The sequence below is a fragment of the Streptomyces sp. NPDC002643 genome (assembly GCF_053592555.1).
Genome location: NZ_JBSFVY010000027.1, coordinates 56813 through 113972 on the forward strand (window position 1 = coordinate 56813; position 57160 = coordinate 113972).

A 57160-nucleotide genomic window follows, 5' to 3' on the forward strand; every position below is an offset into this window, starting at 1 on the left:
CCAGCCCCCCGACAGGACCAGCCCCCGGACAGGCACCAGCCCCCCGACAGGACCAGCCCCCGGACAGGCACCAGCCCCCCGACGAGCCCCCAACCCGTGATGGCCGGTGACTTCCGGGTAGTCGGGAATGATGGTTCCCATGTCGAATCGACTCGTTCGCGAGACCTCCCCGTATCTGCTCCAGCACGCCGAGAATCCCGTCGACTGGTGGCCCTGGTCCGGTGAGGCGTTCGAGGAGGCGCGTGAGCGGAATCTGCCTGTGCTGCTGAGCGTCGGCTACAGCTCGTGTCACTGGTGTCACGTCATGGCGCACGAGTCGTTCGAGGACCAGGAGACGGCCGACTACCTCAACGCCCACTTCGTCAGCGTCAAGGTCGACAGGGAAGAGCGGCCGGACGTCGACGCCGTGTACATGGAGGCCGTGCAGGCGGCCACCGGGCAGGGCGGCTGGCCCATGACGGTGTTCCTCACCCCCGACGCCGAGCCCTTCTACTTCGGCACCTACTTCCCGCCGGCCCCCCGCCACGGCATGCCCTCCTTCCGGCAGGTGCTGGAGGGCGTACGGGCCGCCTGGGCCGATCGGCGGGACGAGGTCACCGAGGTCGCCGGGAAGATCGTCCGCGATCTCGCCGGGCGGGAGTTGAAGTTCGCCGCCGTCGACGTGCCGGGCGAGGAGGACCTCGCCGCGGCACTGCTCGGGCTCACCCGGGACTACGACGCCTCGCGCGGCGGGTTCGGCGGGGCGCCCAAGTTTCCGCCGTCCATGGTCATCGAGTTCCTGCTCAGGCATCACGCCCGCACCGGCTCCGAGGGCGCCCTCCAGATGGCCCAGGACACCTGCGAGCGCATGGCCCGCGGCGGTATCTACGACCAGCTCGGCGGCGGCTTCGCCCGCTACTCCGTCGACCGCGACTGGGTCGTGCCCCACTTCGAGAAGATGCTGTACGACAACGCCCTGCTCTGCCGCGTCTACGCCCACCTCTGGCGCGGCACCGGCTCCGAACTCGCCCGCCGCGTCGCCCTCGAAACCGCCGACTTCATGGTGCGTGAGCTGCGGACCACCGAGGGCGGGTTCGCTTCCGCCCTTGACGCCGACAGCGAGGACGGGAGCGGCCGGCATGTCGAGGGCGCCTATTACGTGTGGACGCCCGAGCAGATGGCCGACGTGCTCGGGGAGGAGGACGCCGGGCTCGCCGCGCACTACTTCGGCGTCACGGACGAGGGCACCTTCGAGCACGGCGCCTCGGTCCTCCAACTTCCCCAGCACGAGGGTGTGTTCGACGCCGAAAAGATCGCGTCGATCAAGGATCGGCTGAATCGGGCCCGTTCGCGGCGTCCCGCCCCGGGACGGGACGACAAGGTCGTCGCCGCCTGGAACGGCCTCGCCGTCGCCGCACTCGCCGAGACCGGCGCCTACTTCGACCGGCCCGACCTCGTGGACGCCGCCATCACCGCCGCCGACCTCCTCGTACGGCTGCACATGGATGACAGGGCCCAGCTCGCGAGGACCAGCAAGGACGGGCAGGCCGGGGGCAACAGCGGGGTGTTGGAGGACTATGCCGATGTCGCCGAGGGGTTCCTCGCGCTCGCCTCCGTCACGGGGGAAGGGGTGTGGCTGGAGTTCGCCGGGTTCCTGCTCGATCATGTGCTCGCGCGGTTCGTGGACCCGGGGAGCGGGGCGCTGTACGACACCGCCGTCGATGCCGAGCAGCTCATCCGGCGGCCCCAGGACCCGACCGACAACGCCGTGCCCTCCGGGTGGAGCGCGGCGGCCGGGGCGCTGCTCGGCTATGCCGCGCACACCGGGTCCGAGGCCCATCGGAGCGCCGCCGAGCGGGCGTTGGGGGTCGTGAAGGCGCTAGGGCCGCGGGCGCCGAGGTTCATCGGGTGGGGGCTGGCCACCGCCGAGGCGTTGCTGGACGGGCCTCGGGAGATCGCGGTCGTGGGGCCGGAGGGGCATCCGGGCACCAAGGCGCTGCATCGGGCGGCGTTGCTGGGGACCGCTCCGGGGGCCGTGGTCGCCGTAGGAGCTGCGGAGAGTGATGAACTGCCGTTGCTGGCGGGGCGTCCGCTCGTCGGAGGTGAACCGTCCGCGTATGTCTGCCGTAACTTCACATGTGACGCTCCCACGACAGATGTCGAACGGCTGAAGGCGGCGCTGGAACGGCACTAAACCGCCCTGAACGGCGCAAACTCGCCCTGCCCACGCCGGGGCGAGATCGAACAACTGGCTTGATTTAGGTGCGTGTTCGGACACATCCGCTTACACGTGCCCTCGATCGGAAACACTCTATTTATCGGAAGAGGGCGCGGAATTCACAGTTTCCCCTTAGCCTCTCCACTGTGTAGCGACAGGAGTGACACACCGTCAGCGGTGTGTCGCGTTTGTCATGGGGTGACGCCTGTCGTGACAGGGGGTAGCCGGATCTGAGGGAAGGGATAGGGATCTCAGGTCCGGGAATCTGTGAGATCCAGGGGATCTGGGGGGATCTTCTTGTTGACGTCCGTCTTCATCGCTGTCGTCTCGCTGGCCTTGTTCGGGATGGCGGCCTTCACGCTCTGGTGGCAGATGCACGCGTGGCGAACGCCCGAAGTGCTGGCTTCCACCCGATTCAGCAGACCGGACGGGGACGATCATGTGTCGTTCTCGCTCTTACTTCCCGCACGGCATGAACAGGCCGTGCTCGACCACACCATCCAACGACTGCTGGAGTCGTCCCACGACGACTTCGAGATCATCGTGATCGTGGGGCACGACGACCCCGAGACCACCGAGGTGGCCGAGCAGGCCGCCCGGCGCGACCCGCGCGTCCGCGTCGTCGTCGACACCCATGAGAAGAAGAACAAACCGAAGGCCATGAACACGGCGCTGCCGCACTGCCGCGGCGATGTCGTCGGGGTCTTCGACGCCGAGGACCAGGTCCATCCCGAACTGCTGTCCCACGTCGACCACGCCTTCCGCACCACCGGCGCCGACGTCGTCCAGGGCGGCGTACAGCTCATCAACTTCCACTCCAGCTGGTACAGCCTGCGCAACTGCCTGGAGTACTTCTTCTGGTTCCGCTCCCGGCTGCATCTGCACGCGCAGAAGGGGTTCATCCCGCTCGGCGGCAACACCGTCTTCGTACGGACGAGGGTGCTGCGCGAAGCCGAGGGCTGGGACCCCCACTGCCTCGCCGAGGACTGCGACCTGGGCGTACGGCTCTCCAGCGTCGGCAAGAAAGTCGTCGTCGCCTACGACTCCGACATGGTGACCAAGGAGGAGACCCCCGGCAGCCTGATGTCGCTGATGAAGCAGCGCACCCGCTGGAACCAGGGCTTCCTCCAGGTCTACCGCAAGCGCGACTGGAAGCAACTGCGCGGATTCCGGCAGCGGTTGCTCGCCCGCTACACACTGATGACGCCGTACCTCCAGGCCGTCTCCGGCGTGATCATCCCGCTGAACGTGGCCATCGCGCTCTTTCTGGACGTGCCCGTCGGCGTCGCGTTCATCACCTTCCTGCCGGCCGTCACCGCCCTCGTCACCTTCGTGTTCGAGCTGGTCGGACTGCATGACTTCGGCAAGCAGTACGGCCTGCGCGTGCGGTCCGTCCACTACGTCAAACTCATCGTGGGCGGCCCCTTCTACCAGCTCCTCCTTGCCCTCGCGGCCGTCCGCGCAGTGTGGCGCGAGCAACGCGGCCGCAACGACTGGGAGTTGACCAGCCACGTCGGCGCACATCTCGCGAACGCGAGCACCAGCGCGAGCGCGAGCGCCGGCGTACACGCGAACGTGGACCGAGAGGACGTTCCCGCGTGACCTCCACACTTCCCGCGGCGACCAAGACCCAAGTCAAGGTCCCCGCGCAGCGGACAGCTGCGCCCAAAACCGGTTCGACCAGTCGAACAGCCATGCCGCCGAGGCGGCTCCGAAGCTCCCGACCCGATCTGATCCTCTGCGGTGTCCTCCTTGTGGCGATCCTCGTCGTCCAGGGCTGGAACATCGCCGACTACCCCACCCTCAGCGACGACGAGGGCACCTACCTCGCCCAGGCCTGGGCCGTCCAGGAGGGCAGAGGCCTCGCCCACTACACCTACTGGTACGACCACCCGCCCCTCGGCTGGATTCAGATCGCCGTACTGACCTGGATTCCCGCCCAGCTGGCGCCCGAGTCGATGACCGTCGGCTCGATGCGCGCGGTGATGCTCGTCATCAGCGCGATCAGCGCCGTCCTGGTCTACGTCCTCGGCCGCCGTCTCTCCCTGCCCCGCTGGGCCGCCGGCCTCGGCATGGCCCTCTTCGGCCTCTCCCCGCTGTCGGTGGTCCTCCAGCGCGAGATCTTCCTCGACAACCTCGCGGTGATGTGGACCCTGCTGGCCTTCTGCCTCGCCGCCTCACCCAGCCGTCACCTCTGGCACCACTTCGGCGCGGGCCTCGCCGCCGCCACGGCCGTCCTCACCAAGGAGACGATGCTCCTCGTCCTCCCGGCCGTCCTCCTCACCATGTGGCGCCACAGCCACCGGGACACCAGGAAGTTCGCCATCACCGGCGCGGTCACGGCCTGCGTCCTCGTCGGCGTCTCGTACCCGCTCTTCGCCCTGCTCAAGGGCGAGTTGCTGCCGGGCGCCGGCCATGTGTCCCTGTGGGACGGCATCGTCTACCAGATGAGCCGCCCCGGCTCAGGCTTCATCCTCACCGAGGGCACCGGCTCGTACGGTGTCCTCCAGTCCTGGCTGTACTACGACCGCGTACTGCCCCTGGGCGGCCTCGCGGGCGCCCTGCTCCTGCTGCTCACCTGGCGCTGGTCGGTGACGGCCCGCGCCCTCGCCGGCCCCGCACTCGCCGTGGCGATCCTCGCCGTCATGGCCCTGCGCCCCGGCTACCTCCCCGCGATGTACGTCATCCAGGCCCTGCCGTTCCTCGCGCTCGTCCTCGCCGGCGGCACCGCGAGCATCGCCCACGCGGTCCTGCGCCGCGGCCGCGGCAGAGCGGAGAAACGGCCGCTGACCTGGGCGAGGTACGCCGTAGCCACCGCCCTCGTCGCCGCGTCGGCCGCGTATGTCGTCCCCCGCTGGTACGACGGCAACCACACCGCGGTGACCTTCGACGCCAACGCCCCCTACGAGGAAGCCGTCCGCTGGCTCGGCTCCGAGATCGACAACCCCGGTGACACCCGCGTCCTCGTCGAGGACTCCATCTGGCTCGACCTCGTCCACGAGGGGTACGAGCCCGGGCTCGGCGTCATCTGGTTCTACAAGGCCGACCTCGACCCCGCGGTGACCAAGACGATGCCACGCGGCTGGCGCGACCTCGACTACGTCGTCGCCTCCCCGACGGTACGGCGTGACGCGGTTGATCTGCCCAACGTGAGGGCGGCGATGGAGCACTCGACGCCGGTGGCCGCGTTCGGCACCGGAGAGGACCGGATCGAGATCCGGAAGATCCAGGACCAGGGCCAGAACCAGGCCGCGGGAGGCGACCGATGAGCAGCGGCAGCCATGGGAGTCGAGGCAGTCACGGCAGTCACGGCAGTTACGAGTCCACCGCTCGCGAGGAGTTGGGTGATCCGGCCGTGCGAGGAGCGGAGGTGCCCGAGCCCGGGGCCGTCACCATCGTCGTACCCACCTTCAACGAGTCCGCGAACGTATGGGAGTTGCTGCACCAGATCACGGAGACGGTGCCGTCGCGGCTGCCGTGCGAGGTGGTCTTCGTGGACGACTCCACCGACGACACCCCCGAGGTGATCGACAAGGCCGCGCAGGACTGCCCGTTCCCGGTGACGGTCCTGCACCGCGACAAGCCGGTGGGCGGCCTGGGCGGCGCGGTGGTGGAGGGCATGAAGGCGGCCGCTTCGGACTGGATCGTCGTCATGGACGGCGATCTGCAGCATCCCCCGTCCCTGGTACCGGAGTTGGTGGCGACGGGAGAGCGGTCGAGGGCGGGCCTGGTGGTGGCGTCCCGTTACATCAAGGGCGGCAGCAGGGCCGGCCTGGCGGGCAGTTACCGCGTGGCGGTGTCCCGAGGCGCGACCTGGCTGACGAAGTCCCTGTTCCCCCGCCGCCTGCACGGCATTAGCGACCCCATGAGCGGCTTCTTCGCGATCCGCCGCAGCGCGGTCACGGCGGAGATCCTCCAGCCCCTCGGCTACAAGATCCTCCTGGAGCTGGCGGTGCGCAGCCGCCCGCGCGAGGTCACGGAGGTGCCGTTCGTCTTCCAGGACAGGTACGCGGGCGAGTCGAAGTCGACGGCGCAGGAGGGCCTGAGGTTCCTACGCCACCTGGTGGGCCTCCGTACGGCGTCCCCCCTGGCCCGGATGATCGTCTTCGGCCTGATCGGAGTCACGGGCTTCATCCCGAACCTGGCGGGCCTATGGGCGCTGACCCACGCCTTCGGCATGCACTACGTCCCGGCGGAGATCCTCGCCAACCAACTCGGGGTTCTCTGGAACTTCTTCCTGATCGAGCACCTGTGCTTCCGCGAGCGACGCAAGCACAGGAAGGGGTGGGACCGCATCGGCCGGTTCGCGCTTCTGGCCAACGCCGACCTGGTCCTTCGTATCCCCCTGATCGCCCTGTTCGTCGCCCAGTTCGGGATGGGGGCGCTGCCCGCGACCGCGCTGGCGTTGGTGACGACGTTCGTCCTGCGCTTCGTGGGGACGGAGGCGCTGGTGTATCTGCCGCGCAAAAAACCTGGCGGCGGGGAGCGCGGCGAAGGGGGCCGCGTGAGCGCCCCTTCAGGGGCGCGGGGCAGTGACATTTGCGGCTCCGCCGCGTGGGCGCGACCAGCCCCCACACACCCGCACTCGTCAAACAGCCCAAACCCTCCGAGCTCGTAGCAGAGGGAGCCGCACAGCAAGGAGATTCAAGTGCACAACCGTTGGAATTTCCGCATCAGACCCAGACGTAGAACGGCGATGCTGGCCGTGGCCGCCCTGGCCTCCGGCCTCCTCCTGATCACCCCTCAACCCGCCTCCGCCGCCAACCTCGTCCAGAACCCCGGCTTCGAAACCGCCGGTACGGACGACATGCCGTACTGCTGGGAGAAGTCGGGCTGGGGCGACAACGACTTCACCTTCTCCACGGTCGCGGACGCCCACTCGGGCTCGAAGGCGATGAAGGTGGAACTGACGCGCCGGGTGGACGGTGACCGAAAGGCCCTGATCACGGAGTCGGCGACCTGCGCCCCGCCCGTCTCGGTCGGCAAGCAGTACGACCTGGGCCTCTGGTACAAGTCGACGACCCCGGACGTGTCCATCACGCTCTTCCGCCATGACACCACGGCGGGCTGGCAGTACTGGACGGACCTGAAAACCCTGGAAATGGCCGGGAGTTGGACCCAGGCCACGGTCCGCACCCCCGAGGTCCCGGCCGGCACGGACCGGATCAGCTGGGGCGCCTCGGTCTACGGCACGGGCGCGGTCACGACCGACGACTACACGATGGAACAGGTCGCCGACCCCGTCCCCGAGCCCGACTGCACGGGCACGGTGGAGGAGTGCCGCGACGGCCGCTGGGAGGTCCTGCCCACCCAGAACCCGGTCCGCTCCATGCACTCCGTCGTCCTCAACAACGGCAAGGTCCTGCTGATCGCCGGCTCCGGCAACAGCGAGGAGATGTTCGAGGCGGGTACGTTCACGAGCGCGGTGTACAACCCTCAGACGGGCACGTACAAGCAGATCCCGACCCCGGATGACATGTTCTGCGCGGGCCACGTGCAGTTGGACGACGGCCGGGTCCTGGTCATGAGCGGCAACAAGGCGTACCCGGCGGCGGACGGTTCGCACGGCTACGAGGGCTACAAGGACTCGTACATATTCGACCCGGCGACGGAGACGTACACAAAGACAAACGACATGAACGACGGCCATTGGTACCCGTCGGCGACGATCCTCGGCAACGGCGACGTCATCTCGTTCGGCGGCCTCAGAGAGGACTCCACAGGCTCTGTCACGGCTGAACTGTGGTCGGACGCCGAGCAGAAGTGGCTCGAACTCTGGAAGGTCAACCAGACCTGGTCGTACTGGGGCCTGTACCCGTCGATGATCCTGATGCAGGACGGCCGCCTCTTCTACTCGGGCAGCCATGTCTTCGGCAACAACATCCCGGGGACGGGCTCGGCGATCTACGACTACGGCGCGAACACGGTGACATCCGTCCCCGGCCTCCAGAACAAGGACGAACGCGACCAGTCGGCGAGCGTGCTGCTGCCCCCCGCCCAGGACCAAAAGGTCCTCACCTTGGGCGGCGGCAACATCGACTCGAACCCCGAGGCGAACCGCCTGACGGACATCATCGACCTGAAGGCCGCGAACCCCACGTACGTGGCGGGCCCCCCGATCCCCCAGGGCACGGTGGACCTGGGCGCCGGAAAGGTCCCCCAAACGGGCGACCAGGGCAAGATGTACGTCTCGGCGGTACTCCTCCCGGACGGCAAGGTCCTGGAAACGGGCGGAGCCCTGCACAACCGGGCGAACCCGGTCTTCGAGACGTCGATCTACGACCCGGCGACGGAGACGTTCGACCAGGTGGCGGTGGACCCGGAGGCCCGCGGCTACCACTCGTCGGCATTCCTGCTGCCGGACGGCCGCGTCATGGCGACGGGCGACAACCCGGGCAACGGCTCCTGGAACCACAACGTCTCGATCTACACACCCCCGTACCTGCTGAAGGGCGACCGCCCGGCCATCACCTCGGTGATCGACAGGGAATGGGTCTACGGAGACACCCAACGCATCACGGTGGACCGCCCGATCGCGAAGGCGGAACTGATCCGCCCGGCGGCGGTCACGCACTCCTCAGACCCGAACCAGAGGTTTGTCGACCTCCCCCTATCGGTGGACGGCAACAACGTCGACCTGAACGTGACGAGCAACCCGAACCTCGCCCCACCGGGCTGGTACATGCTCTTCGCGGTCGACGCGAACGGTATCCCGTCGGTGGCGGAATGGGTCCACCTGCAAGGCCCGACAGCCCTGGCGGAAGCCTCCGGCGAGGCCCCCTCGGCCCACATCCACGACTTCGCGGACACCCCGAAGGGCAAGGTAACGGGACCAGGCAAGAAGAGGACTTCCCAGAGGGTCAGCCCCACGCTCTCCGGCTGCGACCGCCACTACGGCTCCGCCAATGTCTGCGTCCCGACGACCTTCCCGGCGGAGGTCAGGAAGACGACGTCGTCGCGCTGCGAGTGGCTGAAGGAGAACAACTATGGGCGCTTGAAGGTCAACGGCAAGGACGATCCGCTGAAGCTGGACCCGGATGGGGATGGGGTGGCTTGCGGGAAGGGGGACGTCAGACGTCGATGACGCGCCGTCACTGAAGCGCCGGCGAGGTTTCTCCCGTCCGGCCGGGCGTGGTCGGCCCGCCCGGCCAAGGGGCCAGCAGTTGGTGATCTACGGTGCGGCCTCACACGGGTGGGAACGGTGGGGGTGTCGTGTCCTTTCCTATGGCCCTGGGCCTTGTCCTCATGATGTTCGGGTGCTTTGCCCTGGTGGCCCAGTCGGGCAATTTCGTGGACTACCGCCTCATGCGGAACCTGAAGCACCACGGCGTCGACGGGCAAGTGGTCTACAAGTTCTATGAATACGTGACCAATTCACATCGGGCCTTCTTCAAGGAACGGCCTGTCGTGCTCCTCATGGGCGGCACCGGCCTCGTGCTGCTCGGCGTCGGGGCACTGCTCTGCCTCATCAACTCGGCGACGTGACGCATCGGGCGGGGGGAGTCGCTATGACGCAGTTCTTGGTACTGACCGACAGCGAGGCGGGCGGGTGGCGGGTCGACGCTGAGGCGCTGACAACGGCGATACGGGGTCGATGGGTAGCTGCCGAGATCGACTCGACACTCCGGAGCGAGGCGCAGAGCTTCAGTTGGTCCTGCGAGGCGGCGAACGGTCCAGGCGAGGCATACCTGCACGTGGACGGTACCTGCCTGTACCTGGACGTCTGGCAGGAGGACGCCGCCTGGCTCGCGGTTGTGTTCCGCAGACTCGCGCCGGCACACCTTGACGTGGTGTTCTGCGATGAGGGCCATACCTTCGCCGTTCGCCTTCAGCCGGAGGCCACCGACGCTGAGCTGACTGACCTGATGACGCGGTCTGATCCAGCGGCGTAGTCCACGCGCACCACAAGCGCAGAACTTGCGCCCCCCCGGGGGGCCCGAGTGCGCGCAGGTATCGTCGGCCCCGTTGACCTCAAGCCCCGCCGGCGATCAGCCCGCACAGCACGATCTGAGCAGCCCACTGCACTGCCACGGCCCAGTACCTGCCGGATGTCCACCGCGTACGGGGCCATGCGGCCACCAGCAGGCCGGATGCGATGGAGGCCCAGAAGAAGCCGTTGGGTAGGCCGCCGGGGATCGTGGAGCAGCCCTCGCCGTAGGTCAGGCAGCGGCTGCCCCCTGCTGTGGAGAGGCGGAGGAGCCAGGAGCCGAGGGACATCGGGAGGAGGAGGATCAGGCCCAGGCCCGACCAGAGGTTGATGGTGCGGTCGTGGTTCGAGGGGGACGACTGCGGAGTGTCCACCAGGTGCGGAGAGTTCGCGGTATCGGGTGTGGTGGCCATGCCACGATTCAACGGCCTGCCATCGGGTCCGGGATGGGGTGGTGTACTCAACCCGTCTGAGTACGTGTGCTCAGCGCGTCCCTCACGATCGCCTCCAGCTGTTCGTGGTGCGCGCCCTTCCAGTACGCCCTGCCGCAGGCCTCGCACTGGGCGAAGACGTCGTACGAGCGGTGGGTGCCGTCCTGCAAACGGTCGGCCACCTCTTCCTTCGTCGCCGGGCGCAGTGTGCCGTTGCAGGCTGTGCAGCGGGTCCAGGGGTGCAGCTCCGGGGCGAAGCGGGCCAGGATGTCTTGGAGTTGGGCGTCCGGCTTTGTGCTGTAGACGTATGCGCCTGCCCAGAGCTCCCGCCTTCGTAGGAGGCCTCTGTCCCGGCTCAGCATCACCCGGCGTTCGGCGGCCGAGCGGGCCGCCAGTGCCGGGTCGCCGATGTCCGTCGACTCGTAGGCCGTGTCCACGCCCAGGAGGCGTAGGCGGCGGGCGAGGGTGCCCAGGTGGACGTCCAGGAGGAAGCGGAGGGGGGCGCCGGGGATGTGTTGGGGGCGGGCGACCGGGCGTACGGTCACCGACTCTCCGGCCTTCGGGATGTGTGACACCGGGACCTCGTCGCCGTCCACTACCAGTGCGCCGACTTCCGTCAGTGGGACGCCCAGGGACTCCACCACATGACCGAGCGTGGAGACGCCGTCCACGGCCAGGGCGGTGGCGGGGCCTCGGCGGCCGTGGGGGACGAACAGGGCCAGTTCGGGGGCTACTTCGACGTGGATCTCCGGACCGTTCACCTGGTCAGGATGCCATGCGGTCATGGTCCCGCCTCAGGGGTTTTTCGCGGCCCGGCCCGTTGCTGCCGGCAGGCCGTGTTCTATGACGTCCAGCGTGCGGTCCATGAGGTCCCGGAGGTCGTCCTTGTAGTCGTTCTCGGCCCAGTAGAGGGTGATCTCCGAGAGGCCGCCCATCAGGGACATCGTGTAGACCCTCGCCTCCAGGCTGTCCCGTTCCAGGCCGGTGCGGTCGGCTACCGCGTCGGCGAGCATGCGGCCGGTGACCGACATGCTCTCCAGCATGCGGGACCGTACCGCCGGGACCTGGACCAGGAGATGGGCGCGGAGGCGGACGATCTCGGGTTCCTCCTCCAGACCGGCTCCGATGGCCAGCCGCATGACGTACCGCAACGACTCCATCCACGGCTCGTCCGCCGGCCGCTTGCGCAGTTCGTCCAGCAGGATCGGGTCGTACTCGTCCGTGAGGACGATGTCCTCCTTCGTCGGGAAGTAGCGGAAGACCGTGGACGGCGAGACCTCGGCGCGCTCGGCGATCTGCTCGATCGTGGTGGCGTCGTAGCCCTGTTCGCGGATGAGGCCGTAGGTCGCGTCGCGGATCGCCGTCCTGGTTTTGATCTTCTTCCGTTCACGAAGTCCCAGCTGGGGACGGTCGGTGGGGGGAGTGGTGCGTGCGGGGGTCATGGTGGTCATTGTCGGGCATCGGCTTGCTCGGCAGCCATGTCCGGGGGTGAGGGGTTCTGTGGAGCGGGTGTGTGGGGGAGGAAGGAGGCCGCCAGGAGTGCGGAGGCTAGGGCCGCCACACCGCATACCAGCAGCACCACGCCCATTCCGTGGACGTACGCGTTGTTCGCGGAGGCCGCCAGATCGGCCGAGCCCGTCCGTGCGGCGACCATATGCGCCGCCACCACCGAGTCCCCGGCCGTTTCGGCGGCCTTCGACGGCAGGCCGGTGATGTCGAGGCGGTCCTTGAAGGTGCCGGCCAGCAGGCTGCCGAGCAGGGCGATGCCGATCGCGCCGCCCACCTGGCGCAGGGTCATCAGCAGGCCCGACCCGCTGCCCGCGCGGTCCCCGGGGAGCGTGCCGAGGGCGTTGTTCATCGCGGGGATGAGGGAGAGGCCGAAGGCCAGGCCGGTGAGGGAGAGCCACAGCGCGGTGTAGCCGTAGCCCGAGTCGGTCGTCGTACGGCTGCCGAGGAGCGCGGCGAAGGCCAGCACCACCAGGCCCGCACTCACCGTGGCTCGCGCGCCGAAACGTACGACGAGCGCCGGGGCCGTACGGGAGGCGACCAGGAGGCCGCCCATCATCGGCAGCAGCCGTACGCCGGTGCCGAGGGCGTCGTGGCCGAGGACCGCCTGGAGGTACGGCGGGAGCACGAACAGCAGGCCGGAGAGGACGAACATCACCAGCGTCGCGGCCAGGGTGTTGAGGAGGAAGCCCCGGTGGGCCAGCAGGGTCAGGTCCAGCATGGGGCGGGCCGACCGTCGTTCCCTCAGCACCAGTGCGGCGATCAAGAGGACGGCGGCTCCGAGTGCGGCCAGGATCAGGGGGTCGGTCCAGCCTCGTACGGGGGCCTCGATGATCGCGTAGATCAGGGCGCCCAGGCCCGTCACGGTGAGCGCCGTGGAGATGGTGTCGACCTTCGGGGACGCCGGGTCCTTCGTCTCCGGGAGGAGGAACGCGCAGGCGGCGATGCCGATCGCGGCCATGGGGACGTTGATCAGGAAGACCGAGCCCCACCAGAAGTGGTTCAGGAGCCAGCCGCCGAGGATCGGGCCCAGCGGAAGGCCGAGGGCGGAGGCCGCCGAGACGATGCCGACGGCCTTGGCGCGCTCGTCGGGGGTGAAGAGGGAGGGGAGGACGGAGAGCGCGAGGGGGGTGATCAGGGCGGCGCCGATGCCCATGGCCGCTCGTGCGGCGATCACCGTGTTCACATCGCCGGCCAGGGCTCCGAGCAGGGAGCCGGCGAGGAAGACGCCCAGGCCCGTGATCAGCATCCGGCGGCGGCCGAAGCGGTCGCCGAGCAGGCCCGCGGGGAGCATCAGCGCCGCGAAGACGATGACGTACGCGTCCGCCATCCACTGTTGTTCACCTGTGCTCGCGCCCAGGTCGGCGGCCATCGTCGGGAGTGCCACGTTGAGGATCGTCGTGTCGAAGCCGAGCGTGAGCATGCTCGCGACCAGGGCGCCCAGGGCCCACCAGCGGCGGGGGTGCGCGGGAGAGGGACTGACAGTTTCGACAGTTGCCATGAAATGAGAGTAGCTCTCAAAATGTAGTTACTGTCAAATGCCCCTCTGGGGAGAGGGTATGCGAAAGGGCCACGGCTCGTAAGCCGTGGCCCTGGGAGCGGAGGGTGTGCCGGGGTCAACCGTGCTGGTACGCCACCAGCGAGATCCCCACGTAGTGGACGACGAACGCCGCCAGCGTGAACGAGTGGAAGACCTCGTGGAAGCCGAACCACCTCGGTGACGGGTCGGGGCGCTTGAGGCCGTAGATGACTCCGCCCGCGCTGTAGAGGACACCGCCGACGATCACCAGTACCAGGACGGCGATGCCGCCGGTGCGCATGAAGTCGGGGAGGAAGAAGACGGCCGCCCAGCCCATCGCGATATAGCAGGGGGTGTAGAGCCAGCGAGGGGCGCCGACCCAGAAGACGCGGAAGACGATGCCGGCGAGGGCCGCCGCCCAGATGCCCCACAGCAGCCACTGGCCCTTGGCTCCGGGCAGGAGCAGAAGGGTCAGCGGCGTGTACGTACCCGCGATGATCAGGAAGATATTGGCGTGATCCAGACGGCGCAGGATGCCGTCCATGCGCGGGCTCCAGTTGCCCCGGTGGTACAGCGCGCTGACACCGAACAGCAGGCAGGCGGTCAGGACGTATATCCCGCAGGCGACGCGTCCGCGCACCGAGTCCGCGAGGGCGGTGAGGACCAGGCCCGCGATCAGCACGGCCGGGAACATGCCGAGATGCAGCCAGCCTCTGAGCTTGGGCTTGATCGGCTCCGAGATGGCCTGGCCGATCTGCTGGCCGATCTGGTGGGCCTGCTGACCGATCTGGTGGGCGAGCTGGTGTGGCAGGGAGGGCGCTCGGGAGTCCCGGCCGTCGGCCGGCGTGTCCGGAGGCGCGTCGGGGGCGGACGCTGTCATGCCCGGCATCGTACCTACGGAACCGTAAGTTACGGATCGGAGAGGCCCGTTCAAGTAGCCGGAAGTGGCCATCGTCTCACGCTGGGCCCCGATCCGGCAGCCGGTGATGCCAGAAAGCCTCCAGATGCGGTCGGGAAACCTCTCCTGGGGAGGTTAATGAGTGGCGATGCTCACGGTGCTCACGTGTGAAGCCCTCTGGACATATGAGCACTCCCGTCGGATGATCAAATGAGTGCGGTCGGCACCGGATGAGCGCCAAGGTCACCCGCCGGGGACCCACCGATGAAGCATCCGGGCCGCAGCCCCCACGGGGCCTCCCATAAAAAATCCCTCATTTAGGAGCAATCGTGGCGCGCGACATCGCGGCTCCCCCCTCAGTCGTCCCCACCACCCACCGAGAACTCGTCGAGTGGGTGAACGAGATCGCCGAACTGACCCAGCCGGACAACGTGGTCTGGTGTGACGGCTCCGAGGCCGAGTACGAGCGCCTGTGCGGGGAGCTCGTCGAGAAGGGCACCTTCCGGAAACTCGACCCCATCAAACGCCCGAACTCGTACTACGCCGCCTCCGACCCGACCGATGTCGCGCGGGTCGAGGACCGGACGTTCATCTGCTCCGAGAAGGAAGAGGACGCAGGGCCGACGAACCACTGGATGGACCCCGCCGAGATGCGTGAGGTCTTCGCCGGTGAGAAGGGCGTCTTCCGCGGCTCCATGCGCGGCCGGACCATGTATGTCGTCCCGTTCTGCATGGGCCCGCTCGGCTCGGAGCTCTCCGCGATCGGTGTGGAGATCACCGACTCCGCCTATGTCGCCGTCTCCATGCGCACCATGACCCGTATGGGCCAGCCCGTGCTCGACGAACTCGGCGACGACGGCTTCTTCGTCAAGGCCGTGCACAGTGTGGGGGCGCCCCTGGAGGCCGGCGAGGCGGATGTCCCCTGGCCCTGCAACCAGACCAAGTACATCTCCCACTTCCCCGAGAGCCGCGAGATCTGGTCGTACGGCTCCGGGTACGGCGGAAACGCGCTGCTCGGCAAGAAGTGCTACGCCCTGCGCATCGCCTCCGTGATGGCGCGGGACGAGGGCTGGCTGGCCGAGCACATGCTGATCCTCAAACTGACGCCGCCGCAGGGTGAGTCGAAGTACGTGGCGGCGGCCTTCCCGTCCGCGTGCGGCAAGACGAACCTCGCGATGCTGGAGCCCACGATCTCCGGCTGGACCGTCGAGACCATCGGTGACGACATCGCGTGGATGCGCTTCGGCGAGGACGGGCGGCTCTACGCCATCAACCCCGAGGCCGGATTCTTCGGCGTCGCGCCCGGCACGGGTGAGCACACCAACGCCAACGCGATGAAGACGCTGTGGGGCAACTCCGTCTTCACGAACGTCGCGTTGACGGACGACGGGGACATCTGGTGGGAGGGCATGACGGAGGAGACCCCGGCCCATCTGACCGACTGGAAGGGCAACGACTGGACGCCGTCCGCCGACGTTCCCGCCGCCCACCCGAACGCCCGCTTCACCGTCCCCGCCTCGCAGTGCCCGATCATCGCGCCCGAGTGGGAGGACCCGAAGGGCGTCCCGATCTCGGCGATCCTCTTCGGCGGGCGCCGGGCCACCGCGGTGCCGCTGGTGACGGAGTCCTTCGACTGGAACCACGGGGTGTTCCTGGGCGCCAACGTGGCCTCGGAGAAGACCGCCGCCGCCGAGGGCAAGGTCGGCGAGCTGCGCCGCGACCCCTTCGCCATGCTGCCGTTCTGCGGCTACAACATGGGCGACTACATGGGGCACTGGGTCGAGGTCGCCAAGGGCAGGGACCAGGCGAAGCTGCCGAAGATCTACTACGTCAACTGGTTCCGGAAGAACGACGAGGGCAAGTTCGTCTGGCCGGGCTTCGGTGAGAACAGCCGCGTACTGAAGTGGATCGTGGACCGGCTGGACGGCAGGGCCGAGGGCGTCGAGACCCCGATCGGCATCCTGCCGACGGCGGACGCCCTGGACACCGAAGGCCTCGAACTCTCCGCCGACGACCTGGACTTCCTCCTCACCGTCGACAAGGAGGTCTGGCGCGAGGAGGCCGCGCTGGTCCCCGACCACCTCAACACCTTCGGTGACCACACACCGAAGGAACTGTGGGACGAGTACCGGGCACTGGTGGAGCGCCTGGGCTGACCCCCACGCGCCAGGGGTGCGCCACCTCGGGCTGAAGCCCGCCAAGCCCACCCCACCCGGGGCTCACGCCTCACCCGGGGCTCACGCCTCACCGGGGCTCAGGCCCCCTCCCGCTCCGCGGCCGGTCGTCTATGGGTTGCCCTGACCAGCGACATCTCCTCGACCGGCCGCGGATTTCACTGTCATCTCCCCGTCTGGCATGATCATTGCAGCGTTGCGGTCGCGAACGTAGAAAGCCGTGACGGTGAACGAACAGCACAAACGGGGAGAAGCATCATGAGGAAGTCGGTAGGCGTCGTCGTCTCAGCCGCCATCGCGGCGTCATTGCTGGGAGCCATGGCGCCCAGTGCGAGTGCGGCGCCGAAGTCGTACTGCTCCGGTTCGAGCACCAAGGCCCCGAAGGTCAAGCGGTGCATCGCGGTGGACAAGGGCAAATACGTCAAGATCAAGATCGGAAACTTCAACAAGAAGGCCATCAAGGGCCAGTTCGGCATTACCTGTGTGGGTGACGGCCAGCATGCCGTCATCGTCAAGAAGACCCCGATCAAGGCCCGTAGCTGGTGGAAGTCCCAGCGGGTGACCTGCCCCAAGAACTTCCGCCACCACGCTTTCGGATGGTGGATGGACACCGATGGCGACGTCGAGTACACCCCGCATGTGAATTTCTAGGCGCCGAGCCGCTTCGGCACGGGCCCGATGCTCCGGCGCCAAGGGCCTGCCACGGACACACGCTCCTGATCTGCGAACACACGCCCCTGATCCGCGCCATGACGGCGGATCAGGGGCGTGATCGCTTTCTCACGCCGAAAAGCCTGGCGCCCTCGTCCTCTCGCCCATGGATCTGGCTCAGGACGACCGGGGTGACCGGGGCGACCGGGGCGACCGTGGTGAAAACACTGCCGGGGAGGGGAAAACACGGGACACTCTGGGTATTCGCGCCGAAGCCTGAAATGAGGTGAGTGGGGTGCGTACTCCCGTTAGCGACCCCATGAGGATCGGGCCGTATCGGATCGTGGGGCGGCTCGGGTCCGGTGGGATGGGGTGGGTGTATCTGGGGCGCTCGCCCGCCGGGCGGGAGGTCGCCGTCAAGGTCGCCCGGCCCGAACTCGCCGCCGAGCCGGAGTTCCGTGAACGGTTCGCCCGGGAGGTCGCCGCCGCGCGGGTGGTGAGCGGGGCGTACACGGCGGCCGTGGTGGACGCCGATACGGAGGCCGAACTGCCGTGGCTGGCCACGCTCTACGTTCCCGGGCCCTCCCTCGCCGAAGCCGTACGGGCGGACGGGCCGTTGCCCGAGGACCAGGTGCGGCGGCTGGGGGCCGGGCTGGTCGAGGCATTGCAGGCCATTCACGCCGCTCATGTCATCCATCGGGATCTCAAGCCCGCCAATGTGCTGCTGGCGGGCGATGGGCCACGGGTGATTGATTTCGGGATCTCCCGGGTCGATGGCGCACCGGGGCTCACCCGGGTCGGGGTCGTCGTCGGGACGCCTTCGTTCATGTCGCCGGAGCAGATCCGTGGGGGCGTCGTCGGACCGGCCAGTGATGTGTTCGCACTGGGCGGGGTTCTGGTGTTCGCGCTGACCGGGCGGCCGCCGCATGGCAGCGGGGAAGGGGTGCGAGTGGAGGTCATACGGGGGATACCGCGGTTGGAGGGGGTGCCGGCGGGACTGCGGGACGTCATCGGGCGCTGTCTGGCCAAACGGGCCGAGGAACGGCCCCGACTCCCCGAGATCCTTGAGGAGTTGATGGGGGACAGCGCCGCTCCCACCGTCGCCGCCTGGCCGCCGCCCCAGGTCGCGCGGACCATCGAGGTGCGGTACGAGGAGCTGCGGGAGCGGTATCGGCGGCGTACGGGGACCAGTGAGTCCGTCCCCTCCTGTCTGTTGCTGCACGCGCAGGCGCTGCTCGACGCCGGGCTCACCGACGCCATGGTCGCCGGGGCGGTGATCCGTGACGGCGCCTGACGTGTACCCGGGGTGGGACTCCTACGCCGGCCGCGAGTCCTACGCGGGCCGCGACTCCGTTCCCGGCCGGGATTCCGTTCCCGGCCGTGACTCCTCGGGGCGGGAGTCCTCCGTAGGCCGTGACTCCCCCTCGGGGCGCGCTCCCGAGATCTACGACGTCGGAACGCACTGGCGGCAGCTCGTACGGAACTGGGTGGCCCGACGGAATTACCACACCGATCACGACACCGTGTCCGTCTCCCTGCGATTCGACCTCCATGAGGCGGGGCGGGTGGTCACGGTGAGATTCATGACCACCAAGAAACTGCTGGTGGCCTTCGCCACGGACGGGAATTTCCTCCGCCACGACCAACTCGCCGTGGCCGCCGCCGCGGCGAACGCCTGGAATACCGAACAACTGAACCCCATGCTGTCCGTATGGGATGTACGCGGGCCGCGTCCCTGTCTCGCCGGGGTCTGCGATCTGCCGTTGACCTGCCGGATCACCCAGGCGGATTTCGATTCCTTGGCCAATGAATGGGTGGATCGGGCACGGCAAATGTTCAGTCGTTGCCATCAGGTGTTCAAGTTGTAGAAGTTGGCGAAGGGAATCCGCAACCAAGCGGAAATCGCCGGAAGTTCAGGGGTGGAATTCACCAAACCCTTCCCCCGGCCCATTGCCTGCCCCACTATTGGATGGGCTTTTCAGGGGGCGCGGGGGCGTGCTTTTCAGGCCGCGGGGGGTTGGTGCGATGGGTGCCATGAGGCGTTTGGGTTTCCTCGGCGTACTCGTGGGATTGTCGGTGATCGGGATGCCCACGGGCTCGGCTGTGGCCGAGCGGCCCTGCGCGGGGCCGCTCGCGCCCTGGCTGGAGTGCTGGGCCGGCAACCTCGACAAGGGCGAGCCCTACGTCGTCACGCTCCGCGATCCGCTGGCGTTGGCCGGGCCGGAACAGCGGAAAGACGCCTCCACCTGGAAGGACGCCCAGAAGCGCCGGCACCAGCTGGTGGTGGAGGTACCCGAGGACGGCAGGACGGGCGACGGGGGCACGGCTCTGCTGGTGCTGGCAGGGGGCCGCATGGTGCACCCCGAGGCGAAGATCGACCGCATACCCCGGTGGGCCGTCGACGAGTTGGACGCGGCCGGCGTGTGCGTCCCCGCCGAACTGTGCAACCTGATCGTCGAGAGCGACAGCCGGACCGGGCCGCTGGACGGACGTGAGCTGATCAGAAGGCGGCTGGTCGCCGACCTCTCCACGCACGTCGACGCCGTTCCCGTATCGCCGCCCCCGACACTCGGCTCCCCGCCGCCCAGCGGGCAGCCCGATGACAACCACGGGGCGGGCCGCGACGACAAGGACGCGGTCGGCGCCGCCCGCACCCAGGACACCGGCTACAGCGGCACCACCTGGACGGCCTTCTTCATGGCGCTGCTCCTCGCCCTCCTGCTGCTCGCCTTCGTGATCGTCATCCGGCGGTCCAGGGGGCCCGTCGCCGTGGGACATCGCGCCGGGGGCGGGCGGCACGGCGGCGGACCCGCCCACGCCTCGGCCATCACCTCGGCCATCGCCTCAGCCACCGGCTCGGCCGCGGGCGCCGCCATGGACACCGTCACGAGCCCTGCCACCGGCGCCGTCACGAGCCCTGCCACCGGCGCCGGCGGGAGCCCGGCCACCGGCTCCGCCATGGGCCGCGCCACCAAGCCGCCCCACGGGGACGAGGCCACCACCCGGCTGCGGCTCGGGTCCGCGCGACGGCACGGGCGGCAGGTGGGCGGCCGTCCGACCCAGGCCCGTACCGCCGTCGTACGCACCGAACTGCACCCCCAGGGCTATGTCGAGATCGACCGGGTGCTCCGCCGCGCCGTCTGGGCCGAACCCGACCGTCCGCCACCGGCGCCCGGCGGACTCGTCGACGTCGCCAAGGCCCGCGAACGGGACTCCGACGTCCTCTACGCCTTCCCGCCCACCGCCGCACGCCACGCCAAGGGCACACCCCGATGACGCCACCGCCCTCCGGCTCCGCGACAACCGCCGTACCCGCACCGACAAGAACCACCAGGGGGACGAACCATGCACAGCGAATATCCGCCCACCCTGCCGGCGGAGTACGCCGACATCGAGTTCGAGAACAACGCTCAGCGGATGCCGCTGGTGCTGTGTCTGGACACGTCCAGTTCGATGGCGGGCCCGCCGATACAGACGCTCAACAACGCGCTGGCCGAGTGGACCCGTGAGCTGCACGACGACGTCAGCCTCAGCTACAGCGTGGAGGTCGCGGTCGTCACCTTCGGCGGGCAGGGGGTGCGGGCCTGGCGAGGACCCCAACTGCTGGACCCCAGGGCCCGGATGAGCCCGTTCATCCCGGCGCACGCCTTTCAGGCGCCGATGCTGACCGCCGCCGGGGTCACGCTGATGACGGAGGCCCTGGAGCTGTCCATGCACATCGTCGCCGCGCGCAAGGCGGAGCTGCGGGCCTCGGGGCTGCAGTACTACCGGCCGCAGATCTGCCTGGTGACGGACGGGCTGCCGACCGACGCCACCGGGCATCTCACCGAATCCTGGCAGCGGTTGATCCCGGTGCTCGCCGAGGAACAGCGGGCGCGGCGGTTCCGGCTGTACGCCATCGGCGTCGGCGGGATCACGGACATGGGCGAGCAGGTGCTGCGGGCGTTCGCACCCAAGTTCAACGCGCGGTTGCAGGGCTTTCCCTTCCGGGAACTGCTCCAGATGATGTCCGCCAGCGCGGGCGCCGAGCAGAAGGGGGCGGGCGACGAGGTGTTCGAGAAGATCTTCAGCCAGTTCAAGACGCAACGCCCGGCCTGGGAGGCGTGAGTTGACCGTCTCGCCCTCGACCGTCGTGCCATGGCGTATCCACGGGCTGAGCGTCGAGGGCTATCGGCACCGCCGCCAGGATCTGCCCTGCCAGGACGCCTGTGCCTACGCCACCACCTCCTCCGTCGCCGTGCTCGCCGTCGCCGACGGGGCCGGCAGCCGCCCGCGCTCGGAGGAGGGCTCGCAGCTCGCCGCGAACCTCGCCGCCGAGTACTTCGCGCGGGCGGCCGGGGCGGCGGTCGAGGTACGCCCAGGGGAGGCCGTGCACGAGCTGCTGCGGCACACCCTGCACGACGTCACCAAGGAGTTCCTGGAGCGGACCGGCCCGGACGCGCAGGACTACGCGACGACGCTCACCGTGGTGGTGCTCGCGCCCGGCTGGCTGGGGCATCTCAGCGTGGGGGACGGCTTCGTCGTCGTACGGGCCGGGGCGGAGGACGGGGAGCGGCAGTTCCATCTGCTGCCGCAGGCCCCGGCGGCGAGCGAGTACAGCAACGAGACGGTGTTCCTGACCTCGCCGGACATGCCGCGCTGGACCCACACCGAGTGCGTGGTGGACGACGGGGTGGACGGGGTGCTGCTGTCGACGGACGGGCTGGCGCAGGCGATGGTCAACCGGTCGGCGAGCGGGGCCCCGTCCCCGAACGCCTCCTTCGCCGACGCCGTCTTCCGCTCCCTGGACACCGCCCCCGAGGACGCCCAGGACACCAACCTGGCCGCCCTCCTCCGCTCGGACCGCCTCACGGCCCTGAACGCCGACGACAAGACCCTGCTGCGGGCGGTGCGCACGGATCGTGCGGGCGCGGACGTACGGCCATGAGCGGGCGCACGGTCTACCTCGACGGCAGGGCGGTCACGCTCGCGGAGTCGCCGCTCAAGGGGGGTGGGCAGGCGGCCGTGTTCCCCGTGGAGGGGGACTCGGGGATCGTCGTCAAGATCTACCGGGACGAGCCGGGGGACGATCAGGAGCGGCGGTTGACGCGGATGCTCACCATGTCGCCGCTGGCCGCCCGTCCCACCGACGCCAGCCAGCCGCCCGAGCTGGCCTGGCCGACCGCGATCGCCCGCGACGCGAACGGGCGGTTCATCGGATACGCCATGCGCCGCTTCGGCGAACCCCGGCATGTGCAGCTCGTCGGGCTGTTCACACGGGTGCAACGGCTGAAGCTGTTCCCCGACCGGGCCGACTGGCGGTTCCTCCTCGGCGTCGCCTGGAACCTCGCGTTCATGACGGCCCGTATGCACTACGACAACCTCGTCATCGGCGACTTCTCCAGCAGCAACGTCGTCGTCGACGCCAACGGCTTCGTCACCTTCCTCGACTGCGACTCCATCGCCTTCACCGACCCCGTCACCGGTGAACTCTTCCCCTGCCTGATGCACACCACCGACTACTCGTCCCCCGAGCGGCAGGCGGGCGGCCCCGCGACCCGGCAGAGCGACGACTTCGCCCTCGCCGTCCTCATCTACCAGCTGCTCACCGCCGGGAACCATCCCTTCGGCGGCGTCCCCAACGAAAGCCCCTCCGAGTCGACCGTCAAGGACAACATCGCCGCGAGCATCTCGTACGTGGTGCGGCCGGAGATCGTCACGATTCCGCGCGGCACCGTCGATCCGTCCGTGCTGCCGCCCGAACTGCTCGCCCTGGCCAAGGCCGCGTTCGGGCCCGGGGTGCGGGACCCCGGGGCCCGGCCGCAGGCCGAGGCGTGGCTGCGGGCGCTGGACAAGGAGCGGGGGCAGGTGCGGGGGTGCGTGGTGCGGCCGCTGCATGCGTTTGGTTCCCACCTGCCTACGTGTCCTTGGTGCACCAGGGCTGCGGTGACCGGGCATGACGTGTTCAACCGGCCCGGGCCGCCGGGGGGAGGGGCGGGGGTGCCCCCTTCGGGGCAGCCGCTTCAACAGCCGCCTGCGTCGCCGGCGGCGTCGTCGGCCGAGGATGCGTATGCCGCGTTGAAGGTGGTGGCGGTGGTGGTGGCGGTGATTGTGGTGATTGCGATTCTGGCGAGTGTGGGGTGAGTGGGAGAGCTCGGGGGGTTGGGTGCGTTGGCGGGTGCGGGTGGGTGGGGGTTGCTCGCGCCCACGCGGCGGAGCCGCAAATGTCACAGCCCCGCGCCCGTTGAAAAAGCCGGCCGCAGGCCGCTTTTTCAGGGGCGCGGGGAACTGCGCGACCAGCCCCCACTCACCCGCACCCGAAACTCAATTCGAACGGTCCTCCAGATACCGCGTATGCGACTCCTGTCGCCTCGCCTCCGTGTCCCGCAGCGCGGATGCCAGTCGCCCCAACTCATCCTGAAGCAACCCCAGTTGGCGCTCTAGGTGTCGCTCGGGCGGCTCCGCTCCCGGCGTCAGGCGGGTCCACCAGCGGGTGCGGACGAACGTGTCGACCGCCTCGGGGATGTCCTGGCGGACCGCCCTCGACAGGGCGTGGATGCCCTCGGGGTCCTGGGCCAGGATCTCGGAGACCCAGCCGGGGTCGAGGAGGGCGGTGAGGAGGTCGGTGAGTTCGGTCAGGCGGCCCGCCGCTGCCGGGGGGAGGTCGATGTCCGTCAGATAGGCGCCCAGGCGGCCGTAGTCGGCACGGAGTTCGTCGAGTTGGGCCGAGGGGTCCGGGAAGTCCGGCAGGGGCGGGCGTTCCGGCGGGGCGATCAGCGCGCCCGCGCCGTAGAGGCCGGCGACCACGACCGGCCAGTACGGGCCCGCGACGCCCGCGAAGGTGAGGCCCAGGCCGGCGACGCCGAGGGCGCCGCCGGTGAGGTTCTTGCGGGACTCCAGGTAGCGCAGGAACCGGTTGGTGTCACTGGTAGCCACGGATCTCCTCGAAGGCGCCGTCCAGCGAGCCCTGCTGGGCGTCGAAGAGGCGGCCGCCGGTCAGGTCGGCGATGTGCTCCAACTCGTCCTTGTCGGAGTCACCGAAGAGGATCGGGAAGACGGGGATCTGCTGCTCGGCGGAGGGCAGCCGGCCGTAGAAGGAGTCGAAGTCCGCCGGGCTCGCCCCTGTCGTGTTCTCGCCGTCCGTCATCAGCACGATCGAGGTGAAGGTGTCCCGGTCGCCGTCGCCCAGATGCTCGTACGCCTTCTGGAGCGAGGTGTAGATGGCGGTGTCGCCGTCCGCGGACAGCTCCTGGGTGTCCTCGCGGATTCCCTCCAGCCCGGTCTTCGGGTCCGACGGCTGGACGACATGGGTGCGGACGCTCTTCACCTCCGAACCGAACGGCATGAGGGTGACCTCCTCGCGGTCGCGGAAGTCGCCGGTCAGTTCGGTGAGGGCGGACTTCAGGCGTTCCAGGCGGTCGCCCTCCATCGAGCCCGAGGTGTCGAGGACGTAGACCGTCCGGGAGGGGCGGCGCAGTTCGTTCTCGTAGGCGTCGAGGAGACCGTCGGCCACGGAACGGCTGCCGGGGAAGGGGAGTTCGCGGCGCCGGGTGGTGTCCAGGCCCGTCGCGGGCGGGACCGAGGCGACCACCGGGCGGCGCAGGGTCTCGTTCGTGATCAGACGCTGGGTGTCCGGGGTGCGCAGGGCCTCGGAGAGGCGGCGTACGTCGTCGCGTACGTCCTTGTCGGTGGAGGCCAGGCTGGAGAGCGGGTAGTCGGCGGTGATCACTCCGTCGCGCGGGCGGATGACCGTGAGGTCCTTCCTGCTCTTCAGGACGGACTCGTAGTTGAGGAGGGCGTCGACGTCGCCGCGCCGGTCGTACGCCGCCGCAAGCCAGCCCGACGAGCCCGACGTCAGCTTCTGGCCCTCGAAGAACTCCTTCAGCCGGGGCGTCGCCTTCCTCACGTCCGCGTCCGTGAGCGCCGACTGGGCGCCGGACAGGCCCGAGGCGACCGAGACCAGCGTGGAGAAACCGGAGTTGGAACGGGCCGGGTCCGTCATCCCGTACGTCAGTCCGCCGTCCCCCACCGCCTTCTCGATGTCGGCCCAGGTGACGTCCTCCGCCTTCCAGCCCAGCTCCGTCATCGTCGCCGTCTTCACACCGATCGCCACCGGGCTCGACATCACCGGGGTCTCCGACACCACCTGCTTCGCCGCGTCCGGGCGCAGCCGCAGATAGTCGTTGGAGGAGAGCCAGAGCGCGTCGTAAGCCCCCTTCGCCCTGCCCTCGGCGAGCAGTTCCACGGCGTCCAGGGTGCCCATGTAGGTGGGCCGGACCTTGATCCCGGTGCTCTTCTCGACCTGCTCCAACACCGGCTTCATATCGGCGAGTTCACTGGAGGCGAGCACCCGGAGGGTGCCGGGGATGTACTTGGTCGCCTCCTCGACGGGGTCCGACGTCTCCACGGTGGTGCAGGCGGAGGTGAGCAGCGCGGCGGCGGTGGCGAGGGCGAGGGCGGCCGTCGTGCGGCGTCTGAGACCGGTCGTCGTACGAAGTCTGCGAGCGGTCGTCGTACGTCGTCTCATCCGAGTCATCCGAGGCCCCCTTCCAGCGCGCCCTGCGAGCGGCTGCGCTCCAAGTGCTGGGTGGCGCTCTGGAGTTCGACGGTCAGGGACTCGACGGTCGCGGCCATCGTCTCGGTCGCCTGGGCCTTGTAGGTGTCGATGGCGTCGAGGGTGCGGTAGATCTGCTGGAAGGCCGAGCGGAGCGTCTCCGCGCCCACGGCCGGGTCGGCGGCGATGCGCTGGATCTCACCGCTCTGGGTGGCGAGCATCTCCGCGTTGCCCCGGATCAGATCCTCCGTCGTACCGCGCAACGCGTTGACCTGGTCGACGACCTTCTTCTGGTTGTCCAGCGCGGAGGCCAGCATCACGGAGATCCGCAGCGCCGAGACCGTGGTCGTGGCGGCCCGGTCGACGCCCTTGATCAGCTCCTCGTTGTTGCGTCGTACGACGTCCATGGCGAGGTAGCCCTGCGCGCAGACCGCGAGCTGGGTGAGCAGGTCCTGGTGCTTCTGCCGGACGGGGAAGAGCACGTCCGCGCGGAGGCTGTCGGCGGCGGCCGGGTCCCCGGTGGCCTCGACGCCCGAGATGTGCTCCTCGACCGCCGTGTCCAGGGCCTCGGTCAGGACGACGTACTCCTGGAGCTTGCCCATGGTCTCCCACAGGCGGACGCGTTCGGTCTGCAGGGCCGCGTTGTCGCGGCGGAGTTCGTCCTGCCCGCCGCGCAACGAGCCCACGATCTTGTTCAGGGTGCCCTGCGCGGAGGCGTACTTGGCGACGTGGTCGCGGAGCTTGTTGCCGCCGGGGAGCCGGGAGAGGAACTTGCGGCCCTTGGAGGCCGGCAGATCCCTCGGGTCGAGGTCCTCCACCACCCTGCGCAGTTCCACGAGCGAGCCCGCGACCTGCGACTGGGCGTCCCCGCCCGTGCTGGGCAGACTGCGTACGGTGCGCTCCAGCATGCGGTTCGACTGGGCGGCGGCCGTGCGCATCTCGCCCGCGCCCAGGTTGGTGATCTCCCCGACCCGGCCGGCGAACTCCGGCGACCGCGCGTCGAGAGCGGCCAGCCCCCGCACATACTCGTTCGCCTTGCGGGCCATGTCCGACCGTACGGACTCCTCCACGGGCACCAGCCCGCCGGCCTTCTCCCGGGGCACGGCCGCGACCGGCTCGGGAGGGGTGAGGGTGAAGCTGTCTCCGGTACCCATCTGTTCTGAACTCATCTGTTCCGATCCCCCGTCGTCCTACTGTCCCCGCGCCCGGCGCGCCATCTCGTGCAGCACCTCGGAGGTGGGCACGGGCGCCTGCCGGACGGTCAGCTTCTGCATCAGATAGGTGGAGTACTCGGCGGTCGCCGCCGTGAACTCCGTGGGCGCGTCCTGCGGCCGGAACCCGTGCCGGGCGGCCAGCTTCCGCAACTGCGGGTCGGTGCCGAGCAGTTCACCGAGGGCCCGGCCCTCGTCGGTGACCGGCACGACGGTGTGGTCGCTGTTGACGGTGGTGTCCGGGTAGAGGACGACCAGGTCATCGGCGTTCTGGCCCCCGCCTTGGCCGCCGCTCTGGCCGCCGTTCTCGGTGAGCATGGCGGCGACCTGGGACTCGTAGACGAGGACGAGCGGATTGCCCGCCCCGCTGACGAAGTCGCGGAACGCCGCGTCCGTACTGGTCTGCTGGGCGCCCTGGACGCTGACCAGGGTGCGCATCAGCGGGGCGGTCCTGTCGATGTCCGCCTTGTCCGAGACCACCCGTCCGTCGTTGGCGACGTTGGAGGTGGCGGCGAGGTAGAGCGCGCCCGAGTTGGAGGTGGTCGGATCTGTCGTGGCGATGTAGAGGAGTCCGGTCAACTCCCCGTACTTGTCGGCCCCCTTGAGCTGCTGCCAGGTCCGGTCCTCCTCGGCGGCCTTGATGTAGGCGCCCATGTCGAGGACGCCGCGGTTCTTGTCGAGTTCGACGAGCCCGTTGTCCGCGAGCACCTCGGCGGCGTTCTTGTGCGCCACCACGACGAGCGGCGAGTAGAAGGGCCGGGGCAGGGGCTCCCGCACCTTGTACTTGTCGGCCAGTTCGTCGGCGGGCGCCTGACTGGAGGGGAAGGCGAAGTCGTAGCCCTTCAGATCCAGCCCGTCCATGGCCCAGGAGCCGGAGGTCTCCGTCTCCACGGTGTAGCCCTTGGCGGCCAGGGCTTTCACCACCTCCGGGTCGGCGAAGAACTCCGCCTTCTCCGACCCGATCACTCCGCGCACGGTCTTCGTTGCCGTGCTCCCGTTGTCCTCTTCGCGCTGCCCTGCGATGACGGCCGCCACCACGCCGCCGATCAGCAGAACCGCCAGGACTATTCCCGCGATACGTCTCACACTGCGGAGATTCCTCGTGGATTCCAACATTCCCCCCGGTCGCGGGTGAACAGGTGGTGACGGACCGGTACCGGGATGCAACCGGAATCTGGGCTTCCCACCCTTTTCGGTGAGGTCCGGTCGAGTCCGGTCCGCAGGATCGACCGCGTCGCTACGGTGGTCCGCCCGTGCGGCGAAAGAGGAAAAGCATGCTCATTCGGCTCAAGGCCATGGAGGACGAGGGCAGTGGCGAGGGCAGTATGGCCATGCTCGACCTGTACCGATGGCTCCGCCAGGACCCGGATGTGCGGGGCCGCGCGGAGCTGAGCATGGCCCCGGACGCCTCCGGCGACGCGGGCCAGAGGACCATGAGCGGGGCCGGCGACGTCATCAACCTCGTCCTCGAACACACCTTCTCGGCGCTCAATCTGGCGCTCGCCTACGCCGCGTGGCGTACGGCGCGCCCCACCGCCCCGGCGATCACCATCACCACCGGCGGCACGTCGGTGACGGTACGGGGCGCGGACGAGGAGACGGTGGCCCGGATCGTGCAGCTGATCAACGGCTCGTCCGACCGCGACTCGGGTGCGGGCCGATGAAGTTGCCCGACCCGGCGGCCTCCCGTGCCGTCCTCATCGGTGTCGACGCGTACCGGGGCCTGGAGCCGCTGCCGTCGGTGGCGAACAACCTCACCGGGCTCACCGCACTGCTCACCGGCCCCGATTCATGGCGCCTGCTGACCGGGAACTGCGAGGTCCTCCGCAACCCCACCAGCGCGGCCCATGTCCTGGACGTCGTACGCAAAGCCGCGCGCGAGGCCGAGGACGCCTTCCTCGTCTACTTCGCCGGCCACGGTCTGCTCTCGCCGGAGGCGAGTCTGTATCTGGCGCTGCGCAACTCGGACCGCGAGCGGCTCTACCACGCGGTGGACTACAACCAGCTCCGCCACCAGGTCGCCGAGGAGTGCTCCGCCGTCCACCGCGTGGTGCTCCTTGACTGCTGCTACAGCGGCCGGGCCATGCAGGGCTATCTGGGCTCGGAGGTCTCGCTCGCCGACTGCGGTGCCGTGGACGGTACGTATCTGATGGCGGCGTCGGGGGAGACGCGACAGGCGCTGGCACCCGAGGGCGAGCGGTACACGGCGTTCACCGGGGAGGTCCTGAAGGCGGCCCGCGGAGGGGTGCCGGACGGGCCGGAGCTGCTCGACATGGGGGCCGTCTTCACGCATGTGCGGCGGGAGTTGTACGCCAAGAACCGGCCGGTGCCGCAACAGCGCGCCCGCAACGGAGGCCAGGGCATCGTCCTGGCCCGCAACCGCTGGAACCCGGCGCCGGGACCCGAGGCGACCGAGTACGCGGCGGCCCTGCGGGACGTGGCCGAGCGGTGGCCCATCGGACGGGAGGCGGACCGGGGCCTTCTGCGGGGCGTGCGGATCGCGCCGAAGGAGTTCGTGGACGACACCTTCGGCGCCGTACTGGCCACGGAGGAACTCACCCGGCTCCACTCCCTGCGCCGAGCGGCACAGGCGGCCGCCCCCGACGCCGCGACCCGGCTGCTGTACTGGCGGGAGGAAGTCGATCTGCTGCGGGGCAGTTTGGAGCAGGCGGGCGAGTACAGCCACCGTGTGGAAAGCGAGTTGGCCGAGGCGCGGGAGCAGGTTCGGCGCCTGTCGACCGAGGTGAAGGTGTTGCGGAGGCAGGTGGAGGGGCTGCTCCGGGCCGAGGAGAGACGGCCGGTGGAGACCGCCGTTCGAGCGGAGGAGGCCGGTGCTCTGGTGGGCACGGGGGCGGCCGTCCGGCCGGTGTCCGCGACGGCCGGTTCGACGCGGACGGCGACCGGCGTGGACGGGACGCGGGAGGAGCGGACGGAGAGGGAGGAGCGGGCGGAGGAGCGGGCGGCGGCGAAGGAGCGGGCGGAGGCGGTGGAGCGTGTGGCGGCGATGGAGCGGGCGGAGGCGATGGATGAGATGCGGCGCGAGGAGAAGCGCCGGAACGCAGCAGCTCCCTTCCGCGAACTGTTCCTCTGGGGCGGCTGCGGCATCCTGCTGGCCCTGGGCGCCGTGATCTATCTCGTCTGCTCCGCGTTCACCGCCGTGGGCGACGTGTCACTGGAGTACGACAGCGGCCGGAAGCCGGCCTCGTCCAAGAGCGAGGACTCGGAGCAGCCGGTCTTCGTGTGGGACGTGGCGGAACGGGCCGAGAGCACCTTCCGGCCCGCCGAGACCGACCCGACCGACACGCTCCTGGGCGATCTGACGGTCTCGGTGACGAAGGAGTGCACGGACCGTACCGTCCACTGGGAGATCACGGCCGATGGCGTTCGTGTCAACGGCGGCTCCCTGACCGGGAAGCGGGAGCACCGGGTCGCTCTCGACCACGAGCGGGAGGACACCGCCAAGAAGGTCACGCTCACCACCCGGTGGGACGGCGGCGACACCACCTGCGGCAGCTTCGGCGTCGTCCTGCGGAACGCGCGGATGGCCAAGAGCTTCCACCTTCTCGGCTGACGGGACGACCTGTGGCCCGCACCCGTACCCCCACCCGCGCCCTCACCCGTACCCGCGCACGAAGCGTCTTCCGCCGCAGGGCCCTCACGGTCGCCGTCCTCACCGTCCTCGTCGCCTCCGGCCTGTACGTCTGGGCGTCGCTGCCGAACGAACTGACCTACTCCAGCGGTGCGCGTCCGCTGCGCACCTTGAGAGACACCGAATGGCCCGACCGGCCTGTGTACGACCATGTCTGGGACGTACGGCGGCGGGTCCACAGCACCTTCGAGGTCGAGGAGGGCTTCGGCAGCGGCGAGGCCGTGGCGCTGGCGGGCCGTATGCGCATCTCCGTGCCCGAGGGGTGCGAGGACCGGACGGTCAGGTGGGAGCTCACCGCCGACAACGAGTGGATCGGGCAGGGCCGGGCGCGCTGGCTGCGTGAGTACGACCTGCCCGCGCAGGTGGGACTGCACGGCAGACCCGCCACCATCGGCCTCACCACCTGGTGGGACGGCGGCACGACCGCCTGCCCGTCGTACGCCCTGACCTGGGTCGATCCGAAGGTGGACAGGGAAGTCGACATCGACCTCCCGCAGCCGGACCTCCGACAGCTGGAGCTTCCTCATCTGGATCTCCCGGACGTCGACGTGCCGTACGTCGGCCTCCCGTACGCGGACCTCCAGCCGTGGAGGGGCGAAGGGCGGTGAGAGGCGAGGGTGAGGGGTGAGGGCTGACCGGCGAGGAGGGACGGGTGGCGGCGGCGCAGTCGGCCGGGCCGGAGGGTCCGTCCGTGGCACCCGGTCCGTCCGTGGCACCCGGTCCGCGCGTCGCTGCGGGTGCGCGCGGACCGGGGCCGTCGAGGGGAGCGGGGCTGGTGGGGAGGCCCGCTCAAGGGCCGGCCGTCGGGCGGTCTCGGCCGGTGGTGTCCGGGGTCAGTGGGCCGGGGTCAGCTCTCGCGGCTGGGCCTCGGGTTCGGCGGCGGCCGCGTGTGCGTCCATCCGCTCGGCCGCCAGGATGGCCGCCGCCGTGTCCGCCCGGGAGGCGGCGACGACCAGGGCCCGCCCGGCGAAGGCGTGCGCGCGGCGGTGGAGGGCGGCGGGGTCGGCGTCAGGACCGCCGGCGGGCTGCGGGGCGCGTACCGGCGTCCGCCCGCCCCGCAGCCGCGCGACCTGCGCGGTCAGCCGCTCGGCGGCCCTGTCGAGGTCGGCGTCGGGAACCAGCGCGCGCAGCTCGTCGGTCACGGCCAGCAGCGCCGCCAGATGACCCGCGAGCTGGATGTCCAGCTCTTCCTCACGCGAACGGTGGGGGAAGTCGGAGGAGGTGGTGGTGCCGGCCATCGTGTGGACCGACTTGGTACGGATCGGCTCGTACATGGGATGGCCTCCAAGCTCTCGGACGACCAGCCTACCTTAGATTCCGTCTAAAGTTGAGCGACGTCCGAAAGCCCGGTTTCCCTATGAATGACCGTTACGTATGGCCGTTACGAATGACGGGTTGCGAACGGCGGTTACGGCTGACCGTATCCGTCCAGGAAGGTGCCGATCCGGGTGATGGCCGAGCGCAGATCGCCGACCGTCGGCAGGGTCACCACACGGAAGTGGTCGGGCTCGGGCCAGTTGAAGCCCGTCCCCTGGACGACCATGATCTTCTCCTGCCGGAGCAGATCAAGGACCATCTGGCGGTCGTCCTTGATCTTGAAGACCTGGGGATCGAGTCGGGGGAACAGATACAGCGCCCCCTTCGGCTTCACGCACGTCACACCCGGGATCTGCGTCAGCAGCTCGTACGCGACATCGCGCTGCTCCTTCAGCCGCCCACCGGGCAGGACGAGATCCTTGATGGTCTGCCGTCCACTCAGCGCGGCGACCACGCCGTGCTGGCCCGGCATGTTCGCGCACAGGCGCATGTTCGCCAGGATCGTCAGACCCTCGATATAGGAGTCGGCGTGCGCCCGCGGGCCCGAGATCGCGACCCAGCCGACCCGGTAACCGGCGACCCGGTACGCCTTCGACATCCCGTTGAAGGTGAGGGTCAGCAGATCGGGGGCCACGGACGCCGTGGGGATGTGGGTGGCGCCGTCGTACAGGATCTTGTCGTAGATCTCGTCGGAGCAGACGAGGAGGTTGTGGCGGCGGGCGATGTCCGTCAGCCCCCGGATCATGGCCTCGTCGTAGACCGCGCCCGTCGGGTTGTTCGGGTTGATGATGACGATCGCCTTGGTGCGGTCGGTGACCTTCCGCTCCACGTCCGCGAGGTCCGGCATCCAGTCGGACTGCTCGTCGCAGCGGTAGTGCACGGCCGTACCGCCGGAGAGGGAGACGGCCGCCGTCCACAGGGGGTAGTCCGGGGACGGTACGAGGACCTCGTCGCCGTCGTCGAGGAGGGCCTGCATCGCCATCACGATCAGCTCGGAGGCGCCGTTGCCGATGAAGACGTGCTCGACGTCCGTCTCGATGCCGAGGGTCTGGTTGTGCATGACGACCGCACGGCGCGCGGCCAGCAGTCCCTTCGCGTCGCCGTACCCGTGGGACGTCGACACATTGCGGAGGATGTCCTCCAGGATCTCGGGCGGGCACTCGAAACCGAACGCCGCCGGGTTGCCCGTGTTCAGCTTGAGGATGCGATGCCCTGCCGCCTCAAGCCGCATCGCCTCCTCAAGAACCGGGCCACGGATCTCGTAACAGACGTTGGCGAGCTTGGTCGACTGGATCACCTGCATGTCCGTGAGCTTACGACCCGGTAACGCCTCCCGGCTCGTGTTTTCCGCCACGCGAGACGCACACGACAGTCCGAAACCCGCCCCCGCCGCCCCGCCGATCCCACCCGAACCTAGAATCCGCCCTCAGGTCCGGCCTTCCCCCACATACGGCCACACGGTGTACGACATGAGGACGATGACGAAGGATGAATGGGGCGAACCCGGCGAACGGCGACCGCGACGCACAGGACCTGAGCGGCTCGCGCGCCCCGTACGGCGGGGACGGTGCCGTGCGGGGACAGGAGCGGGAGTGGGAGCGGGGGCAGGAACACGCCCAGGCGCAGGCACGGCCGCAGGGCCAGGGCCAGGGGCAGACACAGCGGCAGGGTCAGGGGCAGCCGAATGTCTACCGGCCCGTCGCCGACACCGGTTCCCTCCCCGCCTACGGCACCTTCAAGGACCCCGCCGCCGCGCACGGCTGGCTGAACGCCTACGACGACACGGTCCAACTGGACGAGATCGTCACCGATGACCCTGATCACCCGGATCACACGGACGGTGTCGTCGGCGTCGGGGGCACCGGTGATTCCGGGGGCCGCCCGGCCTGGGGCGCCCCCGGAGTCCGCGATGGCGCCGGCGAGTACTCAGCTGCACGGGCCGGGACATACCACGGTGGCGCGTTCCCGGAGGCCGAGCTCCCGGAGGCCGAGGGCGGCTCGTATGCGGCGGACGCCGGGCACGTGGTCGGGCGGCGGGCGCGGCCGGTGGACGGACGGCGGGTGTCGCTCGGACGGCGGCGGGCGCGGCGGCGCGGGGTGCTCGTGGCGATCGGCATCGGTGTCGCCGTACTGGCGGGCGCGGCCGTCGCGGGGCTGATCGGACTGGGTTCCCCGCAAGGGGGTTCCGGCGACCCGGCGCCGAGGAACTCCGCCCCCGCCGACGACCGCTCGGACGACACCGGGTCGTCCACCCGGTCCCCCGGCGATTCCGCCACCCCGGACCAGCCGACACAACCCACCACCGCACACCCGGACCGCACCCCGACCACCTCCTCACCCGACTCCACCCCCACCCCCTCCACCCCGCCCCCGACCCCCACCACGCCCCAGCCCACCTCCCCCTCGACCACCTCACCGCCCCCGACCCAGACCACCTCGGCCAACAAGCCGGGCCGCGGCCAGGGGGCCACGAAGAAGCCGAGATAGCCGAGGAGTTCGACGATCCGCCGAGGGGGGCGGGGGTGCCGTGTGCTGGGAGGCAGGTGCCGGGTGCCGAGGCGGCCGGAGGCAGGTGCCGGGTGCCTGGTGCGCGGAGCCGACGAGCGGAAAGCGGAGGCATCCGGGCCCGAGCCGGGAGCCGGGAGCCGGAAGCCGGGTGCTGGGCGGCGGGAATACGGAGCCGTGCGCCTGGAGCCGGCGGGCGGAAACCGGAAGGCCCCGGCCCCGAGCCGGGAGGGAAAGCTCGGCATCGGCATCGGCATCGGCATGGGCATCGGAAGCGGAAGGCGGGAAGCCGGAAGTCGGAAGCCAGGTGGCGTGCTGGGCGGCGGGAGTGCGGGGTCGCGTGTCTGGAGTCGATGGCCGGAGTCCGGATGCCTCGGCCTCCGAGCGGGGCCGGAAACCCGGCGCGGGAAGCCGTGTACCTGGGCGGCGGGAGTTCGGAGTTGAGTGCCTGAGCCGACGGCCGGAGACCGGAAGCCCCGGCCCCGAGCGGGGGCCGGAAGTCCGGCACGGGAAGCGGGAAGCGGGATGCGGGAAGCCGGAAACTCGGCACCCGGAGTCAGGCGCCGGGTGCCCGAAGTCGGGAGTTGACAGCCAGACGCCCCCGGGCCCCCGCGACGGAAGTCGGGCACCGGAAGCCCCCCGGCGGGGAGGCGGGCGGCGGAAGCCCCCGTCGGGCGGCAAGCGGCGGAAGTTGGTTGGCCTGGCTGGCTGGAGAGTTGCGGCCGGAACCAACTTCTTGCTCGGTCATCACCAGACCCTCACAATGCGCATGACAAACTGCGGTGGCAGGACGATCTTCCGTCACTTCAGTCGTGCAACGTCACACACGTCACCCATGTCATTCATGTCGCAAGAGGGGACCCCCACATGAGAAAGCCTCTCGTAGCCGCGCTGGCCGCCCTGGTGATCACCGGGACGGGCGCGGTGCCCGCCGTCGCCGCTCAGGACTCCGCGGCCGGGACGCCGGGCAAGTCGGCCGGGTCGGGAAGCAGCACGGTGACGGACGTCGTCCAGTCCGCCACCTCCCTGGTGAACGGCGTCCTCGCCGGCCCCACCGTCCAGGCCGTCGACTTCGCCGGCACCGTCGCGCTCAGCAACTGCTCCGGCTCGGTCGTCCGTATGCCCGCCTCCGAGGACGACGACCCCGCCCTGGTCATGACCAACGGCCACTGTCTCTCCGCCGGCTTCCCGGAGCCCGGTGAGGTGATCGTCGACGAGGCCTCCAGCCGTACCTTCGGCCTCCTCAACTCCGCCGGTACCCGCGTCGCCACACTCCGCGCCAGCAAGATCGCGTACGGCACGATGACCGACACCGACGTCGCGATCTACCAGCTCACCACCACGTACGCCCAGATCCGCAGCTCGTACGGCATCGAGGCGCTGGCCCTCCGCGACACGCACCCGACCGCCGGAACGGCCATCAGCGTGGTCTCGGGTTACTGGAAGCGGATCTACAACTGCAGCGTGGACGGCTTCGCGTACCGCCTGAAGGAGGGCGACTGGACCTGGAAGGACTCCCTCCGCTACACCTCCACCTGCAACACCATCGGCGGCACCTCCGGTTCCCCGGTCGTCGACCAGGCCACCGGCGAGGTCGTCGCCGTCAACAACACGGGCAACGAGGACGGGGAGAGTTGCACCGTCAACAACCCCTGTGAGGTGGACGAGTCCGGCAACGTCACCGTCCGCCAGGGCATCAACTATGCCCAGCAGACGTACCAGATCCCGGCCTGCTTCGGGCTCGACAACAAGCTGGACCTCGGCCGCAGTGGGTGCGTATTGCCTAAGCCGTAGCGCTCGCTTCTTGGCGGCCGAGAGCCCCGAGATCGCCGAGGATCGAAGGCTGGACTTCGGGGTGCGGGTCGTCGTGGGCTGGTCGCGCAGTTCCCCGCGCCCCTTTAGGGCGCGGGTGTGGGCCGGATGCTCCGTCAGGCGCCCGATCAGGCACCCCGGCGGATCGTCCGGCCCGCCAGTACGGGCGTCCTCCGGCCGTCCTCGACGGCGAAGCGGCCGTTGATCATGACGTAGGGGATGCCGGTGGGGAGGGTGCGCGGGGCCTCGTACGTCGAGCCGGCGGCGACCGTCGTCGGGTCGAAGAGGACGAGGTCGGCGCGGTAGCCCTCGCGGATGAGGCCCCGGTCCGTGAGGCGCAGGCGGGCGGCGGGGCGGGAGGTGAGGTGGGCGACGCACTCCTCCAGGGTGAGGACGCCCAACTCCCTTACATACCGGCCGAGATAGTGCGGGAACGTGCCGTACGCGCGCGGATGCGGCTTGGCGCCGCGCAGGATGCCGTCGGAGCCGCCGGTGTGGACGCGGTGCCGCATGATCGCGCGGACGTTCTCCTCGTGCCCGACGTGCTGGAGGATCGTGGACCCGAGCCGGTCCTCGACGAGAAGCTGGCGGGCCGTCACCCACGGGTCCTCTCCCAGCGCGGCGGCGGACTCGGCGATCGTGCGGCCCACGTACGACGACAGGGCCGGATCGGCGACTCCCGAGATCTCGATGGTGTCCCACTCGATGGGTACGCCGTGGCAGCCGTCGGCCCCGATCACCTCCATGTGATGGCGGACGCGCGCGGCCGTCTCCTCGTCCGCCAGCCGCCCGAGGATCGCCTCCGGCCCGCCCTCGCTCGCCCAACTGGGCAGCATCGCCACCAGGGTCGTACAGCCGGGGGTGTAGGGGTAGGTGTCGAGGGTGATGTCGGCGCCGGACGCGAGCGCGTCGTCGAGGAGGGTGAGCAGTTCGGGGGCGCGGCCCTTGTTCACGCCGAAGTTCATGGTGGCGTGGGCGAGATGGAGGGAGCAGCCGGCCTCGCGGGTGAGGGCGACCATCTCCTCGTACGCCGCCAGCGCCCCCGCCCCGTACGAGCGGTGGTGCGGGCAGTAGTAGCCGCCGTACGACGCCACCACCCGGCACAGCTCGGTGAGTTCGGCGTCCTTGGCGTACATGCCGGGCGTGTACGTGAGCCCCGACGACATCCCGACGGCGCCCTCGCGCATCCCGGCGGCGACCGACTCCCGCATCCGGTCCAGCTCCTGTGCCGTCGCCTCCCGGTCCTCCCAGCCCATCGCGAGCATGCGTACGGTGCCCTGCGGGACGAGATAGGCGGCGTTCACGGCGATGCCCTCGCCGTCGAAGCCGTGGTCGAGGCGGTCCAGATACTCGCCGACCGAGCGCCAGGTGAAGTCGATGTCGTCGCCGTAGCCGTTCCAGCCGATGATCGCCCGGCGTACCTCTTCGAGGGTGCGGTCGTCGACGGGGGCGTACGACAGTCCGTCCTGGCCGATGACCTCCAGGGTGACCCCTTGCGCGACCTTCGCGGTGTGCTCGGGGTCGCGCAGCAGGGCGAGGTCGCTGTGGGCGTGCATGTCGATGAAGCCGGGGGCGAGGACCAGGCCCTCGGCGTCGATCAGCCGCCCGGAGCCGGGGCGCTGGCAGCCTGCGGCGGCGGCCTCCTTGACGACCTGGACGATTTTGCCGTGGGCCACGACCACATCGGCGCGGTAGGAGGGGGCGCCGGAGCCGTCCACGACCTCGGCGTCACGGAATACGACGTCCATCTGTGCCAGCCTTTCCGGGCTCCGCCCGAACCGTCTCGTCCCCGCGCTCCGCGCGGATTTTTCCCACCCACCCACCCACCCGACTCGCCAGAACATCCCGGCTCCCGCCGGCGCCCACTGAGAGGGGTGTCTGGCGATGAGGGGCGGCTGCGGGTCCGTCGTGCTTGCTCGCGCAGTTCCCCGCGCCCCTGAACGGCGGCTGCGCCGCCCATTCAATGGCGGGTGCGCCGGCCAATCAGCAGTCAGAAGGCTGCCCAATCAGCAGTCAGAAGGCCGCCCAATCAGCAGTCAGAAGTACGTGCGCACGTAATCCACCACCGTCCCGTCCCCCTCCACCACCGGAATCAGCTGCCACTTGTCGAACGACGTGCAGGGATGGGACAACCCCAGCCCCACCCAGTCCCCGACCTCCAGGCCGGTCGCCCCCGGCTCCGTGCGCAGCCAGGTGTGCTGGTCGGAGAGGGCGGTCACCGTGATGCCCTCGGCGTCACGGACCGTGCCCGTACGAGCCCCCCGTACGACCTCCGCCTCCGGCAGATCCAGGTCGTACGCGGCGTCGCGCTTGCCGGCGTTGGCGAAGGCCTGATCCTCCGCGGGCCGGGAGACGACCTGGGCCCACAGCCGGAAGGCGGGCTCCAGGGAGCCTTCCTCGGGCACCCGGTTGAAGGGGGTCATCCGGCGGTAGTGCCCGACATCGTGCGAGACATACGCCCCCGACCGCAACAGCTTCCTCACCGGCACCGACAACTCCGGCAGCTCGCCGAACACATCGGCCACCGCGTCGAACCACGCGCTGCCCCCGGCGCTCACCACCACCTCGTCCAGCCCCGCGAACCGCCCCGCCTTGTCGAAGTCGACGGCCAGCGCGGTCAGTCTCCGCAGCCATGCCCGCACCCGCTCCGGATCGGGGTCGGGCACCTCGCCCTCATACCCGGCGACCCCCACCAGCCGCAGCGTCTCCACGCCCGCCACCGCGTCGGCGACCGCCGCGCACTCGGCCTCCGTACGCACCCCGGTACGGGCCCCGCCCCCGGCCCCCAGCTCCACCACCACGTCCACCGGCCGCCGCGCGACCTCGCGCAGCGCGGCGTCCATCAGCTCCACCCCGCGCACGGAGTCGACGTAACAGATGAACCGGAAGCCGGGATCGGCGGCCAACTCGGCGGCGATCCAGCGCAGCGCCGCCGCATCGACCACCTCATTGGCCACGAAGACCCGCTCGACACCGAACTCCCGTGCCACCCGCACCTGATGCGGAACGGCGAGCGTGATCCCCCACGCCCCCCGCTCGATCTGCCGCCAGAACAACCCCGGAGCCATCGACGTCTTGCCGTGCGGAGCGAAGGAGAGCCCATGGCGCTCCGCGTACGTCTCCATCAGGGCCAGGTTGTGCTCCAGCCGCTCGGCGGAGAGGGCGAGCACGGGCGTGGTGAAGCCGCCGGTGAACAGATTCCGGCGCTCGGCGGCCAACTCGGCCACCGTCAGCCCGTCGGCGTCCGGCGGAAGGCCCTTGAACCGGTGATCGACCCGCTCGGCGGCCAGCCGGGCCAGCACGTCCGCATTCATGAGCAGCCTCCCTACGACGGGCGTTGTATTCTCTGCAACGTTCATTGCGTATGTCGCTCCCTGCTGTCTAACATCCCAGCCAGCACCGGGTCAACGGTGCGCAGCCGCCGACGAGGAGCCCCCACCATCGTGACCGCCGAAGGACTCCGTCGCCCCGAGGACGCACCCGACCCCGCCGTCGTGGATGTCGTGGACGTCGTCACGCTCGGCGAGTCCATGGTCACCTTCCTGCCCAGCCGCCCCGGCCGCCTCGCCGACGTCCCCTCCTTCGACCGCGCCATAGGCGGCGCCGAGTCCAACGTGGCCTGCGCACTTGCCGCCGCCGGACACACCGCGCGCTGGGTCAGCCGGGTGGGCGCGGACGGGTTCGGCGACCACCTGATCGAGACGATCGGCGCCCACGGCGTAGACGTCTCCTCCGTACGCCGCGACCCCGACCGCCCGACGGGCGTCTACTTCCGCACAGCCAACGACCGTTCGACGACCGACTACGAGGTCGCCTACTACCGAGCGGGTTCGGCGGCGTCGGCGATGTCGATCCACAACACCGACCTCACCGCCCTACGAGCCGCCCGCGTCCTCCACCTCTCCGGCATCACCGCAGCCCTCTCCGACGACTGCCTGCACCTGCTCCGCACTCTGACCGCCCCCCAATCCCCCTCCACCCGCCCCCTGATCTCCTTCGACGTCAACCACCGGGCGGGCCTCTGGCGGGACAGCGACGACGGCCCCCAGACCCTCCTGGACCTGGCACGCAACGCGGACATCGTCTTCGTAGGAGAGGACGAGGCGGAGGAGGCATGGGGCATCAAGGGCGGCCCAAACGCGATCCGAGCCTTCCTCCCCCACCCCCGCACCCTGGTGGTGAAACAGGGCGCGAGGGGCGCCACCCTCTTCGAACGCACGCCGCCCCCCACGACGGACCAGCCGCCCACGGACGGAAGGGGCCGGGCCGGTGTGTCATATGTCCGTCGCGTAGAGCGGCTCAGAGAAGTCCACGCCCCGGAACCCCCGGGCCGTACGTCCGCCCGCGACGGGCTGACACACCGGCCCGGCCCCGGCCCCCACTCCACCGAAGGCGCCCCCGAGACGGCGCTGACGCCAACCGGCCCTGGCCCCCACTCCACCGAAGGCGCCCCCGAGACGGCGCTGACGCCAACCGGCCCCGACCCCCACCCCACGAAACGCGCGGCGGCGCACCCCGCCGAAGGCGCGGCGGCGCACGCCACGGAAGACGCGACGGCGCACCCCGCCGAAGGCGGGGCGACCCACTCCACGGAACGCGCGACGGCCCACCCCACCGAAGCCACCCCGGAGACGACGCTGACCGTCCCCGCCCCCCACGTCCACGTCATCGCGGCGGTGGGCGCGGGCGACGCCTTCGCCGCCGGCTTCCTCTCCGCCACCCTCCGCGGCCTGCCCCCCGCCGCCCGCCTCCGCCACGGCCACCTCATGGCCGCCGCCGCCCTCACCACCCCCGGCGACCTGGCGGAGCCACCCCCCACCCGCGCCCACGCCGACCGCCTCGCGGCCCTCGACGACACCGCGTGGGAGACACTTCGACTCGGCCCCGGCTGGACAAGGAACACGGACCGGGACACGGACCGGGACAGGGACGGGGCCGAGGAGGAGGTACGCACCCCATGAGCCAGACCGTAGACCGCGCGCTGAGCATCCTGCCGCTGCTCGCCGAGGGCCCCGCCGACCTCGGCCAGGTCGCCGAGCGCCTGGGCGTCCACAAGTCCACGGCCCTGCGCCTCCTGCGCACCCTCCACGAGCACGGCCTGGTCTACCGCCAGTCCGACCAGCGCTACCGCCTCGGCGCCCGCCTCTTCGCCCTCGCCCAGGAGGCCGTGGAGAACCTGGACGTCCGCGAGATCGCCCACCCCCACCTCGTACGCCTCAACGAACAGTGCGGCCACACCGTCCACCTGGCCGTCTACGAGGAGAACGAGGTGCTCTACATCGACAAGGTGGAGAGCCGCTACCCGGTCCGTATGTACTCAAGGATCGGCAAACCGGTGGCCATCACGGTCGCGGCCGTCGCCAAACTCCTCCTCGCCGACCTTCCGGAAGCCGAGCGCCGCGCCCTCGCGGAGAAGCTCGACTACCCCCTGTACACGTCCCGTTCGACCCCCAACGCCCTCGCCTTCCTCAAGGAGTTGGCGAGGGTACGCGAACAGGGCTGGGCCACCGACCTCGGCGGCCACGAGGAGTCCATCAACTGCGTGGCGGCGCCCATCCGCGGCACCGACGGCCGGGTCGTCGCCGCGATGTCGGTCTCCGCCCCCAACGTCGTCGTCACCGCCGACGAACTCCTCTCCCTCCTCCCGCTGGTACGCCGCACGGCGGACGCGATCAGCGGGGAGTACTCCGGCAAGACCCCCGCGAAGGAAGCCACCTGATGACAGAGGAAGCCACCCGATGACAGAGAAGACCGCTCTCACCCCCAAGACCCACACGACCCCGCCCGCGAAGTTCTCCCACGGCGTGCGCAAGGGCAACATCCTCCAGGTCGCCGGCCAGGTCGGCTTCCTCCCGGCGGAAGAGGGCAAGCCGCCCACCCCCGCGGGCCCCACCCTCCGCGAACAGACCCTCCAGACCCTCGCCAACGTCAAGGCGATCCTGGAAGAGGGCGGCGCCACCTGGGAGGACGTGATGATGATCCGCGTCTACCTCACGGACGTGGCCCACTTCGCGGAAATGAACGAGATCTACAACGAGTACTTCGAGCAGAACCTGACCGGAATCCCGGCAGCCCGCACCACGGTGTACGTGGGCCTCCCCGCAGGCTTGCTGATCGAGATCGACGCGCTGGCGGTCTTGGACGCCTGAAAACTCCCCGCACCCTAGATCTTTTGAGGGCCGCAGGCCCGAAAAAAAGGGGCGCGGGCTGTATCGATATGCGGCTCCGCCGCGTGGGCGCGACCAGCCCCCACCAACCCGCGCCCGGCCACGATCCGCCACCACCCCCCACAATCCCCGCACCCCACACGACGATCCCCCCTGCCCAAAAACAGATGCCGCTCCCACCCCCCAGAGGACCCCCATGCCCGAAACCCCCCAACACACCGGCGGCCTACTCCTCCTCATAGACGGCACAGCCGGCCTCCTCACCGTCGCCGCCCTGGGTATCGCCCTCCTCCTCTTCCTGATCATCAAAACCAGACTCCAGCCCTTCGTGGCCCTCCTCGCCGTCTCCATAGCCGTAGGCCTCCTCTCAGGCCTGTCGGTCACGGAACTCTTCGGCACGGTCCAGCGAAGCGACGCCGTCTCGACGATCGAGTCCGGCATGGGCGGCATCCTCGGCCACGTGGCGATCATCATCGGCCTCGGCACGATGCTCGGCGCGATTCTCGAAGTCAGCGGCGGAGCCGAGGTGTTGGCGTCCCGCCTCCTGAACCTCTTCGGCGAGAAGCGCGCCCCGCTCGCGATGGGCATGACCGGCCTGATCTTCGGTATCCCGGTCTTCTTCGACGTCGGCATCTTCGTCCTCGCCCCGCTCGTCTACGCGGCGGCGAAACGCTCGGGCAAGTCGATCCTGCTCTACTGTCTGCCCCTCCTCGCGGGCCTGTCGATGACGCACGCCTTCCTGCCCCCGCACCCGGGCCCGGTGGCGGCGGCCGGCCTCCTCCACGTGGACCTCGGCTGGGTCATCCTCATGGGCGTCGTCTGCGGTATCCCGGCGGTCCTCGCGGCGTGGGCGTTCTCCGCGTGGATCGGCCGCCGTATCTTCGTCCCGGTCCCGCAGGACATGCTGGAGGCGGCGGAGGAATCCCGGAACGCGGTGCTCGCCGAACAACGCGCGGCCGGCGTGGAACCCCAGGAAAAACCGGTCCCCCTCACCACGGTCTTCCTGATCATCGGCACCCCTCTACTCCTCATCCTGGCCGCGACCTTCTCCTCGATAGCCCTGGACCCCTCCACACTCCGCTCGGTGATCGAGTTCTTCGGTCACCCCTTCGTCGCCCTGACGATCGCCCTGCTCCTCGCCTACTACCTGCTGGGCATCCGCCGGGGCTGGTCCCGCAAGTCGCTGGAGACGGTGTCGACGTCCTCCCTCAAGCCGGTCGGCAACATCCTGCTCGTGGTCGGCGCGGGCGGTGTCTTCGGCGCCGTACTGAAGGCGAGCGGAGTGGCCCAGGCGCTCTCCGACACCTTCAACGACGTGGGCCTCCCGGTGATCGTCCTGTCGTATCTGCTCTCGGTGGTGCTCCGCGTCGCCCAGGGCTCGGCGACGGTGGCGATCGTCACCACGGCCGGGATCGTGGCGCCGCTGCTCTCCGAGGGCGATCACTCCCAGGCGTTCGTGGCCCTCGTCATCATGGCCATCTCGGCCGGTTCGATCTTCGCCTCGCACGTCAACGACGGCGGCTTCTGGATCGTCGCCAAGTACTTCGGCATCAGCGAACGGGACACCCTCAAGACCTGGACGGTCCTGGAGACGGTCCTGTCGATCGCGGGCTTCGCGATGGCGGCCCTGCTGAGCGTGTTCGTCTAGCCCTCACCCGGAACCGGCGGCCCTTACACGGAACTCAGATGCGGACATATGCCCGGCCCGACTGTTCCCGGCACAGGGTCGTCGACCATACTGCCCGCGTGGAGCAGCGCATTGGTTCGAACAGCCAGCCCCTGGCCGCCGCCGCGGTCGACCCGTCGCACATCCCCGGACTCACGGCACCCGTGTCCGTGACGAAGGAGAAGCAGGAGGAGCCGGAGGACAACAAGCCGACGGAATCCGCCGAGCCGGCGGAGACCGAGGAGCAGAACGAGGCTGCCCCGAAGCAGAAGGAGGAGCCGGAGGCGGACGCCGACGAGGAGGCGTCCGAGGCCGCGCCCGACACGGAGGTCTCCTCCGACGCCGAGGAGACCGAGCAGGCCGAGAAGGCCAAGGCCACCGAAGGCGACGAGGACGACCAAGACGCCGAAGACGCCGAAGACGCCGAAAAGGAGACCCCCTCCGACGGTCCCGTCTTCGAGGCGTCCGACCGTCGCGCGAAGATCGTCGCCGACAGCGAGGGCGTACACCTGACGCTGGACGACCAGCGGTGCGAGTTCCGCTGGGACGAGATCGGCGCGATCGAGACGGAGTCTCCCCGCTTCGGCAAGCGTTTCACGGTGACCGTCCACACCCCCGACCGCCGCTGGTACCCCATCGAGATCGAGGCCAAGTCCAAGTCCCAGCACAGGGATTGGGAGACCGAGATCGACAAGGTCCTGGACGCGTACTTCGAGGACGGCGAGGCGGAGTCCGAGGCGGAGACCGAGGAGAGCGCCCCGTAAGGGGCGCGGGGAACTGCGTGCTCAGCCACGACGAACGCGCAGTTCCCCACTCACAGAAGCACCCGAGCTCTCACCGGCTCAGCGGCGCGGCCCTACGCGCAATACTGCGTCTCCTTGCCGATCGACCGATACATACAGTCCGAGTTCTCCAGCAACTGCAACACCGCGTCCCGGTTCCGGGAGGTCTCCCGCTCGATGACCTCGTCGGGCGGATAGAACCCGCCCCCGGACGCCGACGACGGATACATCTCGAAGGTGTAGGCGAAGATCTTCTGGTTGCCCCACAGCCAGTCGTCGATCGACCCGTCGGTGATGTAGAGGTCGCTGGACTGCTCCGGTGTGTACCCGTTGCTGGCGGCCATCTTCTGCCCGACCGTGGCGAAGGCGTTGCGGTCGTCGGTCGTCATCCCGGTGGTGGTGTCGGCGGTGGTGTACCCGAAGGGCCACAGCACCAGCTCGCTGTAGGTGTGGAAGTCGATGCCGGTCTTGATCTGCTGGACGCCGCCGACGACCCGGCTGCGTACGAAGTCGGCGACGACCTTCACCTCGGGCGCGGACTCGGCGGCCGTACCCCGGTAGGTCTCCGACGAGGTGGACCCGGACGAGCCGCCGCAGCAGCCCCAGCGGTAGCCCCAGTTGCGGTTGAGGTCGGTGCCGACGTACGACGAACCGGAGTTCGGCTGCCGGTTCTTGCGCCACGAGCGGTAGGAGCCCGTGGCGATGTCGTACTCGCCGCCGTCGGGGTTGAGGTCGGGGATGATCCAGATCTCGCGGCTGTTCACCATGCTGGTGACGCGGGAGTCGGTGCCGTAGTCGGAGGTCAGCTCGCGCAGCAGATAGAGCGCCATCTCGACGGTGAGGTGCTCACGGGCGTGCTGGTGGTGGGTGAAGAGCACCTCGGGCTCGGCCTCATCCGTGCCGACGTTGTCGCTGATCTTGATGGCGACGATGTTGCGGCCCTGGTACGAGGTGCCGATGACCCGCTGGCTGGCGATGGAGGGGTTGGCCGAGATCAGCGAGTTGATCTCGGACGTCATCTCCGCGTAGTTGTGGTAGCTGGAGTCGCCGGAGGGGAAGTCGAAGAGGCGGATGTCGTCCTCGCCGGCCGACCGGTCCGGGACCGCGCCGAGCGGGGTGACCTCGTAGCCCTGTGCCTTCAGCTTCTTGATCTGGTCGGGGCGGCCGGAGATGAAGACCGAGTGGTCGTCGGCGTCGTCGACGGACACACCGGCCTGCTGCAGGGCCGTCCGCGACTCGACGTCCGAGTGCATATGGACCTCGTACTGGCGGATGTCGTCCGCCGACGCCTTGGGCCGTTCGGCGCTGGTGGCCGTCGCGTCGGTGGTGCTCGCGGCGACCGGGGCCGCGAGGGCCATCGCCAGCAGACCGACGAGCGCGGCCCTACGGCGTCCCGATCTTTTGCCCGTACGCGTACTGGTACTCGTGCTCGCGCCGTCGGGCGTGGCCGCCCTGCCGCGAATGCGGAGTCGCATGAAGTCTCCTACTTTCTCCAGGGATTCCGGGGTCTCCGGAAGTGGGGGAGTGGAGCGGGGGGGTGGATCTTTGCGACGATCTTCGGGCCTGTCGGTGACCTTGGGGTGCCCGACAGGCCCTGGTGCGGGTGTGGCGCTCATGGTGCGGCTATGGCATGGCCCGGTCAAGAGTGCGCTTGCTCACGTCGAGGGCCGCGTGGCCGGAAGCCGGTGGGAGGGGTATGGGCGGGAGCCCCGTACGTAAACCCTGTACGTAAGCCCCGTACACACGCGTACTGCCCAGCGGCCCCCGTACGGCGCCAATTCCGGACGTACCCGGGCGGGAAACAGGTATATGCACGCCCGGAAACAGGTATTCCTCCCCGTGTGCCGGGCGGGCGGTGGGGCAACCCTGGAAGCATGCTGCAACTCTCCGGGGGGCTCCTTCCGGATTCCGGCCCCCATTTCGCCTCGTACCCTCAACCGCCCATGGGCGCGGGTCACTTGAGTGTCGAGTACGACCCCCGTCCCACCGCTGCCGCGCAGGCCCGCGCGACGGTGCGCAGGCAGTTGGAGGGATGGGGTCTGCTCGAACAGTCCGACACGGCGGAACTGCTGGTCAGCGAACTGGTCACCAACGCGCTCGTACACGCGGAGAGCCGGCTGAAGCTGACCCTGTCGGCGTCGCACGGTGTGCTGCGCTGCGAGGTGTCGGACGCCGACGGCCGGCCGCCCACGGTGCGCCGGGTCACGGAGATATCGGAGAGCGGCAGAGGGATGTTCCTGGTGGATGCGCTCGCCGGGCGCTGGGGCTGCCATCAGGACGGGCCGGGCAAGACCGTGTGGTTCGAGCTCGGCACGTGCGGGCTGGACGGCTGTGGTCGGCGACAGCCGAAGTAGCCCGTGGAGTTCCCGAGGGCACCGGCCCGGTGCCCCGGAACCACAGCCCGGGCCCCGACGGCACGTCCAGCCGTCGGGGCCCGTTCCCGTACGCAAGCCCCCTTGATCACCACCGACTTCCTTCACACCACGCCCTCTTGTGCCGCCCCCCGCTTTGCGCTTACTTGATCGGCATGGCGGACACCACGGACGGCACCACGGACGGCACCACGGGCAACACCCCCACCGGGGCGGTGACTTCGGCCCCTCGCAAGGCCAGCTGGAAGTACATCGGCCCGGGCATCGTCGTCGCCGCGACCGGTGTCGGCGCGGGCGACCTCGTGGCCACCCTCATCGCCGGCAGCAATTTCGGCTACACCCTCCTGTGGGCCGCCGTCCTCGGCTGTCTCGTCAAGATCTCCCTCGCCGAGGCGGCCGGCCGCTGGCATCTGTCCACCGGCCGCACGCTCTTCGACGGCTGGGCGAGCCTCGGCCGCTGGACGACCTGGTTCTTCGTCGCGTACGTCGTGATCTGGGGCTTCGTCTACGGCGCCGCCGCGATGTCCTCCAGCGCGCTCCCCCTCCACGCGCTGTTCCCGGACGTGATGGACCTCGAATGGTGGGCCATCCTCTGCGGACTCTCCGGCCTCGTCTTCGTCTGGTTCAACAAGTACGCCGTCTTCGAGAAGGTCATGACCGTCCTGGTGGGCGTCATGTTCGTGGTGACGGTCTATCTGGCGATCCGCGTCACCCCGAACCTCCCGGACGCCTTCGCGGGTCTGCTCCCCGTCCTCCCCGACGAGAAGGACTCCATCCTCAACACCCTCGGTCTGATCGGCGGCGTCGGCGGCACGATCACCCTGGCCGCGTACGGCTACTGGGTCAACGCCAAGGGCTGGACCGACACCGGCTGGATGAAGGTCATGCGCCTCGACAACCGGGTCGCGTACATCACCACCGGCATCTTCGTGATCGCGATGCTCTTCGTCGGCGCCGAACTGCTGCACTCCGCGAACATCGCCATCGCGAGCGGCGACAAGGGTCTCATCCAGCTCGGCGACATCCTGGCGGACGAGTACGGCTCGGCCACCGCCAAGTTCTTCCTGATCGGCTTCTTCGCCACCTCGTACACCTCGCTCATCGGCGTCTGGCACGGAGTGAGCCTGATGTTCGCGGACTTCGTGGCGCGCTACCGGCAGCAGGGCGCGCAGGCGACGGGCAAGGCGGCCGCCACCGGCGAGGGGACGGCGGGGGAGACCGGAGCTTCCGGGGAGGCCGTCGCCTCCGGTGCGCGCGAGCGCTCCTGGCCGTTCCGCGTGTATCTGCTCTGGCTGACCTTCCCGCCCATGGTCCTGCTCTTCCAGGGCCAGCCCTTCCGCCTGATCATCATCTACGGCGTCCTGGGCGCCGCCTTCCTCCCCTTCCTCGCCGGCACCCTCCTCTGGCTCCTCAACTCCGCCCGCACCCCGCGCGAGTGGCGCAACGGCCCGCTCAGCAACACGATGCTGGCGATCGCGGGCCTGCTGTTCCTGATCCTGGCGGTGAAGCAGGTGTGGGACCAGCCGTGGGCGGACTTCTTCTAGAGCTGGGCCTCCGCCCACTTCTCGCTCGTGGCGACGGCCTTCAACTGCTCCATGGTGAGTACGGGGGTGTCACGGGTCGCGGCGGTGTGCTGGGCGCCGGAGTTGAAGGCGCTGACGACGACCCGTAGCCCGTCGGTGCGCAGGGTGTCCACGGTCCACATGACGACGCCCGCGCCCCCCTTCTCACCGGGCCCCTGCCGCGAGGCGACCTTGGTCCCGTCCGGCAGGGTCTCGGCGCCGGCGCCGAACAACTCGCCGGCCACGTCCCCCATCCCCGGCTGCACATTGATCTGCACCAGGCTCTTCCCCTTGCCGTCGTCGAGGACGACGTACGCGAAGTCGGTCTCCTGGCCGCCCTTCGTGACGACATCGACCCCGTCGGGCAGCAACTCCAGAAGGGTCTTCTGGATGATGTCACCGGAGACCATCGGGGGATCGACGGAGGCGGACCCCTGGGAGTCACCGGAGCCGCCGGAGCCGGGGGAGTCAGGGGAGCCGTCGCCGGGCCGCACGGTCGACGACTCCTCCTTCCCCGCCGCCCCGTCGTCCTCCTCCGCCCCCTCCTCAGGGATGGAGTCGATGGCGTCACGCCAGGTCGTGGCGAGGGCGACCTCCTTCAACTGCTCGGTGGACAGCGGGGGTTCGTCCCGGGTGACCGGCGCGTCCTTCTGGGCCTCGGCGTTCCACTCCAGGACGCTGACGTTGTACCCGTCCGGAGTGACCAACCGCGCGTACCAGTGCTTGGTGTCCACCCGTCGGTCCGGGTACTCGTACCCCTTGTAGAGCAGCAGCCGTGAACCGTCCGACAGGGTGCTCTCCTCGCAGGAGTCGAACTCGACGAAGGTCTTGTCCGGGCAGGTGGTGAGCTGTCGGCCGTTCTCGCCGTCGCTGCCGCCCTCGATCCACCCGAGCCCGACCTCCACGGCGGCCCCGCCCTCGCCGTCGTCGTACACGACATGCGCGTACGGCCCGAGCGCGTCGCCCGTGCCGCGCGAGGACTCCCCGCTGAACTTCCCCTCCGGCAACAACTCCTTGAGCCGCTGGACGAGTTCGTCACCGGAGACTGCGCGGACGCCGTCACCGGAGCTGCTCGAAGTGGGGGTGCCGGAGCCGGTGGGCTCGGCCGCGACGGACTGCTTCCGACCGTCATCGGCCCCGGCGCCGCCCGGCAGGACCAGGGCGGCCCCGCCCACCCCGGCGAGCGCGACCCCGGCCACTGAACCCACCAGGGCGGCCCGCCGCCGGAACAACATCCTCCGTCCCCGTACGGCACCCCCGCCGACCAGGGCGTGCCCATCGGCCTCGAAGGCGCCCCCGGCCCGCCGCAGGGCGTCGCCGAGCCTGCCCTCGAAAGGGTCATCGTGCTGTTCCTGGGGCATGGTGAACCGCCGTTTCTGGGTGTGGGTGCGAGGTGGTGGTGCGGGTGTTGGTGCGGGCGTACGGGGGCCGTGGTGCCGGCCTCATGGTGTGACGTACTCGCCGATGCCGTCCCCGAGAAGCACCCGGAGCCGGGCGAGGGCGCGTACGCAACGGGTCCGTACGGCCGCCGAACTGGCGTTCATGGCGGCGGCGGTCTCCTCGATGGACCGGTCCTCCCAGTACCGCAGGACGACAACGGCCCGGTCCTTGGGCGGCAGCTGGGCGAGCGCCTGGACGAGGGTGAGCCGAAGGGAGGCGTCGGAGCCGGGCGCGGCGGGCACGTCGGGAAACGAATCGGTCGCCCGCTCCTTGCTACTGCGCCGCCGCTGATGCGCGAGGAACGTACGGGTGAGCACGGTCTGCGCGTACCCGGCGGGATTGTCGACCCGCCGCACGCGCCCCCATTTCACGTACAACCGCCCGAGCGTCTCCTGCACCAGATCCTCGGCGAGATGGGTGTCCCCACCGGTGAGCAGACACGCGGACCGGTACAGGTGTCCCGCCCGCGCCGCCGCGAACTCCTGATACTCGTCCGCGCGGACTTGTCTCATCTGCGGTTCCCCCTGGGTGCTGCGTCGCCCGGCCATGGCTTGTCACTCCATTGACGCGGTGGCCCCCGGGGAATGTTTCATGGACGCGGGAGATACGGTGCGGGCGGCACGGGTCACACCGATGCTTCGGATGGACGAACAGGGTGAAGGGGACCAAGAGGACGATGGGCGACGGGGATCAGCAGGGCCAGCAGGACCGACAGAGCCAGCAGGCCCAACAGGCCCAACAGGCGACTCCACCGGAGAACGGCCAGGGCTTCGGCCCCCCGCCCCAGCCGTACGCGCCCCCGAGCACGCCCCCACCCGCCCCACCGCAGCAGCAGCCGCAACCGCAGCCGCAGCCGTACGGGCAGCCCCCGAACTCGTACGGACAGCCGCAGCCGCACATGCCGCCACAGCCGCCGCAGCAGCCTCAGCCGTACGCTCCGCCGCCGCAGCAGCAGCCGTACGCCGCCCCGCAGCCGTACCCCCCGGCGGGGATGCCGTACGCGGCGGGTGGTGTGCCGCCGCAGGGCCCTGGCCAAGGGCAGGTCCAGGGCCCGGAGTTCCTGGCGGTGGACCGCCACAACTCGATCGTCATCGACGCATCCGGCGTCGCCTTCGAGGACCACGGCATCGCGATCGAATTCCCCTGGCCGGAGATCCGCAGCGTCCACTACAAGGCGAGCCCCAACGGCAAGTCCCTCATGGTCGCGGTGATCCACGCGGACGGCAGCTTCTACGAGTGCGTGGTGGAGGCGAAGCCCCGAACCCGCCTCCAGCAGTGGTTCCCCCACCTGGCCCATGTACTGGGTTACTACCGCCCGATGGGGTGATCCGAAGGGGCCTCGGATGAGGCGGTCAGCCGATCGCCTGTCTGATCTCGGAGCGGACCAGGACGGTCCGGTCGGCGAAGGCGGCCATGTCCACTTCCTCGGGTTCCCGGGCGGAGATCTCGGGGGTGACCTCGGCGACCATGGCCATGGTGTTGCCATCGGCCCAGGCGCACATCGGGAGCGTAACCTCCTCCTCGGTCATGAGGAGCACCTGGCAGGTGACGGTCACGTCCGAGCCGGCCGGCTCGAAGTCCGTGGGCTCCTGGACGACGGTGAAGCCGTCGGCGGTGGCGGCGCCTCTGAGTACGGAGTCACGGTTTGCGTCGGCCCTCTTGAACCGCCCGTACGCTCCGGAAATCGTCAACTGCCCCTCGGCCACGTCGCCTCCGGCGCCATACATTCCGGAGATCCCCTCGACATCACGGGCGTACGAGGCGTCATTCAGTTGCTCGGCCGCCTCGTCGCCCCCGGAATCCCCGAGGTCCTGGGCCAACTCGTACTCGCCGTCGAGGAGCGTCTGCGACAGCACCAACTCGTACTCGGCGGCCGGGAACGGTGTCCCGGCTTCCCGCAGGCTGCCGGCACTGATACCCAGAGTGCCGATCACGACCAGCCCGACGATCCCGCCCACGATCCCGAGGGCGAGCCCCACACCGCTCTTCTTCTTGGGAGGCGGAGCCCAGGTGGCGGGGTGGGGATACGAGGGGTGCGGAGCGCCGTAGGGCGAGGCGGGCGGCTGACCGTAGTAGGGCTGCTGTTGCGGCGGGTACGGCTGCTGGCCGTACGAGGCCTGCGGAGCCGGGTACGGCTGACCGTGAGGGGCGGCGGCGTGGGGCGGCGGGCCGTACGGAGGCTGGGGCTGAGGGGGTATGGACACGTCAGCACGCTACTGCAAAGGCCCGCACGGCCAGACCACGGTCACTCCTCGGAACGCCTCAACACCTCAGAGCAGGTGAGGCGGAAGCATGAGTTGCCCTCACCGCAGAAGGGTTCTTCCCAGGTGATCGTCGTACCGTTCATCGGGCGTCTCCTCAGAGGCGGTTGGCGATGCCGTGGACGAAGTCGAGGGACGCTTGGGGCGACAGGGCGATGCGCTCCATCCAGTCCAGTCGGGTTCGATACTTGGACAACTGGGCTTCCTGGTACAGGAATTCCGGCCCGCATCCAGCGGACCCAGCTTCTCCAGCACGGCAGGGATGGGGGAAGCGCGACAGCAGACACGGGACAGCGCATTGAACTTGCCATCAGCACCCTGACCGGCAACTCGCCCAGGATCTCGCCGTGCAACCTATAACGTTTCAGGTACCCGGAGGCGGGCTCTCGGCGCACGATGATCCAGACGTCACCGAGACGGGTGACGCACAAACAGGATCGTTAAGGAGCAGGAAATGAAGGCGAAGCTCATCGAGGAACTCATCAAGAAGAACGTCGTGAACGTCACCTACTGCTGCAGCTACGACGAGCTCTGACGGTTGCTCTAGGAGCGTCCTGAAGATCTTGAAATCACGCCCGGCTCGCACCGATTCATGGCGATCGACATTTACCGGCAATCCAGGGTGAGCCGGGTAGCCAGAGCAAGATCTTCATCGGTCTTCTAGGCCGGGCCTCCTGCGTTGGCACTGAACCACCCGCGCAGGAGGCCCGGCGCCGGTTCGATAAGCAGGATCCACGACATCTGGAGACGCATACCATGAAGACGCTCGCGGAGTTGGAAACGTTCAAGAACGACGACGTAGTGCATCGCTTCTTGGAAACTTGGGATATCCCGATGGCAGACGCCGAAGAGCTCTTCGAGGATATGAAGAAGTGGTTGTGGCTGTGCGCCTACACCGAGGAAAACCTTGGAAAGGTCTTCCTGGGGTTCAGCCAGTCGACGAAGATGATCGATGAAATGTGGCACACGTTCATCCTCTTCACCAACGAGTACCACGAATTCTGCCTCCGCTACTTCGGCCGGTATATGCACCATGTGCCAACGCCCAAGCGGATCTACGACGAGACCCTCGCCAGGTATGAACGCAACCCGGAGATGGTCATGCAGGAAAATCGTGATGTGTTCACCAGGCAGTACGAGCTTGTGTATGAACTCCTCGGTGAGGAGACACTCGTCAAATGGTTCGACACCTACCACGAGAAATACACGGACGACTACATGCGAAGTGTGTGGCGCTGGTCGTTCTCGCCCTACGACACGCGGATGGGCGTGACTCCCGCCGGGACGACCGACCCCGCAGCCGTGTAGACCACTTCAGGGTGAGCATGACGGTGGCGTACGCGGGCGGCGCCGGATGGTGCGGGGACATGGAACAGGGCGCGCGGGTGGCGAAGTATCCGCCGAGGGGGCGAACCACGATTGAGTTCGGCAGCAGCACCAGACGCCGTACCCCAGCCTTCCCCTCCTTCCGGCGCTGCCCCCACCCGCAGGCGTGACACCTTCAGCTCACTGAAGATACGCAACTACCGCCTGTACGCGGCAGGCGCGGTTGTCTCCAACACCGGGACGTGGTTCTCCCGGATCGCCCAGGACTGGCTCGTGCTCAGTCTCACCGGCTCCTCCTTCGCGGTCGGGATCACGACCGCGATGCAGTTCCTGCCCGTGCTGCTCGTCGGGCTCTACGGCGGTGTCATCGCCGACCGCTACTCCAGGCGAAAGCTACTGCTGGCCGCGCAATCCGCGATGGGGCTGTTCGGCCTCCCGCTCGCCGTGCTCACGCTCACCGGCCATGTGCAGGTCTGGCACGTCTACACCATTGCCTTCCTCTCCGGCATGGCCGCCGCCGTCTGCAACCCGGCCCGCCATGCCTTCGTCGCCGAGTTGGTCGGCCCCGCCGACGTCCGCAACGCAGTGGCACTGAATTCCGCCAGCCTCCAGAGCACACGGCTGATCGGCCCGGCAGTCGCGGGCTTGCTGATCACTACCGTCGGCAGCGGCTGGGCGCTCCTCTTCAACGCCCTGTCCTATGGCGCTCCCGTCACCGGACTGCTCCTGATGCGAACTTCGGAACTGCACGCCGTCGAGCGCGTACCGCGCGCCAAGGGCCAGCTGCGTGAAGGTCTGAGCTATGTCGCAAGGCACCCCGGATTGATCTGGCCGATCACCCTCGTCGGGTTCATCGGCACCTTCGCCTTCAACTTTCCCGTCTGGCTCTCCGCCTTCGCCCTCACCGTCTGGCACGGTGACGCCAGTGCCTACGGCCTCTTCAACTCCTTCATGGCCATCGGCTCGTTGACCGGCGCCCTGCTCGCCGCTCGCCGCGGCGTCGTCGGGGCATGGTTGCTGACCGGATCCGCCATCGGCTTCGGCATGCTGGAAGTCGCGGCCGCGCTCTCGCCCTGGTACTGGCTCTTCGTGCTGCTGCTCGCGCCGCTGGGCGCGTTGGGGCTGACCTTCAACACCACGGCGAACGCCAGCATCCAGCTCGCCGCCGAGCCTGCCCTGCGCGGACGCGTCATGAGCCTGTTCACGATGGTGTTCGTCGGTGGAACCCCTATCAGCGGACCCATCATCGGCTGGGTCACCGACGCCCACGGCGCGCGCGTCAGCCTGCTGTCCGGTGGCCTCATCGCCGCCGCCTCCGCTGCCGGCATCGGCATCATCCTCGCCCGGGCCGGCACCCGCGAACTGCCGGCCGACGACGGAACACCAACCGGTCGCGGGCCCGCCCCACCGCCCACCGCTGCGACACCGGGGTAACACCCCCGGTCCAGGACGCAAGTAGGGCTGGTCACTGGGAAGATCCTGTCCGCATGGCGACATGGCACTCTTTCTCTCCCACGTAAGCGAACGCTCATACGAGCTTGCCCGAGTTTCCGGAGCGAACCCGGGCAGGACCGCCTTCCCACAAGCACGGCTGGCCTTGCGCATCCACCGACGCCGCCAGGCGAGCGGCAAGTGGCAGACCTCAGCTTGACTCTGTCGGGGATCTTGGTGCCGGCGAAGTCAACTGCCCAGGATTCGCCAGGACTTCGAGCGAAGGATTTCGCGCTGGTCGAGGTAGTTCTGGAAGGCAGTCGGCCGGCGGGGTGGGGGCTTCCTCAGCCGGTGACCGTCCGCTGAGGCGCTCGATGTTGACGGCGATGGCCGTCAACACGTGCTGGACGTGGACCTTTCCCTGTCCTCGGTAGCGGCAGCGCCGCATGCCGTGCCCGTGGGCGAACTCGTTGACCGTGCCCTCCACCCCGGAGCGGACCGCGTATCGGGGCTTCCACTCGGGCGTCTGCTGCTCGGCGCGGACGCGGAGTTGCAGAGCCCCGGACGTCCGTCACTGGGGTACCAGTCCGCGAAGTCCTCGTCGCGCCGCAGCCCATCCAGCTGGTCCCGCACCCATATCGCCGTCGTGCCACCCGGGTTGCTCGCCCGCGCGACCCGCGCGGGGTCAGAGGCGGAACGTGCTCACCGGAACGGGGGCGAAGGGACCACGGGCACCTCGACAGCCGCAACGGTCTGCGGAACTCCCCAATCCTCCCCGTCGACCAGGTTGCCGCACCGGAGAACTCCAAGATCCCCGACAGAGTCAAGCTCAGAGCAGGTGATCCACCTTGCCGGCCTTGATGTCGAGGATGAGCGTGCGCAGCGCTTCGCGGGTGTCGGTGAGGTGGTCGTCCTCGGCACCGGCTATGGCGATGTAGGCGTTGCCGGAGGCGTCGGTGCCGAGGCGGAAGCAGGCCGATCCCTCGGCGCAGAAGGGGTCTTCCCACGTGATGTCGGCCATGGTCGTCTCCTCAGAGTTGGCGGGCGATGCCCTGGATGAAGGCGCGCGATTTCTCGGGTGAAAGCGCGCGCTCCTCCATCCAGTCCAGTTGGGTCCGATACTTGGACAACTGGGCTTCCTGGTACAGGAATTCCGGCCCGTGGGTACTGTCAATCTGCACGGTGTCGAGCTGTGGCACCGGGCCCTCCATGTAGATCACGGTCTGCCCCGCCCCAGGGAACGAACCTGCCTCGAACGGGAATACCCGTAGCGACATGTTGGCCCAATCTGACACGGCGAGCAGATGATCGAGCTGTCCCCGTGCGACCTTGCGTCCGCCGAACCGCATGCGAAGTGCCGCCTCGTGAAGTATCCCCACATACTCGGTGGGTTGGTCGTTCTGCAGGACCCGCTGACGCTCCAGGCGGTGCGCGAGCCGCAGGGCGATCTCATGCTCGGGCAGCTCCGGCAGCGCGGCCTTGAAGACGGCTTGGGCGTGGTCACTCGACTGTAGGAGCCCTGGCATGTGGATCAGGTGAACGCTCCGGATTCGTACGGCGTGGTGTTCCAACTCGGCGATGTCGAGGAGTCCGGCAGGAAGACTGCCACGGTACCTCTCCCACCAGCCCCGCTCGGAGGTTTGGGTCATCGCGACCAGGGCGCTGATGTACGCCTCGTCGTCGCAGTCGCAGTCGCAGGCCAACGTACGCAGCCGCTCGGCACTGATGGCGCGTGTGCCCGACTCGATGTTGGAGATCTTGCCCCGGTCCACACCGAGCAGCCCGGCGGCGTACTCCCCGGTCATGCCGGCAGCGGTGCGCAT

General features: G+C 69.3%; 51 protein-coding genes (1 of these 51 only partly in view). 30 read left to right on the plus strand and 21 right to left on the minus strand.

The window, feature by feature from the left end; genetic code table 11:
- Positions 1 to 139 precede the first annotated feature (139 nt).
- The 7 genes from ACWD4G_RS33300 to ACWD4G_RS33330 all read left to right on the plus strand — a co-directional run bounded on the left by ACWD4G_RS33300 (position 140) and on the right by ACWD4G_RS33330 (position 10089).
- The gene (locus ACWD4G_RS33300; RefSeq protein WP_451300095.1) at positions 140 to 2173 is read left to right on the plus strand and encodes a thioredoxin domain-containing protein; all 2034 of its coding nucleotides are present in this window, start codon (positions 140 to 142) and stop codon (positions 2171 to 2173) included.
- 321 nt (positions 2174 to 2494) lie between these two features.
- The gene (locus ACWD4G_RS33305; protein WP_451300097.1) at positions 2495 to 3799 is read left to right on the plus strand and encodes a glycosyltransferase; all 1305 of its coding nucleotides are present in this window, start codon (positions 2495 to 2497) and stop codon (positions 3797 to 3799) included.
- Positions 3796 to 5466, plus strand: a complete 1671-nt coding sequence (locus ACWD4G_RS33310; protein WP_451300099.1) for an ArnT family glycosyltransferase — start codon at positions 3796 to 3798, stop codon at positions 5464 to 5466. Before ACWD4G_RS33305 ends, ACWD4G_RS33310 begins: the two co-directional genes overlap by 4 nt.
- Positions 5463 to 6815 (plus strand): glycosyltransferase, encoded by a 1353-nt coding sequence (locus ACWD4G_RS33315; protein ID WP_451300101.1) that lies wholly within the window; start codon positions 5463 to 5465, stop codon positions 6813 to 6815. Before ACWD4G_RS33310 ends, ACWD4G_RS33315 begins: the two co-directional genes overlap by 4 nt.
- A 78-nt stretch (positions 6816 to 6893) precedes the next feature.
- Entirely contained in the window at positions 6894 to 9281 is a 2388-nt protein-coding gene (locus tag ACWD4G_RS33320) for a galactose oxidase-like domain-containing protein (protein ID WP_451300230.1), read from the plus strand.
- Between the two features lie 128 nt (positions 9282 to 9409).
- The gene (locus ACWD4G_RS33325) at positions 9410 to 9682 is read left to right on the plus strand and encodes a hypothetical protein (RefSeq protein WP_451300103.1); all 273 of its coding nucleotides are present in this window, start codon (positions 9410 to 9412) and stop codon (positions 9680 to 9682) included.
- A gap of 23 nt (positions 9683 to 9705) precedes the next feature.
- Positions 9706 to 10089 carry a hypothetical protein gene (locus ACWD4G_RS33330; RefSeq protein ID WP_451300105.1) on the plus strand — a complete coding sequence of 128 codons (384 nt, stop codon included), beginning with the start codon at positions 9706 to 9708 and terminating at the stop codon, positions 10087 to 10089.
- A gap of 79 nt (positions 10090 to 10168) precedes the next feature.
- Here the strand turns inward: ACWD4G_RS33330 and ACWD4G_RS33335 are convergent, their stop codons facing one another.
- The 5 genes from ACWD4G_RS33335 to trhA all read right to left on the minus strand — a co-directional run bounded on the left by ACWD4G_RS33335 (position 10169) and on the right by trhA (position 14460).
- Positions 10169 to 10537 (minus strand): hypothetical protein, encoded by a 369-nt coding sequence (locus ACWD4G_RS33335; protein WP_451300107.1) that lies wholly within the window; start codon positions 10535 to 10537, stop codon positions 10169 to 10171.
- 47 nt (positions 10538 to 10584) lie between these two features.
- On the minus strand, positions 10585 to 11316 hold the full coding sequence (locus ACWD4G_RS33340; RefSeq protein ID WP_451300232.1) for a Mut7-C RNAse domain-containing protein: 732 nt from the start codon (positions 11314 to 11316) through the stop codon (positions 10585 to 10587).
- A 33-nt stretch (positions 11317 to 11349) separates the two neighbouring features.
- Complete coding sequence (locus ACWD4G_RS33345; protein WP_451300109.1) at positions 11350 to 11997, minus strand: TetR/AcrR family transcriptional regulator; 648 nt, start codon at positions 11995 to 11997, stop codon at positions 11350 to 11352.
- A gap of 5 nt (positions 11998 to 12002) precedes the next feature.
- The gene (locus tag ACWD4G_RS33350) at positions 12003 to 13562 is read right to left on the minus strand and encodes an MFS transporter (RefSeq protein WP_451300111.1); all 1560 of its coding nucleotides are present in this window, start codon (positions 13560 to 13562) and stop codon (positions 12003 to 12005) included.
- Positions 13563 to 13677: 115 nt separating this feature from the next.
- Positions 13678 to 14460 (minus strand): PAQR family membrane homeostasis protein TrhA, encoded by a 783-nt coding sequence (gene trhA, locus ACWD4G_RS33355; RefSeq protein WP_451300113.1) that lies wholly within the window; start codon positions 14458 to 14460, stop codon positions 13678 to 13680.
- Between the two features lie 347 nt (positions 14461 to 14807).
- On the opposite strand from trhA, the gene ACWD4G_RS33360 reads away from it, so the two are divergent.
- The 8 genes from ACWD4G_RS33360 (at position 14808) to ACWD4G_RS33395 (ending at position 23426) form a co-directional block, all read left to right on the plus strand.
- On the plus strand, positions 14808 to 16634 hold the full coding sequence (locus tag ACWD4G_RS33360; protein WP_451300115.1) for a phosphoenolpyruvate carboxykinase (GTP): 1827 nt from the start codon (positions 14808 to 14810) through the stop codon (positions 16632 to 16634).
- Positions 16635 to 16910: 276 nt separating this feature from the next.
- The gene (locus ACWD4G_RS33365) at positions 16911 to 17303 is read left to right on the plus strand and encodes a hypothetical protein (RefSeq protein ID WP_451300117.1); all 393 of its coding nucleotides are present in this window, start codon (positions 16911 to 16913) and stop codon (positions 17301 to 17303) included.
- A 295-nt stretch (positions 17304 to 17598) separates the two neighbouring features.
- Positions 17599 to 18597, plus strand: coding sequence for a serine/threonine-protein kinase (locus ACWD4G_RS33370; protein WP_451300119.1), 999 nt, complete (start codon positions 17599 to 17601; stop codon positions 18595 to 18597).
- Positions 18598 to 18886: 289 nt separating this feature from the next.
- The gene (locus ACWD4G_RS33375) at positions 18887 to 19171 is read left to right on the plus strand and encodes a hypothetical protein (protein WP_451300121.1); all 285 of its coding nucleotides are present in this window, start codon (positions 18887 to 18889) and stop codon (positions 19169 to 19171) included.
- A 166-nt stretch (positions 19172 to 19337) separates the two neighbouring features.
- Positions 19338 to 20579, plus strand: coding sequence for a hypothetical protein (locus ACWD4G_RS33380; RefSeq protein ID WP_451300123.1), 1242 nt, complete (start codon positions 19338 to 19340; stop codon positions 20577 to 20579).
- A 69-nt stretch (positions 20580 to 20648) separates the two neighbouring features.
- A complete protein-coding gene (locus ACWD4G_RS33385) occupies positions 20649 to 21410 on the plus strand; it encodes a vWA domain-containing protein (RefSeq protein ID WP_451300125.1) in 762 nt (253 codons plus the stop codon).
- A 1-nt stretch (position 21411) separates the two neighbouring features.
- A complete protein-coding gene (locus ACWD4G_RS33390; RefSeq protein ID WP_451300127.1) occupies positions 21412 to 22230 on the plus strand; it encodes a PP2C family serine/threonine-protein phosphatase in 819 nt (272 codons plus the stop codon).
- A complete protein-coding gene (locus ACWD4G_RS33395; RefSeq protein WP_451300129.1) occupies positions 22227 to 23426 on the plus strand; it encodes a hypothetical protein in 1200 nt (399 codons plus the stop codon). Before ACWD4G_RS33390 ends, ACWD4G_RS33395 begins: the two co-directional genes overlap by 4 nt.
- A gap of 180 nt (positions 23427 to 23606) precedes the next feature.
- Here the strand turns inward: ACWD4G_RS33395 and ACWD4G_RS33400 are convergent, their stop codons facing one another.
- Genes ACWD4G_RS33400 through ACWD4G_RS33415 form a run of 4 tightly spaced genes read right to left on the minus strand, consistent with a single transcriptional unit; the run spans position 23607 to position 28133 of the window.
- Positions 23607 to 24218 (minus strand): hypothetical protein, encoded by a 612-nt coding sequence (locus ACWD4G_RS33400; protein WP_451300131.1) that lies wholly within the window; start codon positions 24216 to 24218, stop codon positions 23607 to 23609.
- Positions 24205 to 25809, minus strand: coding sequence for a substrate-binding and vWA domain-containing protein (locus ACWD4G_RS33405; protein ID WP_451300133.1), 1605 nt, complete (start codon positions 25807 to 25809; stop codon positions 24205 to 24207). The genes ACWD4G_RS33400 and ACWD4G_RS33405 overlap by 14 nt, the downstream gene beginning before the upstream one ends.
- A gap of 5 nt (positions 25810 to 25814) precedes the next feature.
- Entirely contained in the window at positions 25815 to 27005 is a 1191-nt protein-coding gene (locus ACWD4G_RS33410) for a toxic anion resistance protein (RefSeq protein ID WP_451300135.1), read from the minus strand.
- Positions 27006 to 27026: 21 nt separating this feature from the next.
- Positions 27027 to 28133, minus strand: a complete 1107-nt coding sequence (locus ACWD4G_RS33415; RefSeq protein ID WP_451300137.1) for a hypothetical protein — start codon at positions 28131 to 28133, stop codon at positions 27027 to 27029.
- 188 nt (positions 28134 to 28321) lie between these two features.
- Here ACWD4G_RS33415 and ACWD4G_RS33420 point away from each other — a divergent pair, with 188 nt between their 5' ends.
- The 3 genes from ACWD4G_RS33420 to ACWD4G_RS33430 are packed head-to-tail and all read left to right on the plus strand — an operon-like array spanning position 28322 to position 31304.
- Entirely contained in the window at positions 28322 to 28711 is a 390-nt protein-coding gene (locus ACWD4G_RS33420) for an effector-associated constant component EACC1 (RefSeq protein WP_451300139.1), read from the plus strand.
- Complete coding sequence (locus ACWD4G_RS33425) at positions 28708 to 30618, plus strand: caspase family protein (RefSeq protein WP_451300141.1); 1911 nt, start codon at positions 28708 to 28710, stop codon at positions 30616 to 30618. The genes ACWD4G_RS33420 and ACWD4G_RS33425 overlap by 4 nt, the downstream gene beginning before the upstream one ends.
- 11 nt (positions 30619 to 30629) lie before the next feature.
- The gene (locus tag ACWD4G_RS33430) at positions 30630 to 31304 is read left to right on the plus strand and encodes a hypothetical protein (protein ID WP_451300143.1); all 675 of its coding nucleotides are present in this window, start codon (positions 30630 to 30632) and stop codon (positions 31302 to 31304) included.
- A 225-nt stretch (positions 31305 to 31529) separates the two neighbouring features.
- Here ACWD4G_RS33430 and ACWD4G_RS33435 read toward each other — a convergent pair whose 3' ends face one another.
- Positions 31530 to 31970, minus strand: a complete 441-nt coding sequence (locus tag ACWD4G_RS33435; RefSeq protein ID WP_451300145.1) for an SCO4983 family protein — start codon at positions 31968 to 31970, stop codon at positions 31530 to 31532.
- Positions 31971 to 32104: 134 nt separating this feature from the next.
- Positions 32105 to 33316, minus strand: coding sequence for a pyridoxal phosphate-dependent aminotransferase (locus tag ACWD4G_RS33440; RefSeq protein ID WP_451300147.1), 1212 nt, complete (start codon positions 33314 to 33316; stop codon positions 32105 to 32107).
- Positions 33317 to 33501: 185 nt separating this feature from the next.
- Here ACWD4G_RS33440 and ACWD4G_RS33445 point away from each other — a divergent pair, with 185 nt between their 5' ends.
- Both ACWD4G_RS33445 and ACWD4G_RS33450 read left to right on the plus strand, forming a co-directional pair.
- Positions 33502 to 34500 carry a hypothetical protein gene (locus ACWD4G_RS33445; RefSeq protein WP_451300149.1) on the plus strand — a complete coding sequence of 333 codons (999 nt, stop codon included), beginning with the start codon at positions 33502 to 33504 and terminating at the stop codon, positions 34498 to 34500.
- Positions 34501 to 35385: 885 nt separating this feature from the next.
- Positions 35386 to 36312, plus strand: coding sequence for a S1 family peptidase (locus ACWD4G_RS33450; RefSeq protein ID WP_451300151.1), 927 nt, complete (start codon positions 35386 to 35388; stop codon positions 36310 to 36312).
- 146 nt (positions 36313 to 36458) lie between these two features.
- On the opposite strand, the gene ACWD4G_RS33455 is transcribed toward ACWD4G_RS33450, so the two are convergent.
- On the minus strand, positions 36459 to 38078 hold the full coding sequence (locus ACWD4G_RS33455; protein WP_451300153.1) for an N-acyl-D-amino-acid deacylase family protein: 1620 nt from the start codon (positions 38076 to 38078) through the stop codon (positions 36459 to 36461).
- A 288-nt stretch (positions 38079 to 38366) separates the two neighbouring features.
- Positions 38367 to 39644 (minus strand): amino acid deaminase, encoded by a 1278-nt coding sequence (locus ACWD4G_RS33460; protein WP_451300155.1) that lies wholly within the window; start codon positions 39642 to 39644, stop codon positions 38367 to 38369.
- Positions 39645 to 39773: 129 nt separating this feature from the next.
- On the opposite strand from ACWD4G_RS33460, the gene ACWD4G_RS33465 reads away from it, so the two are divergent.
- From ACWD4G_RS33465 to ACWD4G_RS33485, 5 genes are all read left to right on the plus strand, one after another.
- A complete protein-coding gene (locus tag ACWD4G_RS33465; RefSeq protein WP_451300157.1) occupies positions 39774 to 41291 on the plus strand; it encodes a sugar kinase in 1518 nt (505 codons plus the stop codon).
- Positions 41288 to 42049, plus strand: coding sequence for an IclR family transcriptional regulator (locus tag ACWD4G_RS33470; protein WP_451300159.1), 762 nt, complete (start codon positions 41288 to 41290; stop codon positions 42047 to 42049). Before ACWD4G_RS33465 ends, ACWD4G_RS33470 begins: the two co-directional genes overlap by 4 nt.
- A 19-nt stretch (positions 42050 to 42068) precedes the next feature.
- Positions 42069 to 42479 (plus strand): RidA family protein, encoded by a 411-nt coding sequence (locus ACWD4G_RS33475; protein ID WP_451300161.1) that lies wholly within the window; start codon positions 42069 to 42071, stop codon positions 42477 to 42479.
- Positions 42480 to 42693: 214 nt separating this feature from the next.
- Complete coding sequence (locus tag ACWD4G_RS33480) at positions 42694 to 44145, plus strand: GntP family permease (protein WP_451300163.1); 1452 nt, start codon at positions 42694 to 42696, stop codon at positions 44143 to 44145.
- Between the two features lie 98 nt (positions 44146 to 44243).
- Entirely contained in the window at positions 44244 to 44927 is a 684-nt protein-coding gene (locus ACWD4G_RS33485) for a hypothetical protein (protein ID WP_451300165.1), read from the plus strand.
- Between the two features lie 92 nt (positions 44928 to 45019).
- On the opposite strand, the gene ACWD4G_RS33490 is transcribed toward ACWD4G_RS33485, so the two are convergent.
- Positions 45020 to 46420 carry a M14 family metallopeptidase gene (locus ACWD4G_RS33490; protein WP_451300167.1) on the minus strand — a complete coding sequence of 467 codons (1401 nt, stop codon included), beginning with the start codon at positions 46418 to 46420 and terminating at the stop codon, positions 45020 to 45022.
- A gap of 468 nt (positions 46421 to 46888) precedes the next feature.
- On the opposite strand from ACWD4G_RS33490, the gene ACWD4G_RS33495 reads away from it, so the two are divergent.
- Together ACWD4G_RS33495 and ACWD4G_RS33500 are read left to right on the plus strand one after the other, a co-directional pair.
- Positions 46889 to 47299, plus strand: a complete 411-nt coding sequence (locus ACWD4G_RS33495; protein ID WP_451300169.1) for an ATP-binding protein — start codon at positions 46889 to 46891, stop codon at positions 47297 to 47299.
- Positions 47300 to 47472: 173 nt separating this feature from the next.
- Positions 47473 to 48861 carry an Nramp family divalent metal transporter gene (locus tag ACWD4G_RS33500; RefSeq protein ID WP_451300171.1) on the plus strand — a complete coding sequence of 463 codons (1389 nt, stop codon included), beginning with the start codon at positions 47473 to 47475 and terminating at the stop codon, positions 48859 to 48861.
- On the opposite strand, the gene ACWD4G_RS33505 is transcribed toward ACWD4G_RS33500, so the two are convergent.
- The 3 genes from ACWD4G_RS33505 to ACWD4G_RS33515 form a co-directional block, all read right to left on the minus strand.
- Entirely contained in the window at positions 48858 to 50240 is a 1383-nt protein-coding gene (locus ACWD4G_RS33505) for a hypothetical protein (RefSeq protein ID WP_451300172.1), read from the minus strand. The genes ACWD4G_RS33500 and ACWD4G_RS33505 overlap by 4 nt on opposite strands.
- Before the next feature lie 81 nt (positions 50241 to 50321).
- Complete coding sequence (locus tag ACWD4G_RS33510; RefSeq protein WP_451300174.1) at positions 50322 to 50831, minus strand: SigE family RNA polymerase sigma factor; 510 nt, start codon at positions 50829 to 50831, stop codon at positions 50322 to 50324.
- A gap of 113 nt (positions 50832 to 50944) precedes the next feature.
- On the minus strand, positions 50945 to 51397 hold the full coding sequence (locus tag ACWD4G_RS33515) for a hypothetical protein (protein ID WP_451300176.1): 453 nt from the start codon (positions 51395 to 51397) through the stop codon (positions 50945 to 50947).
- Here ACWD4G_RS33515 and ACWD4G_RS33520 point away from each other — a divergent pair.
- Positions 51386 to 51646: a hypothetical protein gene (locus ACWD4G_RS33520; RefSeq protein ID WP_451300178.1), complete on the plus strand. Its 261-nt coding sequence runs from the start codon at positions 51386 to 51388 to the stop codon at positions 51644 to 51646. The two genes, ACWD4G_RS33515 and ACWD4G_RS33520, sit on opposite strands and share 12 nt — an antisense overlap.
- Before the next feature lie 25 nt (positions 51647 to 51671).
- Here ACWD4G_RS33520 and ACWD4G_RS33525 read toward each other — a convergent pair whose 3' ends face one another.
- The gene (locus ACWD4G_RS33525) at positions 51672 to 52523 is read right to left on the minus strand and encodes a hypothetical protein (protein WP_451300180.1); all 852 of its coding nucleotides are present in this window, start codon (positions 52521 to 52523) and stop codon (positions 51672 to 51674) included.
- Positions 52524 to 53336: 813 nt separating this feature from the next.
- On the opposite strand from ACWD4G_RS33525, the gene ACWD4G_RS33530 reads away from it, so the two are divergent.
- Entirely contained in the window at positions 53337 to 53888 is a 552-nt protein-coding gene (locus ACWD4G_RS33530) for a hypothetical protein (RefSeq protein WP_451300182.1), read from the plus strand.
- An 87-nt stretch (positions 53889 to 53975) separates the two neighbouring features.
- A complete protein-coding gene (locus ACWD4G_RS33535) occupies positions 53976 to 55340 on the plus strand; it encodes an MFS transporter (RefSeq protein ID WP_451300234.1) in 1365 nt (454 codons plus the stop codon).
- 208 nt (positions 55341 to 55548) lie between these two features.
- Here the strand turns inward: ACWD4G_RS33535 and ACWD4G_RS33540 are convergent, their stop codons facing one another.
- The 3 genes from ACWD4G_RS33540 to ACWD4G_RS33550 form a co-directional block, all read right to left on the minus strand.
- The gene (locus tag ACWD4G_RS33540) at positions 55549 to 55893 is read right to left on the minus strand and encodes a transposase (protein WP_451300236.1); all 345 of its coding nucleotides are present in this window, start codon (positions 55891 to 55893) and stop codon (positions 55549 to 55551) included.
- Positions 55894 to 56166: 273 nt separating this feature from the next.
- Complete coding sequence (locus ACWD4G_RS33545) at positions 56167 to 56358, minus strand: hypothetical protein (protein WP_451300184.1); 192 nt, start codon at positions 56356 to 56358, stop codon at positions 56167 to 56169.
- 10 nt (positions 56359 to 56368) lie between these two features.
- On the minus strand, positions 56369 to 57160 hold the 3' portion of the coding sequence (locus tag ACWD4G_RS33550; protein ID WP_451300186.1) for a helix-turn-helix domain-containing protein. It continues 60 nt past the right edge of the window; only the last 792 of its 852 coding nucleotides appear in the window; its start codon lies off the right edge, out of view — the gene reads right to left on this strand; the stop codon is at positions 56369 to 56371.

Coding starts and splice junctions, on each gene's coding strand:
- ACWD4G_RS33300 (WP_451300095.1), top strand. CDS start 140: ATGTCGAATCGACTCGTTCGCGAGACCTCCCCGTATCTGCTCCAGCAC.
- ACWD4G_RS33315 (WP_451300101.1), top strand. CDS start 5,463: ATGAGCAGCGGCAGCCATGGGAGTCGAGGCAGTCACGGCAGTCACGGC.
- ACWD4G_RS33320 (WP_451300230.1), top strand. CDS start 6,894: ATGCTGGCCGTGGCCGCCCTGGCCTCCGGCCTCCTCCTGATCACCCCT.
- ACWD4G_RS33330 (WP_451300105.1), top strand. CDS start 9,706: ATGACGCAGTTCTTGGTACTGACCGACAGCGAGGCGGGCGGGTGGCGG.
- ACWD4G_RS33335 (WP_451300107.1), bottom strand. CDS start 10,537: ATGGCCACCACACCCGATACCGCGAACTCTCCGCACCTGGTGGACACT.
- ACWD4G_RS33345 (WP_451300109.1), bottom strand. CDS start 11,997: ATGACCCCCGCACGCACCACTCCCCCCACCGACCGTCCCCAGCTGGGA.
- ACWD4G_RS33350 (WP_451300111.1), bottom strand. CDS start 13,562: ATGGCAACTGTCGAAACTGTCAGTCCCTCTCCCGCGCACCCCCGCCGC.
- trhA (WP_451300113.1), bottom strand. CDS start 14,460: ATGACAGCGTCCGCCCCCGACGCGCCTCCGGACACGCCGGCCGACGGC.
- ACWD4G_RS33365 (WP_451300117.1), top strand. CDS start 16,911: ATGAGGAAGTCGGTAGGCGTCGTCGTCTCAGCCGCCATCGCGGCGTCA.
- ACWD4G_RS33375 (WP_451300121.1), top strand. CDS start 18,887: ATGACCACCAAGAAACTGCTGGTGGCCTTCGCCACGGACGGGAATTTC.
- ACWD4G_RS33380 (WP_451300123.1), top strand. CDS start 19,338: ATGAGGCGTTTGGGTTTCCTCGGCGTACTCGTGGGATTGTCGGTGATC.
- ACWD4G_RS33385 (WP_451300125.1), top strand. CDS start 20,649: ATGCACAGCGAATATCCGCCCACCCTGCCGGCGGAGTACGCCGACATC.
- ACWD4G_RS33395 (WP_451300129.1), top strand. CDS start 22,227: ATGAGCGGGCGCACGGTCTACCTCGACGGCAGGGCGGTCACGCTCGCG.
- ACWD4G_RS33405 (WP_451300133.1), bottom strand. CDS start 25,809: ATGAGACGACGTACGACGACCGCTCGCAGACTTCGTACGACGACCGGT.
- ACWD4G_RS33410 (WP_451300135.1), bottom strand. CDS start 27,005: ATGAGTTCAGAACAGATGGGTACCGGAGACAGCTTCACCCTCACCCCT.
- ACWD4G_RS33420 (WP_451300139.1), top strand. CDS start 28,322: ATGCTCATTCGGCTCAAGGCCATGGAGGACGAGGGCAGTGGCGAGGGC.
- ACWD4G_RS33425 (WP_451300141.1), top strand. CDS start 28,708: ATGAAGTTGCCCGACCCGGCGGCCTCCCGTGCCGTCCTCATCGGTGTC.
- ACWD4G_RS33435 (WP_451300145.1), bottom strand. CDS start 31,970: ATGTACGAGCCGATCCGTACCAAGTCGGTCCACACGATGGCCGGCACC.
- ACWD4G_RS33440 (WP_451300147.1), bottom strand. CDS start 33,316: ATGCAGGTGATCCAGTCGACCAAGCTCGCCAACGTCTGTTACGAGATC.
- ACWD4G_RS33445 (WP_451300149.1), top strand. CDS start 33,502: ATGAATGGGGCGAACCCGGCGAACGGCGACCGCGACGCACAGGACCTG.
- ACWD4G_RS33450 (WP_451300151.1), top strand. CDS start 35,386: ATGAGAAAGCCTCTCGTAGCCGCGCTGGCCGCCCTGGTGATCACCGGG.
- ACWD4G_RS33455 (WP_451300153.1), bottom strand. CDS start 38,078: ATGGACGTCGTATTCCGTGACGCCGAGGTCGTGGACGGCTCCGGCGCC.
- ACWD4G_RS33460 (WP_451300155.1), bottom strand. CDS start 39,644: ATGAATGCGGACGTGCTGGCCCGGCTGGCCGCCGAGCGGGTCGATCAC.
- ACWD4G_RS33470 (WP_451300159.1), top strand. CDS start 41,288: ATGAGCCAGACCGTAGACCGCGCGCTGAGCATCCTGCCGCTGCTCGCC.
- ACWD4G_RS33475 (WP_451300161.1), top strand. CDS start 42,069: ATGACAGAGAAGACCGCTCTCACCCCCAAGACCCACACGACCCCGCCC.
- ACWD4G_RS33480 (WP_451300163.1), top strand. CDS start 42,694: ATGCCCGAAACCCCCCAACACACCGGCGGCCTACTCCTCCTCATAGAC.
- ACWD4G_RS33490 (WP_451300167.1), bottom strand. CDS start 46,420: ATGCGACTCCGCATTCGCGGCAGGGCGGCCACGCCCGACGGCGCGAGC.
- ACWD4G_RS33495 (WP_451300169.1), top strand. CDS start 46,889: ATGGGCGCGGGTCACTTGAGTGTCGAGTACGACCCCCGTCCCACCGCT.
- ACWD4G_RS33500 (WP_451300171.1), top strand. CDS start 47,473: ATGGCGGACACCACGGACGGCACCACGGACGGCACCACGGGCAACACC.
- ACWD4G_RS33505 (WP_451300172.1), bottom strand. CDS start 50,240: ATGCCCCAGGAACAGCACGATGACCCTTTCGAGGGCAGGCTCGGCGAC.
- ACWD4G_RS33510 (WP_451300174.1), bottom strand. CDS start 50,831: ATGAGACAAGTCCGCGCGGACGAGTATCAGGAGTTCGCGGCGGCGCGG.
- ACWD4G_RS33530 (WP_451300182.1), top strand. CDS start 53,337: ATGAAGACGCTCGCGGAGTTGGAAACGTTCAAGAACGACGACGTAGTG.
- ACWD4G_RS33545 (WP_451300184.1), bottom strand. CDS start 56,358: ATGGCCGACATCACGTGGGAAGACCCCTTCTGCGCCGAGGGATCGGCC.